Genomic DNA, 55,324 nt, shown 5'->3' on the forward strand with positions numbered 1-55,324 from the left:
AGCCCAGGTCGTCGGCGCCGTAGTGCAGCGACAGCTGGCCGATCTCCTTGCCGGTGGTCAGCCAGGAGCCCTGGATGTGCTGGATGTTGTCCATAAACAGCCGCGCCACGGCGATCATTCGCAGGTACTCGAAGATCGTGGCCTGTGTACGGCCCTTCAGGTGGTTGTTCTCGGGCTGGTAGGTGTACGGGATGAAGGCCCGGAAGCCGCCCGTGCGGTCCTGGACGTCCCGGATCATCCGCAGGTGCTCGATGCGCTCGGCGTTGGTCTCGCCGGTGCCCATCAGCATCGTCGACGTCGACTCGACACCGAGGCCGTGCGCGATCTCCATGATCTCCAGCCAGCGCTCACCGCTCTCCTTCAGCGGCGCGATGGCCTTGCGCGGCCGGGCGGGCAGCAGTTCGGCGCCGGCGCCCGCGAAGGAGTCGAGACCGGCCTCGTGGATCCGGGTGATGGCCTCCTCGACCGACACACCGGAGATCCGGGCCATGTGCTCGACCTCGCTCGCCCCCAGGCTGTGGATGACGAGCTGCGGGAACTCCTTCTTGATGGCGGCGAAGTGCTTCTCGTAGTACTCCACGCCGTAGTCGGGGTGGTGCCCGCCCTGGAACATGATCTGGGTACCGCCGAGTTCGACGGTCTCGGCGCAGCGCCGCAGGATGTCGTCCAGGTCGCGGGTCCAGCCCTTGGCCTTGTCCTTGGGGGCGGCGTAGAAGGCGCAGAACTTGCACGCCGTCACGCAGACGTTCGTGTAGTTGATGTTGCGCTCGATGATGTACGTCGCGATGTGCTCGGTGCCCTGGTACCTGCGACGGCGTACGGCGTCGGCGGCGGCGCCCAACGCGTGCAGCGGCGCGTCGCGGTAGAGGACGAGCGCTTCCTCGGGGGTGATGCGTCCGCCCGCGGCGGCACGGTCGAGGACGGCTGTGACATCAAACGACGTGAGGTCGGCCTTCTCGGTCACCGGGGCGTCCCTTTCGTCAAGGGGTTGGACAGACCGAACCAGCCTACGCCAGGCGTTTCGGGTGATCGACGTCAGGCCGCGTACGCCCCGATGAGCAGCCCCGCGAACGCCCCGCCGATCAGGAACGGCCCGAACGGGATCGCCGATCTGCGCCCGGCCCGGCGCAGCAGGACCAGGGTCCAGCCGTACAGCGCCCCGGACAGGAACCCGGCGAAGGTGCCGAGCATGACGGTGGACCAGCCGTACCAGCCCAGCACCGCCCCCGCCCCGAGCGCCAACTTCACGTCGCCGAAGCCCATGCCGCCGGGGTTGACGAGGTACAGCACGTAGTAGCCGGCGCCGAGGGCGAGGGCGGCCCACAGGGCGGTCGGCCAGTCACCGGCGTGCTCGGGCAGCAGGGCGACCAGGCCGAGCAGGGCGAGGGCGGCGCCCGCGAGCGGGAGCGTCAGCGCGTCGGGCAGCCGGTGCACCCGGAGGTCGACGACCGCGAGCAGCACGCCGACGGGCGCCAGCAGCAGCCAGACGCCGACCTCGGGCCGGGTGCCGGTGGCGGCGGCGAGGGCGGCGCAGACGAGGGCGGTCGCGGCGCCGAGCGCCGGGGCGCCGGGGCCGTACGACGGCGTGCCGCTCCCGCAGGTGCCGCACCGGGCCCGCCCGAGCCAGCCGCGGACCGGGTGTCCGCCCGGACACCGGTCCCGCCACTCCTCCTCCACCGGGACGGAGAACCGGTAGGCGGCCCGGGGCAGGAACATGCCCGCCACCCAGCCCCACAGCGCGGCGACGAGGACCAGCGGAGCGGTGCTCATTGCGCCGCGCTCACTGCGATGCGCTCACGATGGTTGCCCGCCTCCGTACGCACTCGGATTCTCACGCGATCACTCCCGAAGCCTCCGCACGGTATCAGCGGCACAAAACCCCCTCAAGGCGTAACTCCGGGCGTACGGGCGCCGGTTGTCCCCGCGGACGGATGCGGCGGTTCATCCCGAAAGCGTCCTCGTGATCCGTTTCGCACCAGCGAACCGATCAGTAAAGTGCCGGAGACAACGGTCGGCGTGACACGGGGGACAGCAGCGGTGCGCACAGTCAGGGCATACGGCATACGCAGGACCCCGTACTCCCCGCCCTCCCGCCTCGGCGGCGTGCTTCTCCTCCTGTGCACCCTGGCCGCGCTGTTCGCGACCGCCACCACCCCGGCCAGGGCGGCCACCGACACCGCCACCGCCGCCCAGGCCGCCCACCTCGCCGACCGCCTGCGCGCGAACCCGGTCCACATCTCCGACCAACTCCCCCGCGAGGTACCGCAGTCCACGGCTCCCGCCTTCGCCGAGGCGGCCCGGCGCACCGGCGTACCGACGTACGTGCTCCTCCTCCCCGGCCTGAGCGCCGGCGATCCGGGCCTGCTCACCGCGGTCCATGACCGGCTCGGCCGGGACGGGCTGTACGTGCTGCTCGACGAGTCGCACGTGGTGGATGCCGTGGCGCACGGCGTCGACGTCCCGGCCGACGACGCCTGGACGGTGGCCCTCTACGAAGTCCCCTTCGACGCGGGCCCGTTGCACCGCTTCGAGCGTTTCGCCGAGGTCGTCGCGCAGGGCGACGAGAAGGCCGCGGCACGGGCGGAGGCGGCACGGGCGAGGTACGACGCCGGTGAGGAGCCCGCGGCCCTGTACATCGGGCCGACCGACCGCGAGGACCAGTCGACGCTCACCGGTGTCCTGGTCACCGGTGTGCCCCTGCTGATCGTGGTGCTGGTCCCCTATGTACGACGCTGGTGGCACCGCCTTCGCAAGGGCCGCGCGACGACCGGGGCCGACTGGCGCAAGGAGGTCAGGGCGAGCCGCGCCCTGCGCTGGACCGTCCCGGTGCTGGCCCTCGTCTGCGCCGCCGCGATCGCCGTGGCCGCTCCTTATGTCTTCGACGAGACCAGGTCGAGCTGGTCCCCGAGGCCCAGGGCGATCGACCTCAACGCCCGCCTCGACCGGGTGGCCGAAGGACTGGCCCGGGACGCGGTGTACCAGGACCCGGAGAGCCCTCGGGTCCTCGACTCCCGCCAGGTGGACCGACTCCACGACCGCATCGAGCGGTTCGCGCGCTCGGAGGGCGGCGGCCCGGTCTTCGTCTCGCTCGTCCCGCAGCTGACGGAGGACGAGTCCGAGGGCGACGAGGAGGTGTTCGCCGCGGCGGTCCGCGACAAGCTGGGCGAGGACGGGGTGTACGTGGTCGCCGACCCGCTGCACGGGTCCATCGACGTCTTCAACCACGGTCTGCGCCTGGACAGCACGGCGCTCCTCCTCGACCTGCCGGAGTCCGTCGCGGACGGCGGCCAAGAGGCCGACGACCACCGCATGGGCGCACGTCTCGACGCCCTGATGACCGTCCTCGACGAGACCCCGCGGACGGACGGGCCCGACACCTCCGGGGACCCGTACCCGGTGACGGACCCCGTCACCGAGGACGACCTGCCTCCGCTCTTCGGCGGCGGCTTCGGGTCGGGCATGGTCCTGGGGGTGCTGGCGGCCGGGCTGGGCTTCGGGCTGGTGGCGGGGACGCTGGGGATCGTCCGCAGGGTCCTGGTCGGGCGGGCCGGGACGGCAGGGACGGCCGGAAAAACCGGGACGGCAGGCAAGACCCGGACGACAGGCAAGGCCGGGGCGGCCGGAAAAACCGGGACGGCCGGAAAGACCGCAAAGACCGGCAAGGCCGGCAAGGGATAGCCCACGCGACCCACCGTCACCGTCAGGCGGCGACCCGGCGACCCGGCGACCCGGCGTGCCGCTCGCCGATGGTGAAGGTCCTACGGCCGCAGCAGATCCACCTTCACGTCCGCCGGGAATCCCGTCGTCGGCCCGACCCGCCGGGCGAACTCCGCGACCGCCGCGAGCTGCGGGCCGCCGAAGCGGAAGTCGAGGGTGGTGAAGTACCGCTCCAGGATCCGCTCGTCGAAGGCCTCCCAGCGGGCGGCCTGCTCGGCGACCTTGCCGACCTCCTCCAGGGAGAGGTTGCGGGAGGCGAGGAACGCCTCGTGGACCTTGCGGGTGATCATCGGCTCGCGCTCCAGGTAGTCCCGGCGCGCCGCCCAGACCGCGAAGACGAAGGGCAGACCGGTCCACTCCTTCCACAGCGAGCCGAGGTCGTGCACCTGAAGTCCGTAGCGCGGCCCGTCCAGGAGGTTGGCCCGCAGCGCCGCGTCCCCGATGAGGACGGCCGCCTCCGCCTCCTGCATCATCACGCTGAGGTCGGGCGGGCAGGTGTAGTAGTGGGGCCGCACGCCATAGCGCTCGGCGAGCAGCAGCTGGGCCAGGCGGACCGAGGTGCGCGAGGTCGAGCCGAGGGCGACCCGGGCGCCGTCCAGCTCCGCCAGCGGGACCTGCGAGACGATCACGCAGGACATCACGGGGCCGTCGCAGCCGACCGCGATGTCGGGGAAGGCGACCAGGTCGTCGGCGTTGCGCAGGAACTCGACCAGGGTGATCGGGCCGATGTCGAGGTCGCCCCGCACCAGCTGCTCGCTGAGCTTCTCCGGGGTGTCCTTGGTGAGCTCGAAGTCGAGGAGCGTGCCCGTTCTCGCGAGCCCCCAGTACAGGGGCAGGCAGTTGAGGAACTGGATGTGGCCCACGCGGGGGCGGGTGCGAGAATTGTCCACATCGCGAGACTAGACCCCATGGGGTAGCGTGCAGCTCTCAGGGTCGTGACACCCTCGTCACAACCTCCCGCCACCCGCTCTTCGTCAATATGACACCTGATCTTCAAACGTTCGGGTGGCGTGATCTTGGCCTCTATTGCTTTCGGCTGCCCGCATGCTAGGCTCGCCGCAAGTTGCAGTTTGGTTTCCCTTGCAGTACAGAGCCTGCGGAGCATGTGACCGCGGGCTCTCGTCGTTTTCAGACGTATGCAGTTGTGCGGCATTTTGTTTTCACACTTGCAGGGTTCTGGAGCAGGGCAACCCTTTGGGCCCAAGGAGGGCTTATGGCTACCGGAACCGTGAAGTGGTTCAACGCCGAAAAGGGCTTTGGCTTCATCGCCCAGGAAGGCGGCGGCCCCGACGTCTTCGTCCACTACTCCGCGATCAACGCGAGCGGCTTCCGCTCGCTGGAGGAGAACCAGCAGGTCTCCTTCGACGTGACGCAGGGCCCGAAGGGTCCTCAGGCGGAGAACGTCACCCCGGTCTGAGTCTTCGGTCTCGGAGCCTGGTGCTTTGATCCGGAACAGATAGCAGTACCCAAGGAGCCCCGCACCGCAAGGCAGCGGGGCTCCTGCCTTTTCCTGAACCCTCAGACGTGCTGCATGACCAGCACGAACGTCGTCCCGGGCGCGAGCGCCTCGTACGAGTGCGGCACATCCCCGCGATACGACATGTAGTCGCCGGGCCCCAGTTCGACCTCCTCCCCCCGCGGCCCCGCCTTCACCCGCCCGGTGCCGACGATCAGATGCTCCACGGAGCCGGGGATGTGAGGCTCCGAGATCCGGGCCGCGCCCGGCTCCGCGCGCAGGTGATAGAGGTCCCGCCGGGCGCCGGGCGGACTGGCGGAGAGCAGGGTCGCCACATAGTCGGCCCGTTCGGAGGCGACCGTGGGCCCCTCGCCCGCCCGGATCACCTGGACGGCCGGCGTCGGCGGCTCCACCAGGGCGCTGAACGGCACACCGAGCGCCACCCCGAGCGCCCACAGCGTCTCCACGCTCGGGTTCCCGCCGCCCGCCTCCAGCTGCGACAGCGTGGACTTCGCGATCCCCGCCCGCTTCGCCAGCTCCGACAGCGACAGCCCGGCCCGGGTGCGCTCGCGCCGCAGCGAGGCGGCGATCCAAGTGAGGGGCTCGCTCATGCGGTTCACTCCCTGTCGTTCGGCACACAGGACCGATCGTTCGTCTTGACGAACGGTCTCTGGGTGTTCATTCTGGAAAACATGCGTTCGCTACTCCGAACACCGATGATGGCACCTCTGGTGCGTGACAGCGCCCTCGTCTGGGTCGCCAGCGGCGTCGTGGGCGTCTCCTTCGGGGCGATCTCGGTGGCGGGCGGGCTGCCGGTCTGGGTGCCAGTGGCGATGTCGCTGGTGGTCTACGCCGGCTCGGCGCAGTTCAGCGCGGTCGGTGTGCTGCTGGCCGGGGGCGGGCCGCTGGCCGCGGCCGCCACCGGGTTGCTCCTGAACACCCGCACGGCCGCCTTCAGCCTGGCCGTGGCCGACGTCATCGGGCGCGGCCGTGCCGCCCGGCTGCTCGGCGCCCACCTCGTCACCGACGAGACGGTGGCCTTCGCCCTCGCCCAGCCCGACCCGGCCCGGCGGCGAGCGGCCTTCTGGATCTCCGGGCTCGGGCTGTTCGCCGTGTGGAACCTCGGCGTGCTGGCCGGAGCCCTGGCCGGCGGCGCGATGGGCGACACCGGCGCCTACGGTCTGGACGCGGCGTTCCCCGCCGTCCTCGTCGCCCTGGTCCTGCCCGCCCTGCGCGAGGGCCCGGCCGTACGGCGCTCGGCGCTGCTCGGCGCCGGACTGGCGCTGGCGGTGACGCCGGCCGTCCCGGCGGGTGTGCCGGTCCTGGTGGCGCTGGCGGGCCTCGCCGGATACGGACGGGGCGACGCGAGGCGTACGGCATGAGCGCGACGGTGGCCATGATCCTGGCGCTGGCGGTCGGCACGTACGCCTTCCGGCTGGTCGGGCCGGTCCTGCACGGACGTGTCGAGCTCACGCCCCGCGTACAGGAACTGCTGGCCGCGGGCGCGATCGTGCTGCTGGTGGCCCTGCTGGCCACGGGTGCGCTCACCGAGGACGGCGGTTTCGCGGGGTGGGCCCGGCCGGCCGGGGTGCTGGTCGCGGGCGTCCTGGCGTGGCGGCGGGCGCCGTTCGCGGTGGTGGTGCTGGGGGCGGCGGGAGCCACGGCGGTGCTGCGGGCGGTCGGGGTGGCCTGAGCGGGCACCGTGGGAGGATCGGCGGATGACCAGTGGGGAAGAGCACGGCCGGGGGGACAGCGGCGGGACTCCCGCCGACAGCGGACTCGCCGTCGGCATACCGGTCGGCCTGTGCCTCGGTACCGGCGTCGGCGTCGCACTCGGGCTGACCGTCTTCGACTCCGTGGGGACCGGGCTTGCCCTGGGCATGCCGCTGGGTGTCTGCCTGGGCGTCGCGATCGGCGGCGTCGGCCGGAAGCGAACGCCCGAAGGGCCGGAGAGGGACGGGTAGCCCGCGCCTTCGGTAGGGTCCCCGGCCGTGACCGAAGCCGACTTCCTCGCCACCACACGCACCTTCTACGACGCCGTCGCCGAGGACTACGCGACCCTGTTCCGGGACGCGCTCGCGAGAATGCCGCTGGAACGGGCGATGCTGGGCCTGTTCGCCGAACTCGTCGACGGTGACGGCCCGGTGGCGGACCTGGGATGCGGTCCCGGCGAGGCGACCGCCGTCCTCGCCTCGCTGGGGCTGCCCGTGTTCGGGGTCGATCTGTCGGAGTCGATGCTCGCGATCGCCCGCCGCGAGCACCCGGGGCTGCGCTTCGAGCAGGGCTCGATGCTGGAGCTGGACCTTCCCGACGGCGCCCTGTCCGGGGCGATGTCCTTCTACTCCTCCATCCACACCCCCCTGGAGCGACTTCCCGACCTCTTCGCGGAGTTCCACCGGGTGCTGGAGCCCGGAGCGCCCCTGCTCGTGGCGTTCCAGGCGGGCGAGGAACACCGGCACCACGACCGGCCCTGGGGCCGTCCGGTCGCCCTGACCTTTCTGCGGCGCCGGCCGCAGGACATGGCCGAGCTGCTGACGGCGGCCGGCTTCGTCCTCGTCTCCCGCACGGTCCGCGAACCGGACCCGGCGCTCGACGAGACCTCACCGCAGGCGTTCCTGTTCGCCCGCAAGCCCGCCGACGGCGCCTAGAGAACCCCGGCGACGTCCCGCGCCGCGATGTACCCGAACGTCATCGCCGGACCGATCGTCGAGCCCGCGCCCGCGTAGCTGCGGCCCATCACCGCCGCGCTCGCGTTGCCGGCCGCGTACAGGCCCCGGATCACCGAGCCGTCCTCCCGCAGGACGCGGGCGCGGGCGTCCGTGAGGAGGCCGCCCTTGGTGCCCAGGTCGCCCGGGACGATCCGGAAGGCGTGGTACGGGGGGAGCCAGAGCGGGGCGAGGCAGGAGTTCGGGCGGACGGACGGGTCGGTGTAGTAGTGGTCGTAGGCGCTGTCCCCCCGGTGGAAGTCGGCATCCTCGCCCTTCCTGGCCTGGGCGTTGAAGCGGTCCACCGTGGTGCGCAGGGCCGCTGCCGGGACGCCGATCGAGCGGGCGAGCGCGTCCAGGGTCCAGGCCTTGTGCGCGGCGCCCGAGTCGTACCAGTCGGCGGGAAGGGGCAGCGTCGGCAGGACGTCCTTGAAGAGGTAGCGGTTGCGGTGGTTCTGGTCGACGATCAGCCAGGACGGGATGGCCGGGCTGGTGTCGTGGACGTCGTACATGGTGTGCACGACGTCGCTGTAGGGCGCCGCCTCGTTGACGAAACGGGCACCGGCCGCGTCGACCAGCAGCCCGCCGGGCAGGGTGCGTTCCGCGAGGCAGAAGTACGGCTGGCCGGGCAGCGGGATCGCCGGGCCCCACCAGGCGTCGTCCATGAGGCCGAGGGCGGCGCCGATCCGGTGGCCGGCCCGGATGCCGTCGCCGGTGTTCTCCTTCGCGCCCACCGTCCAGTCCGTGCCGATCGGCTGACGCTGGTAGCGCTCGCGCATCGCCGCGTTGTGCTCGAAGCCGCCCGAGCCGACGATCACGCCCCGGCGGGCGCGCACCAGTGCCGGTGCGCCGTCCCGGGTGACGACCGCGCCGCTCACGGCACCGCCCTCGACGTACAGGTCGGTGAGCGGGGTGCCGAGCCACACGGGTACTCCCGCGGACCGCAGCCCCGCGCGCAGTCCCGCCGCCAGCGACTGCCCCATGGTCAGCGGCTTCTCCCCGCGCAGGGCGGCGGCCGTGCCCCGCGCGAGGCACTCCGCGGCCACGGCGGCCCCCTTGGCGCTCACCGCCGCCAGGGCCAGCCACTTGTAGTCGGCGCTGAAGACGACCATGCCGGGGGGCAGGGCCATGTACGGCGGGTTCAGCCGGGCCAGTTCGGCGCCGAGGACGTTGCCGTCGAGTTGGTCGGGCTCGATGGAGCGGCCGTTCGGCAGGCCACCGGGCAGCTCCGGGTAGTAGTCGCTGTAGCCCTCCATCCAGCGGAACCGCAGAGGGCTGTGGGCCATGACGAAGGAGAGCATCGCCGGGCCGTGGTCGAGGAAGGCCCGCTGACGCTCGACAGGGACGTCCGGGCCGACCACGGCGGCGAGGTAGGCGGCGGCCTTGGCGGGTGTGTCCGGCACGCCCGCCGCGAGGATCACCGTGTTGTTGGGGATCCAGATCCCGGCCCCCGACCGGGCGGCGGAACCACCGAACGTGGACGCCTTCTCCAGTACGACGCAGCTCAGGCCCTGCGCGGCGGCGGTGAGGGCGGCGGTCATGCCGGCGGCTCCGGAGCCGACGACCACGACGTCGTAGGTGCCGAGCAGGGGCAGGTCGGTGGCTCGGGCGGTCTGCTGGGTCGTGCCCACGGCAAGGGTCGCGGCCGTGCCCACGGCTCCCGCGGCCAGTACGTGTCTGCGTGAGGGGTGCGTGTGCGTGGTCATGTCGCCGCTCCCGCCTGGGCCGCCCGTCGATCTGACTAGGTGTCAGACATGCGAATGTCGCGCGGTGTTCCCGTGAAGTCAAGGGCCGGGCAGCCCTTCCAGGCCGGCCGGCTCAGCAACGGCTGTCCTCTCGGCGCCCGCGTGCGTGGTGGGTCGGCACCCGCTCCCTCCCCCGCACCGGTCCGGACTCCGGCGAGGGTGTGGAGCGGGTTGCCGCCCGGGCCCGTCCAGGATCGTCGTCCATCGGGCAAAGTCCAGTCAATCCTTGGGATTTGTGACGACCTCCAAGCATTAACTTGGGGGTCATGACCCTCGATGACCTGCGTGTGTTCGTGGCCGTGTGCCGGGCCGGAAGTCTCAGCTCGGTGGCACGGGAGCTGGGGTGCACGCAGTCGGCGGTGAGTCAGCATGTGCGGCGGCTGGAGCGGGAGACCGGGGTCGCGCTGCTGGAGCGGCAGCCCCGTGGGGTCGTGCCGACCCAGGCGGGGCGGGTGCTGGAGGCGGCAGCCGCCGAGGGGATCTGCGGGCTCGACCTGGCGGTACGTCGGCTGCGCGACCTCGTCGACGGCGAGAGCGGGTTCGTACGGGTGGCGACGGGGGCGACGACCGTACGGCACTTCATGTCGGAGGCGGTCGTGGCGTTCCGGCACCGGCACCCCCGCGTCAACCTGGAGTTCCGCACGGTGAGTTCGGGCCGGGGCAGCTTCGACGCACTGGCCGACGGCACGCTCGACCTCGCCTGGATCACCCTCGGCCCGCCGGTGCGGGGCATCGAGCAGCGGCCGGTGGTGGAACTGCCGTGGGTGCTGGCGGTACGGGCCGACGACCCGCTCGCGCGACGGCCGTACGTCGATGCCGGGGCGGACCTGGCCGACGTACGGCTGATCCGGCTGCCGCCGAACTCCGCCTCGGCCGCCCAACTGGACGCCGCCTGCGACGAGTCGGGCGTCCGGTTGGCGTACGACACGAGCGTCGCCGACTGGGACACGGCGCTGCTGCTGGCCGAGCTGGGCGTGGGGCGGGCGGTGGTGCCGGCGCTTCCGGGGCTGCCCGTCCCCGGCGACGGCGAGCTGCGGCTGATCCCGCTGCCCGCCCTGCGGCCGCTCCCGGTCGGGTGGGCCGTCCGCCGCTGGGACGCGCTCAGCCCGCCGGCACGGGCGTTCGCGGCCCTGGTGGAAGAGTGCCGCACGGGCGCGCGCGGCTGACGGCCGCGGCCGTGGCGGCCCGGCTCCCGGCTAACGCAGGCCGATGGCCGCGCAGTCCGCCTTGTACTCGGCGGTGCAGATCTGATCGACCGAATAGACGCCGTCCCGGACCACGGTCTTGCCGATGTTGTCCTTCGTGACCGCGACCACCGGGACCAGGTTCGACGGGATGTCCTGTTCGGAGGCGCTGTCGACCGAGTCCTGGGTCAGCGCGTCGAACTCGATGTCGCGCCCCTGGACCTTGTACACGGCCATCTTGGCGGCGTTGGTCGCCTCGGTCAGGAAGGGCTTGTACACCGTCATGAACTGCTCGCCGGCGACGATGCGCTGCACCGCGTCCAGGTTCGCGTCCTGCCCGGTCACCGGTGGAATCCTGGTGGCGCCCGCGTCCTTGAGCGCCTTGATGACCGCGCCCGCCATTCCGTCGTTCGCCGAGTAGACGGCGGCGATGTCGGCCAGGCCGACCGAGGCGATGGCCTTGCGCATGTTCGCCTCGGCGACCTCGGGCGACCACTTGTCGGTGTCGTACTTCTTGACGATCTCGACCTCGCCCTCGAGTTCGCCGAGGGCGCCTTCCTTGAACCGGGCGGTGTTGGGGTCGGCCGGGTCGCCGTTCATCATGACGACCTTGCTGGAGGCCCGAGCGGCGCCGAGTTCCTCCACGAGCGAGCGGCCCTGCACCTCGCCGACGAGTTCGTTGTCGTGCGAGACGTACGCGTCGACCGGGCCCTCCGCGAGGCGGTCGTAGGCGATGACCGGAATGCCCGCCTCCTTGGCCTTGCGCACATCCGGCGCTATGCCCTTGGCATCCAGCGCGTCCACCAGGATCACGTCCACCCGGTCGTCGATCATCTGCTGGAACTGCCGGCTCTGCTTGTCCGGGCTGGACTCGGCGTTGGCGTACACGACCTTGCCCTTGTCGCGGGTGAGGGCCGCGACCTCCTTCTCGATCAGGGGACGGTCGAACTTCTCGAAGCGGGCCGTCTCCTTGTCGGGCAGGAGGAGGCCCACGGTGATGTCGTCGCGCTTCTCCGGCGAGGCGGAGCTGTCGCCGCCCCCGATGCCGTCGATGACACCGCACGCGGTGAGCGAGAGGGCCGAGGCACAGGCCACCAGGGCTATGCCGGTCCGGCGTACAGCTGACGTGCGGGGGATACGAGCGTTCACTTCTACGGTGCCTTCCGAGCGGACGAGCGGCCTAGCTACCCGGTGGCCGTAGCCAACGCGCCCGGGGCATGTCACGTCAAGCAGTTGTCGTAACGAGAGGGCAACCGTTTCCCGTACCTCCACAACGCCGGGCCCTTCGACACGACTTCCGCCCCCTCGCTCCTGCCCACGTCCCGCGCGTCAAACCTCGGGCCGGCCCGGGACGCCATCCGCCCCATCCGCCCCACCCGCCGAAGGCGCCCTGACCGGAGTTCCCGCGCGGGTGCGGGGGCCCGCGACGCCGGCATGACGGGGACGACAGCCCCAGGGCCGTGTCCGCCCGAGGCGCGGCCCGCCGGCTCACCGCCGCTGCCCGATCCGGTCGACCACCTGGATGTCCTTCAGACGTCGGGTCTCGTAGTACCAGCCAGTTCAGTGACCTGCGTCACAGGTGCTGCTCCTGCGCGTACAACCCGTCCACCTCCGCCGCGAAGTCCCGCATGACCGCCTCCCGACGCAGCTTCATCGACGGCGTCAGGTGGCCGGACTCCTCCGTGAAGTCCGTGGACAGGATCGCGAAGCGGCGGATGGACTCGGGCCGGGACACCAGCTTGTTGGCCTCGTCCACCGCGCGCTGCAGAACCGCCCTCAGCTCCGCGTCCGCGACGAGGAGTTCGGCCGGGACCGGGTGCTTGCCGTTCATCCGGCGCCAGTGGCTCACCCCCGCCATGTCCAGGGTGATCAGGGCGGAGACATAGGGGCGGCGGTCGCCCAGGACGAGGCATTGCGAGATCAGCGGGTGCGCGCGCAGCCAGTTCTCCAGGGGCGCGGGTGCCACGCTCTTGCCACCCGCCGTGATCAGCATCTCCTTCTTGCGGCCGGTGATCGTGAGGTAGCCCTCGTCGTCGAGTTCGCCGATGTCGCCGGTCGGCAGCCAGCCGTCCACGGCGGCCGGGACGACACCGCCGGCCGCGGGGTCCCAGTAGCCGCGCAGCACCTGCTCGCCGCCGATCAGGATCTCGCCGTCGGCGGCGATGCGCACCCGGGTGCCGGGCAGGGGCCAGCCCACCGTGCCCAGACGGGGTTTGAGGGGCGGGGTCACGGTCGCCGCGCCCGTCGTCTCGGTGAGGCCGTAGCCCTCGTAGACCTCGATGCCCACCCCGGCGTAGAAGGCGGCCAGTCGGCGGCCGAGCGGGGAGCCGCCGCAGATCGCGTACCTGACCCTGCCGCCCATCGCGTTGCGGATACGGCGGTAGACGAGCGGGTCGTAGAAGGCGCGGGCGGTTCTCAGGGTCGCGTTCGGGCCGCTGCCGGTGCCCGACTGACGGGCCTCCAGCGCCTCGCCGTAGCGCTCGGCCACCGAGGCGGCGCGGTCGAAGGAGGACACCCGGCCGCTCGCCTCGGCCTTGGCGCGGGCGGAGTTGAAGACCTTCTCCAGCATGTACGGGATGGTCAGCAGACACGTCGGGCGGAACGCCGCCAGGTCGGGGAGCAGGTCCTCCGCCTTCAGGCTGGGTGCGTGGCCCAGGCGGACCCGGGCCCGGACGCAGGCCACCGCCACCATGCGGCCGAAGACGTGCGACATCGGCAGGAAGAGCAACACCGACGCCTCCTCACTCGTCCTCGATTTGAAGACCGGGTAGAGGAGCTCGATGGCGTTGTCGACCTCGGAGAAGAAGTTGCCGTGCGTCAGCGCGCAGCCCTTGGGGCGGCCCGTCGTGCCGGAGGTGTAGATCAGCGTCGCCAGTGTGTCCGGCACGAGCATGCCCCGCCGTACCCCGACCTCCCCGTCCGGCTGCTCGGCGCCCAGCTCCGCCAGACGCTCCACATGGCCCTTCTCCATCACCCACATGTGGCGCAGGTCGGGCAACCGGTCCAGCTCGGGGCCGAGGGCGGCCGCCTGGGCGCCGGTCTCCGTGACCAGGGCCACCGCACCGGAGTCCTGGAGGATCCAGCGGGTCTGGAAGACCGAGGAGGTGGGGTAGACGGGCACCGTGACCAGGCCGGCCGCCCACGCGGCGAAGTCGAGGAGCGTCCACTCGTAGCGGGTGCGCGCCATGACGGCGATCCGGTCTCCCGGCGTCAGGCCCTCGGCGATCAGCCCCTTGGCCACCGCCTGCACCTGGTCGGCGAACTGTGCCGCCGTCACGTCCGTCCACCGCCCGTCCTCGCCCTTGCGGCTGAGGACCACCGCGTCGGGGGCCGCGCTCGCGTTGTCGAAGGGCAGGTCCGCGAGCGACCCGTGGGTCACCGCAGGCGCGAACGGCGGTAGGTACGCCTCCCGCACCGCCCCGTCCAGCCGCCGCGTCTCGGGCTGCACCAGCATCGGCCCGGGAGCGTCGTCGAACGCGGCCGAGGGTGCGAAGGAGGGAAGCGGAGTGGACACGGGCGGCTCCTGCGGCGGGCGTGCAGCGAAGAAACTGCTTGCTGCATGAGGTACGTGCCTCGCGCACCGTGGCGTTCACCTGCGGAGGCCTGCGGAAGGGGTTACCGCGGGTTAGGCAGGCGATCGTACGGGGCTCGCGTGTGGGCGTTGTGCGGGTTCGGCGGTGTTCCGGGGCCGGGTATGTGCAACACCGGGGGTTATGTGAGGGGTGCTCAGCTTCCCCTCGCCTTCTCCTACTCGCGCTCCAGGACGGCCGTCACACCCTGTCCGCCCGCCGCGCAGACCGAGATCAGCCCGCGCCCCGGACCGCCCTTCTCCGCCAGCAGCGCGGCCAGCGTGGCGACGATCCGCGCCCCGGTCGCCGCGAAGGGATGGCCGGTGGCCAGGGACGAGCCCGCCACGTTCAGCCGCGCCCGGTCCACGGGCGCCAGCCCCCGCTTCTCCCACGCCGCGAGCGTGGCCAGCACCTGCGAGGCGAAGGCCTCGTGGATCTCGACGAACTCGAAGTCGCCGACGGTGAGTCCGGCGCGTTCCAGCATGCGGGGGACGGCGTACGCCGGCGCCATCAGCAGCCCGTCCTCGCCGCCCGCGACATCGCCCCGTACGAAGTCGACGGCCGCCGTCTCGCAGGCGGTGAGGTGGGCCAGGGGTTCCAGGCCCCGCTCCTCGGCCCACTCCTCGCTCGCCAGCAGCACGACCGCCGCCCCGTCGGTCAATGGCGTCGAATTGCCCGCCGTCATGGTCGGTTCGGGCTGGTCGAGGCCGAACACCGGCTTCAACGCGGCGAGTTTCTCCGGCGTCGAGCCGGGGCGCAGGTTCTGGTCACGGGTCAGGCCCCGGAAGGGCACCACCAGATCCTTGAAGAAGCCCCGTTCGTACGCCGCCGCCAGCCGTCGGTGGCTGGTCGCCGCCAGTTCGTCCTGCGCCTCGCGGGTGATGCCCCAGGCGCGGGCGGTGACGGCGGCGTGCTCGCCCATGGAGCGGTGCGTGCGGGGCTCGGCGTTGCGCGGGATGTCGGGGACCAGGTGGGACGGCCGTACGCCGGTGAGCGCTTTGAGCCGGTCACCGAGCGACGTGGCCCGCCGGGCCTGGAGCAGGATGCGGCGCAGTTCGTCGTTGACGCCGAGGGGCGCGTCGCTCGCCGTGTCCGCGCCACCGGCGATCGCCGACTCGGTCTGGCCGAGCGCGATCTTGTTGGCGGCGGCGATGACGGCCTGCAGGCCGGTGCCGCAGGCCTGCTGGATGTCGTACGCGGGTGTGCGCGCGTCCAGCCGGGAGCCGAGGACGGTCTCGCGGGCGAGGTTGAAGTCCCGGCTGTGCTTGAGGACGGCCCCGGCTACGAACTCGCCGACCGCGCCCGGCCCGGTGAGTCCGTACCGCTCGACCAGGCCGTCGAGCGCGGCGGTGAGCATGTCCTGGTTGGAGGCGGTGGCGTACGGGCCGTCGGCGCGGGCGAAGGGGATGCGGGTGCCGCCGATGATCGCGACGCGCCGGACGGTCGGCCGTTCCATGGAGCTCATCTCCACCCACTCCTCACGTCACCATGGGCTTACCTCGGGTAACCTTACTCCCGAGTCAGTACTGGAGCGCACTGGAGAGCTGGACATGGCCGACCGCTATCTGACCTTCACCGGCACCGCGCCCGGTCGCTTCCTCAGCCGCCGCCTCGGGTTGCCGCGGCCCGCGCCACTCAAACGCCGGTCGCCGGGGCGGCCGACCCCTCCGGGCGACACGCTCCTGCGTACCGCCGGCAAGTCGGACCTGGACCTGGCCGATACCGCGCTGGGGCTCGATCTGAAGGCCGCCGCCGAGAAACCGGCCGCCGTGCTCCTGGACGCCACCGGGGTCCGGGACGTCGAGACGCTCGCCGAGGTGCACGCCGCCCTCCACCCCGTCGTACGGTCGGTCGCCGACAGCGGCCGGGTCGTCGTCCTCGGCGCCCCCCTCGACCCCGCCGACCACCACCAGGCGGCCGTCCAGCAGGCCCTGGAGGGCTTCACCCGCTCGCTCGGCAAGGAGATCGGACGCGGCAGGACCGTGAACCTCGTCCGGCTGACCGAAGCGCGGGCCGCCGCATCGACCCTGCGTTTCCTGCTCTCCCCCAAGTCGGCGTACGTCAGCGGCCAGGTGATCGAGGTCGGCACCGAACAGGTCACGGCACCCGAGGACCCCGACCTCCCGCTGGCCGGCCGCACCGCCCTGGTCACCGGCGCCGCGCGCGGCATCGGCGAGGCTGTCGCCGAGACCCTCGCAGCCGACGGCGCCCATGTCGTCGTACTCGACGTGCCGCAGGCCGAACCGGAAGCCCGGCGCCTCGCGGAGCGGCTCGGCGGCACCGCCCTCGCGCTCGACATCACCGCGCACGACGCGGGCGAGCGCATCGCCGCCACGCTGCCCGGCGGGCTGGACGTCCTGGTCCACAACGCCGGGATCACCCGGGACCGGCGGCTGGTCAACATGCCCGCCGAACGCTGGAGTTCGGTACTGGAGGTCAACCTGGCGAGCGTGCTGCGCACGACCGACGCGCTGCTGACGAACGGGGTCCTGCGCCGGGGCGGGCGGATCGTGGCCACCGCGTCCATCGCCGGGCTGGCCGGGAACGCCGGACAGACCAACTACGCCGCGAGCAAGGCGGGCGTCGTCGGCCTGGTCCGCTCCCTCGCGCCGCGCGCGCTCGCCGAGCACGGCGTGACGGTGAACGCGGTCGCGCCGGGCTTCATCGAGACGAAGATGACCGCCGCGGTCCCGCTGCTCATCCGGGAGGCGGGCCGCCGGATGAACTCCCTCGCGCAGGGCGGGCTCCCCGTCGACGTCGCCGAGACGACCGCCTGGCTGGCCGACCCCGGATCCGGGGCCGTCAACGGCCAGGTCGTACGCGTATGCGGCCAGAGCCTGCTGGGGGCCTGATGTCCGTCGTCCTCACCGCACCTCCCTCCCTGCCGCCCCTGCTCGCCCGGGGCGCCCTGCTGTCCCCCTTCAAACGACCCGGCCCCGACGCCGAGTTCCCGCGCACCCGGCTCGTGCTGCCGGACCTGCGCGTGGACCTCTCCCGGCTGGCCGCGTACGAACGCGTCTGCGGGTTCCCCACCGGCGAGGACGCCCTGCCGGTGACGTACCCGCACGTGCTCGGGTTCCCGCTGGCGATGCGGCTGATGAGCGGCCGGGACTTCCCACTTCCGCTGCTCGGCCTCGTCCACACGTCGATCTCCGTCACGCGGTACCGGGCACTCACGGCCACCGGGCAGTACGAACTGGCCGTGCACATCGACGGACTGGCCCCGCACCGGCGCGGCACGCAGGCCGGCGTGGTCACCGTGCTGCGGGCGGGCGAGGAGGTCGTGTGGGAGTCGCGGAGCACGTACCTGGCCCGGCACCGCACCACCCGGCAGCCGGTCCCCGAGGCGGCCGAGGAGGAGCGCGAGCCGCTGCCCGCGGTCGCCGAGTGGCGTCTCGCCGACGACATCGGCCGCCGCTACGGCGCCGCCTCCGGTGACCGCAACCCCATCCACCTGCACCCCCTCACCGCCCGCCTGTTCGGCTTCCGGCGCGCCATCGCGCACGGCATGTGGACGGTGGCCCGCTGCCTCGCCGCGCACGGAACGCCGGAAGCGGTCCTGGTGGAGGCCGCGTTCAGGGCGCCGGTGCTGCTGCCGGGGACGGTGACGTACGCGGCGCAGGGCGGGCTGTTCGAACTGCGGGGCGGGCCGGCGGGGCGGCTGCACCTGGCCGGCCGGGTTCAGCCGCTCGCCTGAGCGGCGGCCTGCGGCGGGGTCCAGGGCCGGCCGGCCATCATGTTGCCCAGCCCCGACCATGCGAAGTTCATCAGGGTGGCCGCCGCCTCCCGCGCCGTCACGCCCGTGGCGTTCGCCCAGTCGGCGAGCGCCTCGGCGGCACCCACCAGGGCCTCGGCGAGCCCGGCCACCTCGTGCTCGGGCAGGTCGGGGTCGCGATGGGCCTCCCGTGCCGCCGCCAGGATCAGCTGCGTGACGAACGCGACGATCTCCGCCCGCATCGTGGCGACCTCACCCGCGAAGGGCTCACCGTGGGTGCGGGCCTGCAGATGCAGCACCGACCAGCCGTCCGGGTTGCGGGCGGTGTGCGTGAAGAACGCCTCCAGCCCCTCCCAGAGTTGGCGGTCGGCGGGCAGATCGCGCCGCACACCCGCGCGGACGGCCTCGGTGAGCGCGGCCGCCTCGCGTCGTATGCAGGCGGTGAAGAGGTCTTCCTTCGAGTTGAGATACAGGTACACCAACGGCTTGGAGACGCCCGCGAGTTCGGCGATCTCGTCCATCGACGCGGCCATGTACCCCCGTTGGCCGAAGGTTCGCACGGCGGCGTCCAGCATCTGCTGTTCACGGACGGCGCGCGGCATCCGCTTGGTCTTCACGGCACCCATACCGATCAGCCTACGGGCCGGGAGGGGCGATCCCACCCGGCCCGTACGCACTCGGCGCCTTCGCGAGCGGCTACTCCTCGCCGCCGGCGTCGTCCGCGAACCGGGCCACGCGGTCCATCCACGGCTGTACGTCACCGGCCGCGGACGGCAGGGCCGTCAGCCGGGGCAGCAACTGCGCGGTGAGCAGCGTCGACAGGGCCGAGGTGTCGGCGCCCGTGCCGTCGGTGCGCACGACCACCGGCTGCGGTGCCTTCCCGGCGAGCTTCGCCCCCACCTCCAGGCGACGCCGGGCCAGTTCGTACTGGAGCACGGCCCGGTTGTCCCGGTACGCCTTGGCGAGGGCGCGCTGGGCGCGGGCCTCGTTCTCGGCGGCGATCAGACCGCTGCGGCCCCGCGTCTCGATCTCGAACCGCACCCGCTGGGCATTGGTCTCCTGCTGCTCCAGCAGCTGGGCCACCTCCTCACGAGCCCGGTTCAGCGCGGCCTTCACCTCGACGATCCGGGCGTCGCGGACCTTCTTCGCGCGCTCGATGTCCATGCCGAGCTGGTCGATCCGGCGCTTGCGGATCAGGCCCCACTCCTGGTCGTAGGCGGTGCGCTCCTTGGCGACCCGCTCCCGGGTGGCCAGGTGCTGCTGGTACTGCGTCGGCAGCTGCACGTCCGGGATGTTGGAGCCGGTGATGCGCACGCCGTACCCGGACAGCTGACGGTTGAGCAGCTCCTGCATGTCGGCCACGTCCGAGCCGCGCAGGTCGTACGCCCGCTCGGTGCGCATCTTGCGCGCCCGCTGGCGGATCGCGTCCTGTACGGCGCTGGAGAGCACCAGGTCGAAGTTGCCCGCGCCGATGGTGCGGACGAACAGCACCGCGTCGGTGATGCGGAACTTCAGGAAGAACTCGATCGAGCGCAGCGGCACGTTCTCCTGCGTCGGGCAGGCCATCACCGGCGCCGAGTAGGGGATCTCGGTGGCCACGTCGACGACGAAGTCGACCCGGGACCACGGGTGCCACAGGTAGTGGCGGCCGGCGTCCAGGGTGCGGGTGACGGCGCCGTAGCGGGTCAGCACGCCGTTGGTGCCCTGCTCGATCTCGACGATCGAGGAGCGCCACCACCACAGCACGCCGATCAGCAGCAGGACGGCGCCGCCGACGTAGGACAGGGTGGCGAGGGCCCCGTAGGCGAGGTCCCCGGCGGCCGACTCGGCGTCCGCCTCCTGGAGGGACAGCATCCCGCCCATGAGCAGGGCGTACACGCCGAGCCACAGCGGCAGCATCCACCACAGGCGGCGCCGGTGACGGGGGATGATCACCGGGATCAGGGTGTCGGCCTCGCCGCCGCGCAGCAGCCGCGCGATGTCGCTCCAGGGGGCGACCTTCTCGGCGATGACCGACCGGCGGTGGGAACGTGCGGTGCTCACTGGGCGGCCTCCTCGGACGCGTCGGAGCGGTCGGGGTGGTCGGTCGGGGCGGGCTGGTCGGGCACCTGCGGCACGGTGGGCCGCTCGGCCGCCAGCAGCGCGCCGATCTCCGCCTCACGCGCGGCGATCCGCTCGGACACCTCGGACAGACGCGCCCGTACGGCGGCCATGTCCTCGGCGCTGAACAGCTCGGTGCCGCGCTCGCCCACCAACTCTCGGGCCAGTTCGAGGAAGTCGATCCCCGCGTCCGCCGTGCCGCCGATGCGCACGAGCCGCGGCAGATGGTCCGCGACCTGCTCCAGCGTGTCCAGCACCTGCTGCTGGTAGCGGTACTCCAGGATCTCCGGCGCCTCAGCTGCGGTCACCGCGCGGATGTCGAGGGCCTGCGCCTCCAGGAGGGCCGCGTTGGCCTTCGCCTCGGACTCGGCCTGGACATAGCGCTGCCGGGCGAGGGCCTCGGCGCGGTTGGTCTCGCGCTCCACGGCCGTGTCCATCTGCGCCTGGTACTGGGCGATGTCGGCCTGGATCGCGGAGAGCGTCTCCAGGCTGGAGGCGAGTTCCCGGGTGAGGTCGCCCTCGTCCTGCTCCTTGCGCAGCTGGAGCGCGTACTCGTGCGTGTACGCCTCCTTGGCCACCCGCACCATCTCCGGTGCCGCCAGGTCCATGCGGTAGCGCTGGTCGGACGGTTCGGCGTGGGTGATGTTGGCGTTGGTCAGCTCGACGGCCGGGCGGAACTGCTGGTTGAGCTGCTCCAGCAGCCGGCCGGTGTCCTCGCCGACCATGTCGTAGATGCCGGCCGCCTCCTGCTCGTAGACGAGCGTGCGGATGGTCTCGCTGACGGCGTTGCTCAGCTTCTCCTCGAAGCCGCGCACCGCACCCAGCGTGTACACGAACTCGGTCGGGTCGCTGATCCGGAACTGGATGAACAGGTCGATGGACGCCTTCACGCCACCCTTGGTCGGCGCCTCGCGCACCGGCGCGTTGAACGGGTACTCACGCGTGGTGTTGACGATGTACGACACCCGCTTCCACGGGCTCAGCAGCACGACCCGGCCAGGGCCGACGATCTTCTCCAGCTTGCCGAACCGGGTGATCAGCGCCTGGCAGCCGTCCGGGACCATGACCATGCCCTGCCGCCACCACACGAAGGCGACGGCGAGCACCGCGATGACCCAGTAGTGCACGCCGAACAGCGGGTTGGTGACCACGTCGGCGCCGGACGCCCCCACGACGGACGCGCCGACCGCACCGATCACGAGCAGCGTCAGCACCGGCAGCATGGAGACGATGGAGCGGCCCTTGGGCATCACCATCGGGCAGATGGCGTGCACCACCTCGCCGCCCTCGCGTACCTGCTCGCTGCGGCCGAGCGCCTCCCCGGCCTCGTCCAGCGGCACCGTCTTCTGCCGCATGACGGTGGCGGTGGAGCCGCCCTGCTCCCGGGCGGCCGGGAAGTCGGCCGGGTCGATGCCCTGCCCTTGCGCGTCGTAGTCGTCGGCGCCTGATTCCAGTGCCCCGCGTCCGCCGGCCTGCCGCCGCAGTTCCTGCTGCGCGGCCGTCCGCGGGTCGGTACCGGAGGCGACGGCCTCGGCGACACGTCGTGCGCCCTGCTGCGCGCGCGCTCGCGCTTTTGCCACTGTTCCCCCTCTTGGTGCGAGTGCCGGACCGGATGTCCCGTCCGGCGTGGTGTCGGGCGTGACCTGTGTGGTCCGGTGTGATCCCGGCCATCCCACACCCTCGATCCGGACAAGGTTAAGGGGGGTGCCCCGGACAGTTACCTACCGGTAATGCTGCCGGGGTCCGGAAAGGACGGGGGGGGGACGAGGGGACCAGGGGCCTGAAGGCTGTCGCGGAGCGCACGGGAAGATCGCGCAGCACCTCGCGCGCGAGAACGGCAGGCGCCGACGGTCACCGGGGGACGGGACGGACCGAGGCTCCTGGCGGGCCGATCGCGACGGGAGGCCGGCTCTGACCCCGTCGTGCGCCGGCCGTCAGCCCTGCGAGCGGACCGCTTCGTCGACCGCCGCGTCCTCCTGGCTGCGGTTGGCATCCAGATTGGACTTCATGCGGTCGACCCGCTGCACGATCTGCTCGGAGGCCCGGTCGCGTTCCTTGCGCAGGACGACGAAGCTGATCGGGGCCGAGAGCACCAGGGCGAGCAGGACGATCCAGATGCCGTTGGAGTCGCCGAGGCCGCGGGGGACGAGGCCGGAGTAGACGAGGCCCCAGACGACCACGAAGCAGCCCACGAAGATCCCGAGGCGCATCAGTGTGTAGCGGAGCATCTCAACCCACTCTTCCGGTTCCAAAAAGGGCCACTGTCCAGTGAAGCACGCCGATCCACCGATCTTGCAGGGGGGTCATTCGAGCGGCAGCAGCATGATCACGTCGTCACGGTCGTCGCCCGGCGCGACCCGGATGGCGTCCGGGATCCGGCCGACCTCCTTGTAGCCGCAGGAGCCGTAGAAGTGCTCCAGGCCGAGGCCGCCCCGGCAGCTCAGGCGGATCGCCTCGATCCCGTCGAAGGTGCGGGCCGCCTCCTCGGCGGCCGTCAGCAGATCGCGGCCGTGGCCCCTGCCCTGGTGGCGGGGGTGCACCATCACCGTGTACAGCCACACCCAGTGGGCCATCAGGTGGTGGGTGTTGAAGGTGAAGAAGGCCGTCGCGGACACCTCGCCCGCCTCGTCGTGTCCGACCAGCAGCCGGCTGCGCCCCTCCGCCATCCCCGCGAAGTGCCGCACCAGCTCGGGCCGGACCGCCTCCCTCGTCACCGGCGGCACGAAGCCGACGGCTCCGCCCGCGTTGGAGACGTCGGTCCACAGGTCGAGGATGCCGTCGCGCAGGTCGGGGGTGACGGCGGGATCGAGTGTGAAGGTAAGGGCCACCGGACAATCGTAGCCATTACAAAGGGCTTGTGCGGGAGTGTTACGACAACGCCCGGGCCGCCACCTTCAGATCCGAGACCAGGCCCTCGTAGGCCGCCTTCCGGTCGGCGTCGTCCTGCGCGCGCAGCACCGACGACGGGTGCACCGTCGCCACCAGCTTCTCCGGCCGGCCGTGGATCTCGCGCTCCAGCAGCGCCCCACGCACCTCGCCCACCCGGAACGACGAACCGAGCAGCGCCTTGCCCGCGCTCGCGCCCAGCAGCACGATCAGCTCCGGCTCCACGACGGCCAGTTCGGCGGCCAGCCAGGGTCCGCACGCGGTCATCTCGCGCAGCGAGGGCGCCTTGTGGATACGGCGCTTACGGGGTTCCGCCCGGGTGAACTTGAAGTGCTTGACCGCGTTGGTGACGTAGGCCTCGCCGGGGTCGATGCCCGCCTCGGCGAGAGCCCGGTCGAGCAGCCTGCCCGCCGGACCCACGAAGGGCCTGCCCTGGCGGTCCTCCTGATCACCGGGCTGTTCACCGACGAGCATGACGCGAGCGTTTCTGGTCCCGGCGCCGAACACCGTCTGCGTGGCGTCCCGGTGCAGGGGGCAGCCCCGGCACTCGGCGGCGGCGCGACGCAGGGCGGGCAGGCCACCGCGGTCGGGCACGAAGGGTTCGGCGGTGTAGGCGTCCTCAGGGGTGCGGGAGGTCGCCTTCGTACTGGCCATGCCGCACGGGTACCCCTCGATCGGGCGCCGTCACGGCACGCGCGGGTGGATCACACCCGCATGGGCTGCGGCGACTCCCGGCGCAGCGGGTCCGGGCCGTCGTACTCCCGGATGATCTCGTACCGGGTGTTGCGCTCCACCGGCCGGAAACCGGCGTCCCTGATCAGGTCCAGCAGGTCCTCGCGGGTCAGCTTGTTCGGCGTGCCGAAGTTGTCCGCGTCGTGCGTGATCTTGTACTCGACGACCGAGCCGTCCATGTCGTCGGCGCCGTGCTGGAGGGCCAGCTGGGCGGTCTGGACGCCGTGCATGACCCAGAAGACCTTCACGTGCGGGACGTTGTCGAAGAGCAGACGGGAGACCGCGAAGGTCTTCAGCGCCTCGGCGCCGGTGGCCATCTGGGTCCGGGCCTGGAGGCGGTTGCGGACCTTGCCGTCCTGCACGTCGACGAAGTCGTGCTGGTAGCGCAGCGGGATGAAGACCTGGAAGCCGTTCGTCTCGTCCTGGAGCTCGCGCAGGCGCAGGACGTGGTCGACGCGGTGACGGGGCTCCTCGATGTGGCCGTACAGCATGGTGCACGGGGTCTTGAGCCCCTTCTCGTGCGCCAGCCGGTGGATCCGCGACCAGTCCTCCCAGTGGGTGCGGTGGTCCACGATGTGCTGTCGGACCTCCCAGTCGAAGATCTCGGCGCCGCCGCCGGTGAGGGACTCCAGACCCGCGTCGATGAGCTCGTCGAGGATCTCGCTCGCACTCAGCCCGCTGATCGTCTCGAAGTGGTGGATCTCCGTGGCCGTGAACGCCTTCAGCGACACGTTCGGCAGGGCGGCCTTCAGCTCCCGCAGCGAGCGCGGGTAGTAGCGCCACGGGAGGTTCGGGTGGAGGCCGTTGACGATGTGCAGCTCGGTGAGGTTCTCGCCCTCCATCGCCTTGGCGAGCTTGACCGCCTCCTCGATGCGCATCGTGTACGCGTCCTTCTCGCCCGGCTTGCGCTGGAAGGAGCAGTAGGCGCAGGAGGCCGTGCACACGTTCGTCATGTTGAGGTGCCGGTTGACGTTGAAGTGCACGACGTCGCCGTTCTTGCGCGTGCGCACCTCGTGGGCGAGCCCGCCGAGCCAGGCCAGGTCGTCCGACTCGTACAGCGCGATGCCGTCCTCGCGGGACAGCCGCTCACCGGAGCGGACCTTCTCCTCCAGCTCGCGCTTGAGCCCGACGTCCATTCCCACACCTTTCTACGAAACCCGACCCCACCGTACTCCCCCGCCCTTCAGGCGCGAGGTGCCCCCGTCCGGCGCAGCGCGCCTCGGGGCTCAGACCTCTTCGGGCAGCTCTCCGACCCGGTTCTCCCACTTGGTGGAGAGCACGATGGTGGTACGGGTGCGGGAGACGCCCTTGGTGCCGCTGAGCCGCCGGATGATCTTCTCCAGGCCGTCCACGTCGCTGGCCCGCACCTTGAGCATGTAGGAGTCGTCGCCGGCGATGAACCAGCAGTCCTCGATCTCGCTGAGGTCCTTCATCCGGGCGGCCACGTCCTCGTGGTCGGTGGCGTCGGACAGCGAGATGCCGATCAGCGCGGTCACGCCGAGGCCGAGCGAGGCGGCGTCGACGGTGGCGCGGTAGCCGGTGATGACGCCGGCCGCCTCCAGCCGGTTGATGCGGTCGGTGACGCTGGGTCCCGACAGGCCGACGAGGCGTCCCAGCTCCGCGTAGGAGGCCCGGCCGTTCTCCCTCAGGGCCTGGATGAGCTGCCTGTCCACCGCGTCCATGCGATTCGAAGCCTTCCGGTGAAAGTTCCTGAAGTGATGAGAGGTACTGCGACTTGCTCAGATGGCCTTCATGCCGTGCGGGTTCCGCCGCCGAGTTCGCCCTTCCAGCGGCGGTACAGCCGGTGATCGACGCCCGCCGCGTCGAGCACGCGTCCGGCGACGAAGTCGACGAGGTCCTGGATGTGGGTGGCGCCCGCGTAGAAGGCGGGCGACGCCGGTACGACGACCGCGCCCGCGTCGTCCAGGGTGACGAGATGGCGCAGCATCTGGCCGTTCAGCGGGGTCTCGCGTACGGCCACGACCAGCTTGCGCCCCTCCTTCAGGGTGACGCTCGCTGCCCGCTGCAGCAGGTCCTTCGACAGCCCGAGCGCGACGCCGGCGACGCAGGCGGTGGAGGCGGGCACGATCAGCATGCCCTTCACCGGATACGACCCCGAGGACGGCCCGGCGGCGAAGTCCCCCGCGCTCCAGTGCCGTACGCCGTCGACGTCGACGTCGAAGGTCCCCGGCTTGCCGTCGGCGCCACGGGACAGCCATGCGCGCAGGTCGTCCTGCCAGTGGGCGTCGCGGAAGGAGATCCCGGTCTCGTCGAGCAGGGTGAGCCGCGAGGCCCGGGACACCACGAGGTCGACGCTTTCACCGGCCGCCAGCAGCGCACGCAGCACTGCGGCCGCGTACGGCGTCCCGGACGCCCCGGACACCCCCACGATCCAAGGCACGCGCTGCTTTTCTCCTGCGTTCACACCCTGAGCCTACCGGCGGCGCGAACCGGGTTCAGGACGGGCCGGAGTCCACCGGGAGGCGACCGGTGTCGACTGTGAGACGCCCGACCTTGGTCTCGACGGCGATTTCACCGCCGTACGGAAGCGTGTCCCGCCCAAGGTACCCGTCGGGACCGGGGTTCCAGTGCGTGACCAGGTGGCCCTGCTGCGGATCGAAGATCAGGTAATTCTGGATGCCCCGAGCCGCGTACTGACCGTTCTTGACCTCGTAGTCGTTGCGGACGCTGCTCGGGGAGACCACTTCGATGGCGAGTTCGATGAGGTCGGGTGCGTAGGACGTCGGATTCCGGTTCTTCTCGGCCGCGGGAATGAGCGCGAGATCGGGACAGAACTCGAAGTCGTCGCTGAACGGAATCGCCACATCGCTGATGAAACCCCACTCCGGGCCCACTTGATCTTCCAACTGCGTCCAGAGCCGCATGATGGTTTCGTTGTGGAACGGCCTGAGCGGACTCATCACGATGTTGCCCTCGACAATCTCCATCCGGTACCCGCGGAACATGTCCTCGTACCGGGCGAGCTGCGAGTGCGGGCGGTCGCTGTCCGAGATGGTCACGTCGGCCTCCCTCTCTCTGCCCTCGATGGTAGGCCGCACCGTACTTACACGGTCAGACCCCGAACCAGGAGATCGAGCAGCGCGCACACGAACAGGGCAATCCCGATGAATCCGTTGACACTGAAGAACGCCCGGTTCACGCGGGACAGGTCGTGGGGGCGGACGATCGAGTGCTCGTACACGAACGCCCCGGCCACGATCAGCAGGCCCAGCCAGAGGAACGCACCCGCGTCGGTGGCGAGCGCGTACCAGACGAACAGGGCCGTGGTGATCGCGTGACAGACCCGCGCGCCCCAGACCGCCGCCGGGACGCCGAAGCGGGCCGGGACCGACATGACGCCGATCTCGCGGTCGGCCTCCACGTCCTGGCAGGCGTAGATCAGGTCGAAGCCGCCGATCCAGACGCCCACGGCGAGGCCGAGGATCACCGCGTCCCAGGACCAGGAGCCGGTGATCGCGAGCCAGCCCCCGACCGGGCCCATCGCCTGTGCCAGGCCCAGGATGGCCTGCGGGAAGTTCGTGAACCGCTTGCCGTAGGGGTAGACGACCATCGGGATCACCGCGACGGGGGCGAGGGCCAGGCACAGCGGGTTCAGCAGCGCCGCCGCACCCAGGAAGACCACCAGGGCGATCAGCGCGCCCGTCCAGGCGTGCCGGACCGACATCGCGCCGGTCACCAGCTCGCGCTGCGCGGTACGCGGGTTACGGGCGTCGATCTCGCGGTCGATGATCCGGTTCACGGCCATCGCGAACGTGCGCAGGCCCACCATGCAGATGGTGACCAGCAGCAACCGGCCCCAGTGGATGTTCCGGTCCCACTGGAACATCGCGGTGAGCGCGGCGATGTACGCGAAGGGCAGCGCGAACACCGAGTGCTCGATCATGACCAGCCGCAGGAACGCCTTCGTCCGTCCTGGCTGCGGGATCGCGGCGGAGGCGCTGCTCACAGGCCGTACTCCTTCCAGCGGCGGTCGACCTTCGCCGCCGTCTCGGGGTCGGACTCCACCATGTCGGGCCAGCCGCCGTCGCGCGTGTACCCCTCCTCGGGCCACTTCTTCGTCGCGTCGATCCCCGCCTTGCCGCCCCAGAACTGCTGGTAGGAGGCGTGGTCGAGATGGTCGACGGGGCCTTCGGCGACCGTGAGGTCACGGGCGTAGTCGGTGTTGCCGAGCGCCCGCCAGGCGACCTCGTGCAGGTCATGGACGTCGCAGTCGGAGTCGACGACCACGATCAGCTTGGTCAGGGACATCATGTGGGCGCCCCAGATCGCGTGCATGACCTTCTGCGCGTGCTTGGGGTACTTCTTGTCGATCGAGACGATCGCGCAGTTGTGGAAGCCGCCGGCTTCCGGCAGGTGGTAGTCCACGATGTCCGGGACGATGATCTTGAGCAGGGGGAGGAAGAAGCGTTCCGTCGCCCGGCCCAGGGGTCCGTCCTCCGTCGGCGGCCTGCCGACGACGATCGACTGGAGCAGGGGGCGGCGCCGCATCGTCACACAGTCGATCGTCAGGGCCGGGAAGGGCTCCTGCGGGGTGTAGAAGCCGGTGTGGTCCCCGAAGGGGCCCTCCGGAAGCATCTCGCCGGGCTCCAGCCACCCCTCCAGCACGACCTCCGCCTGCGCCGGGACCTGGAGCGGCACCGTCTTGCAGTCCACCATCTCGATCCGCTTGCCGGCGAGGAACCCGGCGAACAGGTACTCGTCGATGTCGCCGGGGAGCGGGGCGGTGGAGGCGTACGTCACCGCGGGCGGGCAGCCGAAGGCGATGGCGACCGGCAGCCGCTCCCCCCTCCTCGCGGCAACCTGGTAGTGGTTGCGGCTGTCCTTGTGGATCTGCCAGTGCATGCCGATGGTGCGCCTGTCGTGGCGCTGGAGCCGGTACAGGCCCAGGTTGCGTACGCCGGTCTCCGGGTCCTTGGTGTGCGTGAGCCCCAGGTTGAAGAAGGAGCCGCCGTCCTTGGGCCAGGTGAACAGCGCGGGCAGCCGGTCGAGGTCGACGTCGTCGCCTGTGAGCACGACCTCCTGGACGGGGCCGTCCTTGACCTTCTTGGGCGGCACGTGCGTCATCGCGCCGAGCTTCCCGAACGCCTCGCGCACGCCGACGAAGCCGTGCGGCAGCTCGGGCTTGAGCAGGCCGCCGATCTTGCCGGAGATCTCGCCGTACGACTTCAGGCCCAGGGCCTTCAGCAGGCGCCGGTCCGTCCCGAAGACGTTCATCGCGAGGGGCATCGACGACCCCTTCACGTTCTCGAAGAGCAGCGCGGGACCGCCGGACTTCTGCACCCGGTCGACGATCTCCCCGACCTCCAGATACGGATCGACCTCAGCCTTGACGCGCTTGAGGTCACCTTCGCGCTCCAGTGCCCTGAGCAGGGAACGAAGATCGTCGTAAGCCATGGGGTCAAGTATCCCCGAGCGGCTACCCTGGCCATGAACCCGGGGGCCGCGCCCCCGGCCCCGACGACCGTTTCGCTGGAGAGGGCCCATGCTCCGGGTGCTGATGTTCCTCGTGCCACTGGCGCTGAGCGTCTACGCGTTCATCGACTGCATCAGCACGAAGGAGGACGACATCCGCCACATGCCCAAGCCGCTGTGGGCGATCCTCGTCCTGGTGTTCCCGCTCGTCGGCTCCATCTCCTGGCTGATCGCGGGCAAGAAGCGCAGCCCGGCGGCCGACGGCTGGTCCGGGGTACGGGACCGCCGGCGCCGGCAGTGGATCGCGCCCGACGACAACCCCGAGTTCCTGAAGTCCCTGGACGAGGACGACGACAGGAAGAAGGGCGACGGGAACAAGCGGGACGAGCCCTGACAGGGAACTGCGGCTCCTGAGCCTGCCGTTCGGATCATGCCGGCGTCGCAGCCGGTCGCGTGGGACCCGGCGGCACGTGCCGGGGCGGGGCGACGTGTGACGGCGGGCCGGCGGGGCGCGCTCGCCGAGGGGTCGCCGGCGTCCTCGATCCCTACCCGTCCCCGCGCAGGACCAGGTCCAGCAGCCCGGGGAACCGCGCGTCGAACTCTTCCTTCCGCAGCCGGTTGACCCGCCTGGGCCCCTCGTCGCGCTGCTCCACGAGGCCGGCTCCGCGCAGTACGGCGAAGTGATGGCTGAGGGCCGCCTTGCCGACGGGAACGTCGAAGCTGCCGCAACTGCGGGACCAGTCGGCCGACGACGCCAACTCCTTGACCAGCGCAATGCGTACGGGGTCGGCGAGCGCGGCGAGGGCCGCCTGGACGGGGACGTCGTCCGGGTGGGTGTGCTCGGGGGCGGCCCGATGTCCGCTGCCGGTGCGCTGAACCACGCCTTACCCCCTGGCCTGTTCACCCCGACCTGTTCACCGGCGGGATCCGTCGGATCACCGGTTGTCGAGTGTTGCCGAGTGCTGCCTTGCCGAGTGTTCGATGAAAACCATACACTCCCGAGTGTTCGATCCCTGTTGAACACTCTGGAGAGGTGTTGTCGCCATGCGCGCGGTCGAGGTGCAGGAGTACGGCGGTCCCGAGGTCCTCACGGTCCTGGACACGGAGGTTCCCGAGCCGGGCCCCGGCCAGGTGAGCATCGACGTGGCCTACGCCGGGGTGAACTTCGCCGACCTCAAGGCACGCGCGGAGGGCTACCGGGTGCCGAAGCTGCCGTTCGTCCCCGGCCTGGAGGTGTCGGGGCGGGTCCGGGCTGTCGGCGCGGGCGTGACGGACCTGGTCGTCGGGCAGGAGGTGGCCGCGCTGACCGGCGGTGGGGCGTACGCGGAGGTGGTTGTCGCCGACGCCCCGACCGTGTTCGCGGTGCCGTCCGGCATCGACCTGCGCACCGCCGCCACGCTGCCCACGGTGGTGCCGACCGCCTACGCCCTGGTGCACTCCGTCGGGCGGTTCCAGCCCGGCGAGACGGTGCTCGTACAGGGTGCGGCGGGCGGGATCGGCACGGTGGCGGGCCAGTTGGCGCGCGCCGCCGGCGCCGGTGCGGTGTACGGCGTGGTGTCGGGCGAGACCAAGGCGGCGTACGCCCGTGAGCACGGGTACGACGAGGTGTTCGTCGGGGAGTTCGAGAAGGCGGTGCGGGCCGCGACGGGCGACCGCGGGGTCGACCTGGCCCTGGACCCGGTGGGCGGCCCCACCTTCCGGGCGTCCCTGGCCTCCCTGGCGGTCTTCGGCCGGCTGGTCTCCTTCGGGAACGCGAGCTCGGCCGAGCCGTGGCAGGTGGGGCAGGGCGAGCTGTACCCGCGCGGCGTGACGGTGAGCGGCTTCTCGATCCTCTCGCTGGCCGCGACGGCCCCGGCCGCACTGCGGGCGCTCGCCGGACGCGCCTTCGCCACCGTCGTGGACGGCACGGTGAAGCTGCCGGTCACGGCGGAGTTCGACCTGGGCGAGGCCGCTCAGGCGCATCGCCTCATGGGCGCCCGGACGAGCACCGGGAAGCTGCTGCTGCGGGTGTCCGGCGGCTGAGGGGTCCTTTCACTATGCCCGTCCGGGTCGCACGCTCATAGTGAAAGGACCCCTGAGGCGCCTACGCGGCGTAGGTGTCCCGTAGCTCCCGCAGCCGCAGCACCTCGCGCTCCGCTGCCTCACGGCGGCCGGAGTCGAGGGCCATCGTGCCGCGACCGTAGGTGTAGAAGACGTCCTCGCGGATGCGCGGGTCCAGTCCGCTGACCCGGCGCAGTTGGAAGAAGTAGACGTCCAGGGAGAGCTTGGTCCGCGACATCCAGTTGCGTGCCTCGACGGTGAGGCGGTCGCGCAGGACGTCCTTGACGTGGTCGCGGACCAGGCGGTCGACCTCGTCGGGCCGGGGCTGCGCGGGGTGGTGCGGGTGGTCGGCGAGGTCGTCGGCCCAGTCGGTCAGCGTCCGGACGATGTCCTCGGCCTCGTCGAGTTCGGACGGCCCGCAGCTCATCAGCCGGACCGCCGACGTGCTCGCCCACTGCGCCCGTTCGCGGCTCTCGGCACACGCCGCCACGAAGGCGGCCAGCGCGGCTCCCCGCTGCCGCAGTTCGGCGAACCGCCATGCCCGCTCCATGCCCGCCAACCGATCTCCCCCGTCCCCGCGGTCCTCGTGACCGCCACGGCGCACCACGCAAGCGCATGTACCGGCGAACGGCCACCGATTTATCGCGCCCGGGACGCCCGAGCGAACGCCGCGCGGGCGGCGAACTCCGTGTCGCCGACCGAGGCGTGGGCCGAGTCGGGACCCGGTCCGCCCGATCCTGCGCGGCACCGCCCACCGCTGATCGCCGCACCTTCGCGCCCCGGGCGCCCGCGCGGGTCCGCCGTTGCCCTCCCGCTCCCGGCACAGGAGAGTGTGGACATGGATCAGGCAGAGGCACGCCGATGGCTGACCGCCGCCGTCGCGGAGGCCCGGGCCGGGCTCGGGGAGGGCGGCATTCCGATCGGGGCCGCGCTGTACGGGGCCGACGGCACGCTGCTGGGCCGCGGCCACAACCGGCGCGTCCAGGACGGCGACCCGTCCATGCACGCCGAGACGGCCGCCTTCCGGGCGGCGGGGCGGCAGCGGTCGTACCGCGGAACGACCATGGTGACCACGCTCTCGCCCTGCTGGTACTGCTCCGGTCTGGTCCGGCAGTTCGGCATCTCACGGGTGGTGATCGGCGAGGCGGCCACCTTCCACGGCGGGCACGACTGGCTCGCCGAGCACGGCGTGGAGATCGTGCTGCTGGACGATCCGGAGTGCGTCGACATGATGCGCGACTTCATCCAGAACCATCCGGCACTGTGGAACGAGGACATCGGTGAGTGAGCCACGCATTCCGACGATCGACCTCAGGCCCTGGCTCGAAGGTGACGCCGAGGCACGCGCGAGGATCGCCCGCACCGTCGACGAGGCCCTGCGGACCGCCGGGTTCCTCCTGGTCACCGGGCACGGGGTGGACCCGGCGCTGCGGGCCCGCGTCCGCACGGCCGCCCGTGCCTTCTTCACGCTCCCGGCCGAGGTCAAGCAGCGCTACGCGGCGAAGGTCGGCGGACGCGGCTGGCTCGGGCCGGGCGCGGAGGCCAACGGGTACGCGGAGGGCACCGAGACCCCGCCGGATCTGAAGGAGTCCCTGACCTTCGCGACGCACGAGCCCTTCGAGGACCCGGTCGTCAACGCCGAGTGGTACGCGCCGAACGTCTATCCCGCTCAGGTGCCGGAGCTGCGGGCGCTGTGCGAGGAGTACCTGGCGCGGATGGGCGAGCTGGAGAACCGGTTGCTCTCCCTGCTCGGCGAAGCCCTCGGCCTCGAACCGGACTTCTTCACCCGGCACATGGATCATCCGACGTACGGCTTCAACATCAACTGGTACCCGGGCACCGAGGTCGTCGGGCAGCCGGCGCCCGGTCAGTTCCGCATCGGACCGCACACCGACTTCGGCACCGTCACGATCCTCGACCGGCAGGCGGGCAAGGGCGGGCTGCAGGTCTACACCGACCCCGCGGACGGAGGAGCCGGGTGGGAGGACGCGCCGTACGACCCGGAGGCCTTCACCATCAACATCGGTGATCTCATGGCCCGTTGGACCGGCGACCGCTGGCGGTCCGGGCGGCATCGCGTGCTGCCGCCGCCCGCCGACGCGCCCGCCGAGGAGCTGATGTCCCTCGTCTACTTCGGGGAGTGCACGCCCGGGACGCTCGTCGAGTCCGTGCCCGCCCCGGTGGGCCGGGTGGTGTACGAGCCCGTCGACTCCCACGTGTACCTGCGGCAGAAGCTGGACTCGATCACCGTGGGCTGATCACGGCGACCGTTCCTCCACGTGGAGCGGCTGCGGGACGTCATCGCCTCGACGGTCGCGCGCCCCTCACGTGACGGTCGCCCGGGCGGGGCCGCCGCACGCGGGTCAGGTGCCGGCCGCGAGTACGCCGATCAGCCGCTCGAAGCGCTCCCGCCAGTGGGGCTCCGGCTCCTCCTCGTCCTGGAACTCGTGGGTGAAGCGCAGGGCGGAGCCCTCGTCCCCGTCCCGCTCCAGATGGAACCTGATCCGGCCGCCGCCCTCCACCGTGTACTCGGCGACCCGCTCCACGTCCCACGCGGTGATCCGGCCCTCCCCCACGTCCCGCAGCGTGATCGCGCCGCCGAGGTGGGGTTCGAGGACGTCGGCCGGGGTGAACCAGGACGCGAGGCCGTCCGGGGTGGCCAGCGAGGGCCAGACCGCCTCCATGGGGCGGGGGAGCCGTACGAGCAGGTGCAGGACGTGGGTGTCCCCGTGGGTCTGGCTGATGCCCTGTTCGATCGAACCGGTCATGACACCAGCCTGACCCTGCCGGGCGCGAAACGCACCCCTTACGTTCGCTGACCTGCTCTGTCGACGCAGGCCGGCTCCGGGGCCGCGGTCACACGCCGGCGTACGAGTGCTTGCCGGAGACGAAGATGTTGACGCCGTAGTAGTTGAACAGCCAGCAGCCGAAGGCGATCAGGGCCAGATAGGCGGCCTTGCGGCCCTTCCAGCCGGCCGTGGCACGGGCGTGCAGGTAGCAGGCGTAGGCGACCCAGGTGATGAAGGACCAGGTCTCCTTGGGGTCCCAGCCCCAGTAGCGGCCCCACGCGTCGCCCGCCCAGATGGCGCCCGCGATGATCGTGAAGGTCCACAGCGGGAAGACGGCGGCGTTGACGCGGTAGGAGAACTTGTCCAGCGACGCCGCGGCGGGCAGCCGGTCGAGCACCGAGTTGGCGAAGCGGCCCGGGGCACCGCCGCTCGCCAGCTTGTTCTCGTACGAGTCCTTGAAGAGGTACAGCAGAGTGGAGACCGCGCCGAGGTAGAAGACCGCGCCGCAGAAGATCGCCGTGGAGACGTGGATGTAGAGCCAGTACGAGTGAAGGGCGGGAACCAACTGGTCGCTGGCGGTGTACAAGACAGTGACGGCGAGACCGAGATCGAGGAGGACCGTGGTGATCAGGAACAGCCCGAGCCAGCGCACGTTCTTCTTCAGGGCGAGCAGCGCGAGGTACACGCCGACGGCCACCGTCGAGAAGGTGATGTTGAACTCGTACATGTTGCCCCAGGGCGCCCGCTGCACCGACAGTGCCCGGGTGAGCACACCACCGAACTCGATCAGGAACGCGAGGACGGTGAGGGAGATGGCGATACGCCCGTAGAGGTCCCCCTGCTCGTCCCCACCGTGCGCACCGGGGCCGTCCGGCACGTCCCGCTGCCCGCCCGTGGCCCGCACCACGACCTTCGGCCGCTCCAGTACGGCGGTCGCGCCACCCTTGGTCACGGTGACGGCCGGCGCCTCGGCCTTCCTGGGCTTCGCCGGGGTGAGCGCGGCGGCCGTGCGGCCGACCTTGCTGCGGCTGCCGAAGAGCCATTCGGCGATGTACGCGAAGAAGGCCAGGGTGTACACGGCCATCGACGAGTAGATCAGCGTGTTGCTGATGCTCGCGAGGTTTTCGTTGGTGGCGGCGGCCAGCTCGGTCGCGGCGGCGAGAGTCACTTGGTCTCAGCCCCTTCGGCGGGTGCGACTTGGGGGTCGGGGGTGGAGGTGGGGGTGTCGTCGGAGCCGTCGGCCGGTGAGCCGTCGTCCCGCGCGTGGTCGTCGGCGTCGGGTGCGCCGGGGGCCTGCTCGTAGAGGACTCCGGCGAGGTCGCCGAGTTCCTCGGGCACCTTGGCGGACTCGCTGCGGCCGAGCCCGGCCATCTCCACGACGGTGACACCGTCGGCGCCGGTGGTGGCCCGCACCCACACGCGGCGGCGCTGGATGAACAGGGAGGCGGCGAGGCCGAAGATCGCGGCGATCGAACCGGCGAGCGCCCAGCCGCTGCCGGGCTGGCGGGCGACCTGGAAGCCGGCCCACTCCTTGATGTCCTTCTCGAAGGTGATCGAGCCGGCGCCGTTCGGAAGCTTCATGGTCTCGCCGGGGCGCAGGTTCTCCCGGAGCTGTGCGCCCTTGGCGTCCTTGAAGCCCTTCAGGTTCTTCTTGTTCAGCTGGTACACGCTCTGCGGCAGGCCCGAGTTCACACCGAGCTCACCGTGGTAGGCCTCCAGGTTCATGATCGGGCTGAGCAGTGCGGGGAACTGCGAGGCGATTTCGTTGCCCTTGACATAGGTGGGGAGGAAGAAGGCCTGGAAGCCGAGCTGGTCCCACTTGCCCTTGGCGTCGCGGTAGCCGTCCATGACCTTGATCGCGCCGGTGGAGGTGACGTTGCCGTCCAGCGGAAGGAGGGGCACGGCGTCGTGGAAGACCACCTCGCCCCTGCCGTCGCGGACCGTGATCACGGGGGCGTATCCGTGGCTGACCAGGTAGACCTTGGAGTCGCCGATCTCCAGCGGCTCGTTGACCTTGACGGTGGTCTTCCTGTCCTTGCCGAAGGCGCCCACGCTGTAGGTGAGGTCGGCCTCGAAGGTGCGCGGGGTGCCGCGGTTGGGGCCGCTCGCCTCGTAGGTGCCCTTGAAGTTCTTCAGGGTGAAGCTGAACGGGTCGAGGTCGTCCTGGCTGAAGAGGCTGCCGGACTTGAAGTCGTCGTACTGGGTGAGGGTGTTGGAGAAGCCGTCGCCCTCGACGATCAGCTTGTTCCCCTCGGACTTGTACAGCTGGCCCCAGGCGAAGGCGATCAGCATCACGATCAGCGCGATGTGGAAGGCGAGGTTGCCGACCTCGCGCAGATAGCCCTTCTCGGCGGCGACGGCGTCACCGGTGAGATGGGCGCGGAAGCGGCGCTTCTTCAGCAGGGCGAGCGCGGCCTCGCGGACCTGCTCGGGCTCGGCCTCGGTGCGCCAGGTGGTGTGGGCGGGCAGCCGGGTCAGGCGCCTCGGGGCCGCCGGCGGGCGGCCGCGCAGCTGGCCGACGAACTGCCAGGTACGCGGGACGATGCAGCCGATGAGGGAGACGAACAGCAGGATGTAGATCGCGGAGAACCACACCGAGCTGTAGACGTTGAAGAGGCCGAGCTTGTCGTAGATCGGCGAGAGCGTCTCGTGAACCTTGCGGAACTCGGCGACCTTGGTCTCGTCGACGCCGGACTGCGGGATGAGCGAGCCGGGGATCGCGCCGAGCGACAGCAGCAGGAGCAGCAGGAGCGCGACCCGCATCGAGGTGAGCTGCCGCCAGAACCAGCGGATCCAGCCGATCACGCCGAGGGAGGGCAGGTTCGCGATCTCCTCGGCGGGGGCGGTGGAGAGCTGGGAGCCGGCGGCGCCCAGGTCCTGGTCCACGGATCGGCCCGGGGTGTCGTCGGGTGCGCTGGTCTTGGTGTCGCTCATCGAGTCAGATCCCCACAGTGAAGCCGTCGGACCAGACCTGCATCTCCTGCACGATGCGGTCCCACGCGCCGGTCAGCAGCAGCACACCGGTCACGATCATCATCGTGCCGCCGATGCGCAGCACCCAGACATAGTGGCGCTTGACCCAGGCGAAGGCGCCGAGGGCCTTGCGGAAGGCTACGGCAGTGAGGACGAACGGGATGCCGAGGCCGAGGCAGTAGGCGACGGTCAGTATGGCGCCGCGTCCGGCGCTGGCCTCGGTGAAGGCGAGCGTCTGCACGGAGGACAGGGTCGGTCCGATGCAGGGCGCCCAGCCGATGCCGAACAGGGCGCCGAGCAGGGGTGCCCCGGCCAGCCCGGTGGCCGGCCTGGTGTGGAAGCGGAACTCCCGCTGGCTGAGCCAGGGCATCAGTCCCATGAAGAAGACGCCCATGAGCACCATGAGGACGCCGAGGACCTTCGTCAGGACGTCCTTGTTCTCCTGGAGGGTCGAGCCCCAGTAGCCGAACAGGGCCCCGCCGGAGACGAAGACCGCGGTGAAACCGAGCACGAACAGGGAGGCACCGGCGACCATCCGGCCGCGCCGGGCCTCGGCCAGGTCGGTGCCGCTGACCCCGGTGACGTAGGAGAGGTATCCGGGGACCAGCGGCAGGACGCACGGGGAGAAGAAGGAGACGAGGCCGCCGAGCACGGCGATCGGGAGGGCAAGCAGCAGGGCGCCGTGCAGCACGGTGCCGTTGTACTCCGCGGCGAGCGTGGTGACTGCGCTCACGTCACTTCTCCGCGAGGACGGGCTTGATCATGCTGCGCAGTGTGTCCTCACTGAGGGCCTGCAACGCACGCGCCGCGATCCGGCCCTTGCGGTCGATGACGAGCGTGGAGGGGATCAGCTGCGGGTTGAGCGTGCCCTTGTTGAAGCGGAGCATCTGCTTGCCCGTCGGGTCGTACAGGCTCGGGTAGGTGACCCCGAACTCCTTCTCGAAGGCCTTCGCGGGCGTGGTGCTGGTGTCGCGGGTGTTGATGCCGACGAACTCGACACCCTGGCCCTTGAGGTCCTCGTAGACGGTCTGGAGGTTCTTCGCCTCGGCCCGGCAGGGCGAGCACCACGACCCCCACACGTTGACCACGAGGATCTTGCCCTTGTAGTCGGCCGTGCTCAGCTGCTTGCCGTCGATGGTCTTGCCGGACAGTTCGGGCGCGTCGGCGCGCTCGCCCTGCGGGACCGTGGCGATGCCGTTGTTGCCGGTGACGAAGTTGGTGTCGCCGCCACCCCCGGACGTACCGCCCGAACTGCACGCGGACAGGGTCAGCGCGGCGACGGCGGCGCTGGTGGTGGCGAGCAGGGCGACACGGCTTCGGGCGCGACGGGCGGCACTCATGTGAAAAGTTTCGCATGCCCGTTCTGGGGATCTTGCGCACCCCCCTTGCGGGCGGAAACCCGCATTTCAGGCGGCGTTCTCGGACCCGGCGGAAGAGCTGGTGGAGGAGCCGCTGGAGCCGCCCTTCATGAACGCCTTCCAGCCGCCCGCGGGCTCCTGTCCGACCTCCAGGGTGCGCAGCCTGGCGAGCACGTCGGGCTTTTGCACGTCCATCCAGTCCACGAACTGCCGGAACGAGACGAGCCGGATGTCGGCGCCCTTCTCCTTCTCCCGCGCGATGTGCTTGAGGGCCTCCTCGACGGCGTCCATGTAGATGCCGCCGTTCCACTGCTCGAAGTGGTTGCCGATGAAGAAGGGGGCGCGGTTGGTCTCGTACGCCCGCTTGAAGCCCTGGATGTAGGCCTGCGCCGACTGCTCCCGCCAGCCCGGGTAGTTGTGGCTGGGCGCCTTCGTCGAGTTGATCGACTGGTTGGCGAGCATGTTGTAGTCCATGGAAAGGACTTCGAACGAACGTCCGGGGAAAGGTATCTGCTGCAACGGAAGGTCCCACAGCCCCTGCCTCTTCACCGGCCACACCTGGCGCCCGCCGGGCGAGGAGGCGTCGTAGCGCCAGCCCAGTTCACGGGCGGTGGGCAGCAGGTTGTCCTGGCCGAGCAGGCAGGGGGTACGGCCGCCGACCAGTTCCTTGTCGTAGTCGAAGGGCAGGGACGGCAGATCGGTCCACCCGGAGTTGGTCCGCCACTCCTTCACGAAGGACTTGGCCTGCTCGATCTCGCTGCGCCACTGCTTCGGGGTCCAGTTGCCGACGGTGCCGGTGCCGCCGCAGAAGTGGCCGTTGAAGTGGGTGCCTATCTCATGGCCGTCCAGCCAGGCGCGGCGGACGTTCTTCAGGGTCGCCTTGATGTGGTCGTCGGTGAGGTAGCCGATGTCGGAGGCGCCGCGCGGGTTGTTCGGGGGCTCGTAGAGCCGCTTCTTCGACTCGGGGAGCAGGTAGAGCCCCGAGAGGAAGAACGTCATGTGCGCCTCGTGCCCCTTGGCGAGGTCGAGGAAGCGCGGGAAGAGGCCGTTGCCGACCTCGCCGGCGCCGTCCCAGGAGAAGACCACGAACTGCGGCGGTTCCTGACCCGGCTCCAGCGGCTCGGGCCTGGCCGGCTGGTTCGGCTGCTTGCCGGTGTACGAGGTGGAGCCGTCGCCGATGGGGCGTGCCGGGTCGGAGTGGGCGCCGGGCCGGTTGTCCTTCTTGCCGGCGGAACCTTTGTCGCCCTTCGACCCGTCTGACGACGTGAGGGTGCCGCAGCCGGCGAGACCGGCGGCCGCCGCGGCACCCGCACCGAGCCCGAGCATTCCCCTTCGGGTGAGCCTGCGCATTGCATCCCCATTCGTACACATCCACTGGTGGTCACCCAGTCAGAGGACATGCGGAACGGGGAGGTTCCGCCAACTAGTACATATTTCGCCACTAATGTCACGAACATGTCTTAGCGGGCGGCGGGGCCCATGGGGTCTGTCGGCGTGCCCTACGCGCCGAAGGCCTTGCCCTTCCCCTTCGTCGGCCTCGCACCGGCGCGCAGATGGGCCGGGACCAGATCGATGGCGGGCTCGGTGTAGCCGACGGAGACGATCCTGTCGCCCTGATAGGTGAAGGTCGTCAGGGACGCGAGCGTGCACTGCCGCTTGCGCGGGTCGTGCCACAGCCGCCGCTTCTCGACATAGCTGCGCACGATCCAGATCGGCAGCTGATGGCTGACCAGCACGGCCTCGTGCCCGCGCGCGGCGTCCTTGGCGGAGCCCAGCGCGCCCATCATCCGGATGACCTGGTCGACGTAGGACTCGCCCCAGGACGGCTTGAAGGGGTTGAACAGGTGCTTCCAGTTCTCGGGCCGCCGCAGTGCGCCGTCCCCCACGCCGAAGGTCTTGCCCTGGAAGACGTTGTCGGCCTCGATGAGCCGGGCGTCGGTGGCGAGGTCGAGCCCGTGCGCCTTGGCGATCGGCGTCGCCGTCTCCTGCGCCCGCTCCAGCGGGGAGGCGCAGACGTACGTGATGTCACGGGAGGCCAGATGCTCGGCGACCCGGTCGGCCATCTGCCGCCCCAGCTCCGACAGGTGGTACCCGGAGAGCCGGCCGTAGAGGATCCCGTCCGGGTTGTCGACCTCGCCGTGCCGCATGAGGTGGACGACGGTGATGTCGCCGTCGTTCTTCTCGACGCCCTTCTCGCTGCCGGCGTTCTTGTCGATGTCGTCGCTCATGCCGCCGTGGCCTCCGCCGCCGCTCGGGCCGCCGCCGGGAGGGCGTCGGCGATCAGCTGGACGGCCCGGTCGTCATGGGCCGTGGAGACGAACCAGGACTCGAAGGACGACGGCGGCAGGTAGACGCCCTGGGCCAGCATCGCGTGGAAGAAGGCGGTGAAGCGGAAGGACTCCTGCCGCTTGGCGTCCTCGTAGTTCCGTACCGCCCGGTCCGTGAAGAAGACGGAGAACATGTTGGAGGCGTTCTGCAGCCGGTGGGCCACGCCTTCCTTCGTCAGCGCCTCGGTGACGAGGGACTGGACGGTCTCCGACACGGCGTCGACCTTGGCGTACGCGGCCTCGTCGAGGAGCCGCAGCTGGGCGAGGCCCGCGGCGGTGGCGACGGGGTTCCCGGAGAGGGTGCCGGCCTGGTAGACGGGCCCGGCGGGCGCGAGGTGGGCCATGACGTCGGCGCGACCGCCGAACGCGGCGGCCGGGAAGCCGCCTCCCATCACCTTGCCGAAGGTCATGAGGTCGGGCCGCACCCCGTCGACGCCGTACCACCCGGCTCGGCTGGTACGGAAGCCGGTCATGACCTCGTCGGAGATGTAGAGCGCGCCGTTCTCCCGGCAGGCGTCCTTCAGTCCCTGGTTGAAGCCGGGGAGCGGCGGGACGACACCCATGTTGCCGGGCGAGGCCTCGGTGATGACGCAGGCGATCTCGCCGGGGTGGCGGTGGAAGGCCTCCTGGACGGCTTCGAGGTCGTTGTACGGCAGGACGATGGTGTCGCCGGCCTGGGCGCCGGTGACACCGGGGGTGTCCGGAAGCGCGAAGGTGGCGACCCCCGACCCGGCCGCGGCGAGCAGCGAGTCGACGTGCCCGTGGTAGCAACCGGCGAACTTGATCACCTTGGTCCGTCGGGTGAACCCGCGGGCGAGCCGGATGGCCGACATGGTGGCCTCGGTCCCGCTGGAGACCAGCCGCACCTGCTCCAACGGCTCGATCCGGTCCACCATCTCCTCGGCGAGCGCGACCTCCCCCTCACCGGGAGTACCGAAGGAGGTGCCGCGCGAGACGGCGTCCTGGACGGCGGCGACGACCTCGGGGTGGGAGTGCCCGAGGATCATGGGACCCCAGGAACAGACGAGGTCGACGTACTCACGCCCGTCGGCGTCGGTCAGGTACGGACCGGTGCCGGACACCATGAACCGGGGCGTACCGCCCACGGCACGGAATGCGCGCACCGGGCTGTTCACGCCGCCCGGCGTGACGGATGCCGCACGGTCGAACAGGGCCTGCGAGGCAGGCGCATCGTATGGATAGGGCGTTCCTGAAGAGGGCGCTTCGCTCATGACCTGCGACTACTCCGACCTTCTCTGACCTTCTCCGACGTTTGACGGACTCCGGTTGCCAGTGACCTCCTCAGGGTAGGCCAGCGGAAGGTGACGACAGCGGGCCACCGCCCGGCGACCGGTCTCACAGCGGCCCGCCCCCGCGATCTGCGAGACTGGGGGGCGATACACACAGCTCATGCGGGGTGTGGTGGTCGGGGACTGAAAAGATCCTGCGGACAGGTGTTTCAGCGCACGTTTCGGCGGGCGGCCGTGGGGGAGGTCACTGACACGATGATCGGGTTGCGCGGCGGGGGCCACGGGTCCTAGAAAAGCAGTCGGGTGGAGATATGCATCGCGGTGGCGGACTGGGCGAGGGGACTGATGACCTGGGTCCTCGACGTGCCCGGCGGGGAAGGCACCGGCGCGACGCGGAGGATTCGAACGAACCACGTCAGGGACACGTAGTACCGGATATGCCGGGTGTACCGAACGAGTCAGAGCGGGCCGACCACCGTCACGTTGATCGGCTGAGGGCGAGCAGGAATGGTGGTCGGGTGGGGGTGACGTACAAGTACTTCGGCGCGCCGGACGGGGCGACCGCGGCCCGCGTCCCCATCTCGATGCGCCCCGAGGAACTCGGCGGCGACGAACTCGGCATGAACGGCATGTTCACCAAGATCAAGCCGGAGACGATGGCCGCGATGGTCCTGACGGGCATCGAGGGCGTCCCCCTGCACAAGGTGCCGCCGCTGGAACTCGTCGTCCTGCACCCCGACTACGCCGTGGTCAAGCTCCCGATGACGGTCGTGGACCCGCTGCGCGGTATAGGAGAGGAAGCGGTCGGCGCGGCCGCCTTCATCTGGTCGACGGTGCCGGACCGGGGTGGGCCCCGGGACGCGTTCAACGTCTACCAACTGCTGCACGAGTGGCAGGACTTCAGCCACCGCCTGCATGAGGCGGGGCATCAGCCGTATTGCCTGGTGTGGCCCTGACCCGGTGAGCCGGGCCGGACGGCCGAGCGGGTCCGCGTACTGCTCGGTGTCCAGGGACAGCGCCCCGTTCCACGCCCGTGCGGTGGCGGCTCGGTCACTCCCGGGATCGGGCGAGTGCGCTCCTTGTGGGCAGTGAGGGCGAGTGCGCTCCTCGTGGGCAGTGAGTCGGTCCGCCCGGTGCCCTGGTGAAAGGTGCCGCCGAGGCTTCGGCGGAAACACACCCGCCGCGACCATCACGTACCGCACGCGTACGCCACGAGCGCACGGTGCTGGTTTTCTGCGACAGCCACCGACGGCTCGTCCTCCAGCGCCCTCGTCGCGGAGCCGGGCTCAGGTGCCGCGTGCCTCGTCGCGGAGCCGGGCTCAGGTGCCGCGTGCCTCGTCGCGGAGCCGGGCTCAGGTACTGCGCACCTCGTCGCGGAGCCGGGCTCAGGTACCGCGCACCTCGTCGCGGAGCCGGCTCAGGTGCCGCGCGCCTCGTCGCCCTGCGGCGGCGCAGGCGGCGCCGTCGTCCCGCGGGGGATCAGGTGGGTCGGCAGCACCACGTGACGGACGTGGTCCGCGTCGGAGTCCTCGATGAGGGCCAGGGCGAGTGCGCCGGCCTCTCGGCCGAGGTCGGAGGGTGACTGGGCGACGGTGGTCAGGTCGAACCAGTCGGCGATGGGCTGGTCGTCGAAGCCGAGGACGGAGACGCGTTCGGGCACGGGGATCTGGGTCCTGCGCAGGGTCCAGATCGTGGCCACGGCGACCTCGTCCTGCTCGGCGAAGACGGCGGTGGGCGGTTCGCGCAGGCTCAGCAGCCGCCCGAGCGCCTCGGCCGTGGCGCGCTTGTCGCCGGGCAGGGTGGAGACCACCAGGTCGTCGTCGAGGGGGATGCCCGCCTCGGTCAGGGCCTGCTGGTAGCCGAGCAGCCGCTCGTTGGAGCTGAAGGAGAAGCCGCTGGCCCCGACGGTCTGGACGAAGGCGATGCGACGGTGGCCGAGGTTGAGCAGGTGCCGGGTGCCGTGCACCGCGGCGGCGACGTCGTCGACGTAGACGCTCGGCCGCCCCTCGACATGCTGGCTGACGTAGATGACCGGCATGCCGAGGTTGTCCAGGCTCTCGGTCTCCTCGTCGGTGAGGTCGAAGCAGAACACCAGCAGGGCGTCGGCGTTGCGCCGGGCCGGGAGGCGCTCGAAGAAGGAGGTGCGCGCGGCCAGGTCGGGGATCACATAGACGTTCAGTTCCAGGCCGGCCGCTCTCAGCAGCGGGGCCAGGCTGGACAGTGCGGCTCCCATGAACCACGACTGGAGCGTGGGAACCAACACCGCCACGTTCCCGGTCCGGCCCGTGACAAGGCTTGCGGCCTGCCGTGACACGGCGAAGTTGAGCTCGCGCGCCGCCTGTTCGACGCGTGCGCGGACCTCGGGAGAGACGGTGGACAGCCCCCGAAGCGTGCGCGAAACGGTCGATGTGGAGACCCCGGCCCGTTCGGCTACGTCAGCCATCGTGGGGTGCCGCTGAGCTGGTGGCATGAGCGGACGGTAGCACAAGCGGCACGATTCACGACCCCTCACGTGACAGCGCTTTCATGCACAGGGATCCATCAGCTACAGCGCATTACCGCGCGGTAACGCATTGACTTCCGGCAAAGACCGCCCCTAGCTTGCAAGCGTTGTCACGCAGGAGTGGCTCAGAGCTGCACAGCGACATTCACGAGTGCTTTGACCTGCTGATTTGATCTATGAAGCGCGTGACAACGCGGTCTCGCCATCGGGAACAGACCGTCACGTACGACGCCGTACGACCCCGTACGACCAGGAGACACCGTGAAGACCACCACCACCAGAGCGTTCCAGCATGCGGTCGTGATCACCGTGGGCGCCCTTCTCCTCGGCGCCTGCGGCGCCTCCGACGACGGCGCCTCCGGGCAGGCCGGGCCGGGGAGCTTCGAGGGCCGCGGCCCCATCACGTACGTGGCCGGCAAGGACACCACCGGCGCGGTCCAGCCGATGCTCGACCGCTGGAACAAGCTGCACCCGAAGGAGAAGGTCACCTTCATCCAGCTGCCGACCGACGCCGACGCGCAGCGCCAGCAGATGATCCAGAACGCGGAGACGAAGTCCGACGCCTACACGGTGCTCTCGCTCGACGTCGTGTGGACGTCGGAGTTCGCCGCCCACCAGTGGATCGACGAGCTGCCCGAGGAGCGGTTCCCGCTGGGGAAGATACTGAAGCCGGTGGTGGAGACGGCCAAGTACCGCGACGGCCTGTACGCGGTCCCGGCCAGCTCCGACGGCGGCATGCTCTACTACCGCACCGACCTGCTGAAGAAGGCCGGGATCAGCGAGCCGCCCACGACCTGGGCGCAGCTGAAGGCCGCCTGCGCCGAGGTGAAGAAGCTGCCCGAGGCGAAGGACATGTCCTGCTACGCCGGGCAGTTCCAGAAGTACGAGGGCCTGACCGTCAACTTCTCCGAGGCCGTGAACTCCGCGGGCGGAGTCGTCACCGACGCGAACGGCAAGCCCGACGTCGACACCCCCGAGGCGCGGAAGGGCCTGGACTTCCTGGTCGGCTCCTTCGAGGACCGCACCATCCCCGAGGAGGGCATCACCTACCTGGAGGAGGACGGCCGCCAGGCGTTCCAGTCCGGCAAGCTGATCTTCCACCGCAACTGGCCCTACGTGTACTCCCTGGCGGGCAAGAGCGACATCAAGGGGAAGTACGCCGTCGCCCCGCTGCCCGGCCTGAACGGCCCCGGCTCCTCCAGCCTGGGCGGCCACAACCTGGCCCTGTCGTCGCACGCGAAGAACAAGGCGACGGCGCTGGACTTCATGAAGTTCTTCAGCAGCGAGGCCACCACGGCCGAGTTCCTCAAGGTCTCCTCCCTCGCACCGCCGTACGCCTCGCTGTACGAGGACAAGGCGCTGGTGAAGCAGTACCCGTACCTGCCGGTGCTCAAGGAGTCCATCCTCCGTGCCGTGCCACGGCCCCGCGTCGTGCAGTACGGCGACGTGACCTCGGCGGTGCAGCGGGAGGCGTACGCCGCCCTGACCGGGAGCAAGAGCAGCGCCCAGGCGCTGAAGGACCTGCAGGAAGCCCTGCGGAAGTCCACCGGCCGGTGAGGGGCGCGGACATGGCCGACACCAAGACCCCGCCCGAGGTGACCGTGGCGGAGCGAGCCCCCCTCGCGCCGCCGCGCCGACGCCGTAGCGGCAGGCCGGTGCGGGCGACCTCGGGCTCGGCGCGGATGGCCGCACTGCTGGTGTCCCCGACGCTGCTGGTGCTGACGATCGTCGTGCTCTACCCGACGCTGATGGCGCTGGGCGAGTCGCTGTACGGGGCGAAGGGACTGGACCCGGAGACCGGGTTCATCAGCGCGACCGAGCCGTTCGTCGGGCTGCGCAACTACGCGGACATCTTCGGTGAGGCCGGGGAGCGGTTCTGGAACGCGTTCTGGAACACCACGTTCTTCACCGTCGTCACGGTCGCCCTGGAGACGCTGATCGGGGTGGCGATGGCCCTGATCATGCACAAGGCGTTCCGGGGTCGCGGCCTGGTCCGGGCGGGGATCTTGGTGCCCTGGGCGGTGCCGACCGCCATCTCGGGCCTGCTGTGGCGGTGGATCTTCAACAGCGACGGCATCGCCAACGCGCTGATCGGACAGCAGGTGCTGTGGACCACCGAGGGCTTCCACGCCAAGGCCGCGGTCATCGTCGCCGAGGTGTGGAAGACGGCGCCCTTCATCGGGCTGCTGGTGCTGGCCGGCCTCCAGGTGATCGAGAAGGAGGTGTACGAGGCCGCGCGGCTCGACGGGGCCGGCCCGGGCCGTCAGTTCTGGCACATCACCCTGCCGCTGGTGAAACCCGCGCTGCTGGTGGCGATGTTGTTCCGCTGCATGGACGCGCTGCGCATGTTCGACCTGCCCTACATCCTGATCGGCGCTCAGAAGCAGTCCGTGGAGACCCTGTCGATGCTCGCCCAGAACGAGGCGTCGAACGTCCGCTTCGGTCCGGCGTCCGCGTACTCCGTGCTCCTCTTCCTCTACGTCCTCCTCGTCGCCCTGGCCTTCGTACGGCTGCTCGGCGCCGACCTGATCGGCGACGCCGGCCCCCGCCCGCCCAAGGGCAGGCGCCCGCGGATCCTCGCGGCGCGCCGGGCGGAGGTGGCGGCATGACCCTGACGGCGAAGTGGCGCAGCGGCCTGCTGTACGCGGGTGTCCTCGCGGTCGTGGCCTACTGCCTGGCCCCCTTCTACTGGATGCTGGTCTCCAGCCTGCGCCCCACCTCGGACATCTTCGACACCTCGCTGCTGCCCACCACGGTGTCGTTCGAGAACTACCGTGCGGTGTTCGATCCGGAGCAGGGCTTCGGGCAGGCGTTGCTCAACAGCCTGATCGTGGCCGGGATCACGACCGTCCTGGCCCTGCTGCTGGCGACGTTCACGGCGTACGCGATGGCCCGGCTGGAGTTCCGTTTCAAGCGGCTGATCCTGACCCTGATCATCGCCACCTCGATGTTCCCGGTGGTGTCGATCGTCGTGCCGCTGCTGAAGCTGTTCACCGACATGGGCTGGATCAACACGTACCAGGCCATGATCGTGCCGAGCATGTCCTTCGCGCTGCCGCTGGCGGTGTGGAACCTGACCACCTTCTTCCGGCAGATGCCGGACGAGTTGGAGCACGCCGCCATGGTCGACGGCTGCACGCGCGGGCAGGCGTTCCGCAAGGTCATCATCCCGCTCGCGGCGCCGGGCATCTTCACCACCGCGATCATCACGTTCATCGCGGCCTGGAACGAGTTCCTCATCGCCCTGTCGATGACCAACAAGCCCGGGATGCAGACCGCGCCGGTCGCCATCTCGAAGTTCACCGGCGCGACGACGTACGAGACGCCGTTCGGCAGCCAGATGGCGGCCGGGGTCCTCGTCACGGTCCCGCTGGTGGTCATGGTGCTGCTCTTCCAGCGCCGGATCGTCGCCGGACTCACGGCCGGCGCGGCGAAGTAGACCCGCCCCTCTCCCTCTCGACCCCTAGGAGCAACGCGACCGTGTCCCCCACCGCACCCTGGTGGCGCAGCGCCGTCATCTACCAGGTCTACATCCGCAGCTTCGCCGACGGCAACGGCGACGGCGTCGGTGACATCGCCGGCATCCGGTCCCGGCTGCCGTACCTCAAGTCCCTCGGCGTGGACGCCATATGGATCAACCCGTGGTACAAGTCGCCGATGGCCGACCACGGTTACGACGTGGCGGACTTCCGCGAGATCGACCCGCTCTTCGGCTCCGTGGCGGAGGCCGAGCGGCTCATCGAGGAGGCGCACGAGCACGGGATCCGCGTCATCCCGGACATCGTGCCCAACCACACCTCCGACCGGCACGCCTGGTTCCGGGCGGCGCTGGCCGCGGGGCCCGGCAGCCCGGAGCGCGAGCGGTACGTGTTCCGGCCGGGCCGGGGCCCCGACGGCGCACAGCCCCCCAACGACTGGGTCTCCTGCTTCGGCGGCCCGGCGTGGACCCGGCTGCCCGACGGCGAGTGGTACCTGCACCTGTTCGCGCCCGAGCAGCCGGACCTCAACTGGGAACACCCCGAGGTGCGCGCGGAGTTCGAGTCGGTGCTGCGGTTCTGGTTCAGCATGGGCGTGGACGGCTTCCGCATCGACGTCGCCCACGGGCTGATCAAGCACCCGGAGCTGCCCGACCTGCCGCCCCGTCAGGAGGTGGCCGAGGAGCGCCCGCCGCACGTCGAGCACCCGCACTGGGACCGCGACGAGGTCCACGAGGTCTACCGGTCCTGGCGCAAGGTCGCCGACGAGTTCCCCGGCGACCGGTGCTTCGTCGCCGAGGCCTGGGCGGACACCCCCGAGCGGCTCGCCGCCTACGTCCGCCCGGACGGTCTGCACACCGCGTTCAACTTCGACTTCCTGATGTCCACGTGGGACCCCAAGGCACTGCGCACCGTCATCGACGAATCGCTCGCCATGCTCGGCTCGGTGGGGGCACCCGCCACCTGGGTGCTGTCCAACCACGACGTCGTACGCCACCTGAGCCGCTACGGCCGTCCCAGCCCCGGCAAGCGCTGGGTGGCCAACGACGTCTACCGCGCCGAGGGCCCCCTGGACCTCGACCTGGGCACCCGCCGGGCCCGCGCCGCCGCCCTGCTCATGCTGGCCCTGCCCGGCGGGGCCTATGTCTACCAGGGCGAGGAACTCGGCCTGCCGGAGGTCGAGGACCTGCCCGACGCGGTCCTCCAGGACCCGATCTGGGAACGCTCCGGGCACACGCAGCGGGGCCGCGACGGCTGCCGGGTCCCGCTCCCGTGGTCCGGCGAGTCGGCCCCGTACGGTTTCAGCCCCGACGGCTCGTCCGGCGAGCCCTGGCTGCCCCAGCCGGCCGACTGGGCCGACCGCAGCGTGGCCGCCCAGACCGGCGACCCGGCCTCCATGCTGGAGCTCTACCGCACGGCCCTGCGTCTGCGCCGCGCGCATCCGGCCCTCGGCGACGGGGACCTGACCTGGCTGGACGCCCCCGCCGAGGTGCTGGCCTTCCGCCGGGAGCCGGGCCTCGTCTGCGTGGTCAACCTCTCGCCCGAGCCGTATCGGCTGCCCGGCCACAGCGACGTCCTGCTGACCAGCGGTCCTGTGGAGGACGGCGCGCTCGCCCCCGACCAGGCGGCCTGGCTGGCGGTGTGACCTCTCACCCCGGTCCACCGGGGCCCGTCCGGTGCTCCTTGCCCCGCCGACCGGACGGGCCCTGGTTCGGTAGCCTCTTCTCACGGATGGCAGCGATCCCTGCCATGACGAGAGCTGTAGGAGACCATGTCCGCCGACCCCGCCGTGTCACCCGCTCCCGGTGAGGAGCAGTACCCCTCCCTCGCCCTGGCCAACACCGCGATCGCCCTGCCCGGCGGGCACTTCGTCGACCTGCTGGGCACCCCGGCCGAGGCGAACCGGTGGCTCACCGACCGCGGTCTCGCCCCGGTCGACGCCGGAATGCGCGAGATGTGCGCCGCCCAGCTGCGCTCCCTGCGGGAGCAGGTCCGGTCCCTGTTCGACGCGCGGATCGCCGGGGTCGCTGCCCTGCCGGCCGCCCTGGCCGCCGTGAACGACGCGCTGACCAGGGTCCCGACGGCACCGCTTCTGCAGTGGGACGAGAAGAACGGCCCGCACCGAGTGGCCCCGCACCCCACCACCGAGATCGTCGACCACGCCCTGGCGACCCTCGCCGCCGACGCCGCCGACCTGCTCACCTCCCCGGACGCCGAACGCCTCACGGCCTGCGGCTCCCCGCCCTGCAACCGCTACCTGCTCCGGCACGGCCGCCGTCACTGGTGCTCCACCCGCTGCGGCGACCGCGCCCGCGCCGCCCGCGCCTACGCCCGCCGCACCGGGTCCGCGACGGACTGACCCCGGCACCGGCACCTCCGCCCGTACCGGTGACGGCCCGGACCTTTCGCACCGAGGTGGGTAGAGTCGCCGATCATGACCGACGACTGGCGCAACGACCGCATCGGCAGCGCGCTGCGGGGAGCGAACCCCACGGTGCTCCGCAGACTGACGGCCGGGTTCGCCGTCATCGGGGACGTGCAGTTCCTGCCCGGGTATTCGGTGCTCCTCGTGGACGATCCCGGCGTGCGGCGGCTGTCGGACCTGCCGAGAAGCAGGCGGCTGGCGTTCCTGTCGGACATGGACCGCCTGGGCGAGGCCGTCGAACGCGCCTGCACACGGCTGGATCCGGCCTTCCGGCGGGTCAATCTGGAGATCCTGGGTAACACCGACCCGTTCCTGCACGCGCATGTGTGGCCGCGGTTCGACTGGGAACCGGCCGATCTCGTGGGCATGCCCGTGTGGCTCTACCCGCGCGAGCACTGGAGGGACGAGCGGCACGCGCTCGGTGCGCGGCACGACGCGCTGCGCGAGGCGATCGGCGAGGAACTGGACCGGACGGCGTCCTGACCCGCACGGCCCCGGACCCGCCTCGTGCCCGCCACGGCTCGGGCGATCGACGGTTCGGGCCCCCACGCGGCCGGGGCTGGTGCCGGCTGCGGGCCGCCGCAGCCAAGGAGAAGCCGTCAAGCGGCGACCTCCGGCTCCGCGGGGGTCCGTCCTGGTGCACCGGGACAGGGCCGAACGGAGAATCCGGTCAGGCGGACCCGCCCACCGAGAAGCCGATCACCGTACCGCCCCCGTCCCGCCGGAAGGCGAACGGCGCCCCGCCGTGCGACAGCGCCACCTCCCGGACGATCGACAGCCCCAGCCCCGACCCGGGCAGGGACCGCGCGTCGGCGGCGCGGTAGAAGCGGTCGAAGACCCGGAGCAGGTCGTCCTCGGCGATGCCCGGCCCCCGGTCCAGGACCTCGACGCGGATCGTGCCGGGACGGGCGGGGCCCGCGACGTTGATCTCGATCGGTGCGCTGCCGTCGCGGTCGAACTTCGCCGCGTTCTCCACGAGGTTGGTGACCGCGCGCTGGAGCATCGCGGGCCGCCCCTCGGTCGCGGTCTCCCCACTCGCGCGGACCAGGATCCGCCGCCCCGTACGGCGCCGGGTGAGCCCGGCCACCTCCTCGGCGATGTCGGCGAGGTCCACCCGCTGGACCGGCTCGGTGTCGGACTGACCGGCTGCCAGATCGACCAACTCGTTGACGAGGTCGGTCAGTTCGCGTGCCTCCTGACCCAGGTCCGCCACCAGTTCGTCACGGGTGGCGGGCGGCAGTTCGTCGATGCGGCGCAGCAGGGAGATGTTCGTGCGCAGCGAGGTCAGGGGGGTGCGCAGCTCGTGGCCCGCGTCCTGCACGAGGCGTCGCTGGTCCTCCTCCGACTGTGCCAGCCGGCCCAGCATGCGGTCGAAGGCGCGGCCCAGCCGGCCCACCTCGTCGTATCCGGTGACCGGTACCTGGATCCCGAGGCGGCGGGTGCGGGCGACATCCTCGGCGGCGGCGGTGAGGACGACCAGGCGGCGGGTGATGCGCCGGGCCAGCCACCAGCCGAAGAGCCCGGCGAGCGTGACCACGGCCGCCATCAGCAGCAGGGTCCGCTGCTGCAGCGCCCGCAGCAGGTCCTCGGTGTCGCTGAACTCCTGGGCCACCTGCACCGCGCCCCGCCCGCCGCCGAGCGCGACGGTCGCGACACGGTAGACGTCGCTGCCGACGTCGACGTCCTTGTGCTCGACCAGTCGCCCGGCCGTCGCGTCGGTGGCGATCCGCCGGTCGGCGGCCGTGACCGGCAGTCCCGGCCGCCCGGGGTCGACGACGGCGCCGTCCGGGCCGAGCACCTGCACATCGGTACGGGCGGGCCGTACGAGATCGTGCCCGGGCGCGGAGGAGGAGAAGTCCCGCGTCGTCATCGGCCGCCGGCGCACCTCGCCCCGCAGGTCCTGCACGACCTCGGAGAACACGGACTCCTGGTCGACCCGCACCAGCCGGGCGGCCGCGGTGTACGACAGCAGGCCGACCAGGACGGTGACCACGGCGGTCACGGCCGCGAAGGAGAGGGCGAAGGTGGTGCCGAGCCCGTTTCTTCGCCGCCCCCGCAGCAGCTGCCCGAGCCGGCGGCGGGCGGGGCCCACTTCAGTCCTCCCGCAGCACGTAACCCACCCCGCGGACCGTGTGGATCAGCTGCGGGGCGCCGGGCTCGTCGAGCTTGCGGCGCAGGTAGCCGACGTAGACGGCGAGGTTCTTGGAGCCGGGGCCGAAGTCGTACCCCCAGATCCGGTCGTAGATGGTGGAGTGGTCGAGGACGATGCCGGCGTTGCGCACCAGCAGCTCCAGCAGCTCGAACTCGGTGCGCGTCAGCTCCAGCTCCCGCGCCCCCCGCCACGCCCGACGTGCCTGCGGGTCCATCCGCAGCCCGGCCGCCTCGATCAGCCGGTCCGCCGCGGCGGGCGCCTCGGGTGCCTGCCTGGGTACGTCGACGGGGGCGCCGTTAGCCTCACTGGTGCGGCGCAGCAGGGCGCGCAGCCGGGCGAAGACCTCCTCCACGTCGAAGGGCTTGACCACGTAGTCGTCGGCGCCCGCGTCCAGGCCGGCGATGCGGTCCTGGGTCTCCACGAGCGCCGTCAGCATCAGGATCGGGGTGCGGTCGCCCTCGGCGCGCAGCACCCGGCAGACCTGGAGACCGTCGATGCCGGGCATCATCACGTCCAGTACGAGCACGTCCGGGGGCGTGCGGTGGGCCTGCGCCAGCGCCTCGACGCCGTCGGCGACCGCGGTGACCCGGTAGCCCTCCAGGGTCAGCGCACGCTCCAGCGCGTTGCGGATGGCGCGGTCGTCTTCGGCGAGGAGAACAGTCTGGGGCACCTGTTCATACTGCCAAGCCGTCGCGGTCCCAGGACATGACGAGTGGCTCACCCGGCCTTGTTCTTACTGGGCTCTCACCCAGCCGGTCGCAGTGCCGCGAGCCGTTCCTCGAAGGGCACGACCTCCGGCTGCGCCGCCTTCTTCGCGGGTCGGCCGGCCATCAGTCCCGCCAGCTCCGCCGCGGCCCGTTCGATCCGCCCGTTCAGCCCTTGTGCGCCCCAGTCCTCCGAGGCGGCGTACACGCCGGTCGGGACGACCACGGCCCGCAGGTGGGCGAAGAGCGGGCGCAGGGCGTGGTCCAGGACCAGGGAGTGCCGGGCCGTGCCGCCGGTCGCCGCGATCAGTACCGGCATGCCCGTCAGCACGTCCTTGTCGAGCACGTCGAAGAACGACTTGAACAGGCCGCTGTAGGACGCCGAGAACACCGGGGTGACGACGACCAGGCCGTCCGCCGAGGTCACCGCGTCGATCGCGGCGGCCAGCCCGCGGCCCGGGAAGCCGTTGGTGAGGTGGTGCGCGATCTCCACGGCGAGTTCGCGCAGCTCCACGACCTGCACCTCCACCGGGGTCCGACTGCCGACCGCTGCCGCGAGCCGGTCGCCGAGCAGCCGGGTGGAGGACGGGACGCTCAGTCCCGCGGAGACGACGACGAGCTTCATGCGACGGTCACCTCCCGGGCGGCCTTGCGGGTGGCGTGGGTGGGGGCGTCGGGGACGTCGGCCGGACGGCCCTTGGCGAACTCCTCGCGCAGCACCGGCACGACCTCCTCCCCGAGCATGTCGATCTGCTCCAGCACGGTCTTCAGCGGCAGCCCGGCGTGGTCCATCAGGAACAGCTGACGCTGGTAGTCACCGGCGTACTCGCGGAAGGACAGCGTCTTCTCGATCACCTGCTGCGGGGAGCCGACGGTCAGCGGTGTCTGGTCCGTGAAGTCCTCCAGCGACGGCCCGTGCCCGTACACCGGCGCGACGTCGAAGTACGGCCGGAACTCACGGATCGCGTCCTGGGAGTTGCGCCGCATGAACACCTGCCCGCCGAGCCCGACGATCGCCTGCTCGGGCGTGCCGTGCCCGTAGTGGGCGTACCGCGTCCGGTACAGCTCGACCATGCGCTTGGTGTGGTCGGCCGGCCAGAAGATGTTGTTGTGGAAGAAGCCGTCGCCGTAGTACGCGGCCTGCTCGGCGATCTCCGGCGAGCGGATCGACCCGTGCCAGACGAACGGCGGTACGCCGTCCAGCGGGCGGGGTGTGGCGGTGAAGCCCTGCAGCGGGGTGCGGAACTTCCCCTCCCAGTCCACGACGTCCTCGCGCCACAGCCGGTGCAGCAGGGCGTAGTTCTCGATGGCGAGGTTGATGCCCTGCCGGATGTCCTGGCCGAACCAGGGGTAGACCGGGCCGGTGTTGCCGCGGCCCATCATCAGGTCGACCCGGCCGTCGCCCAGGTGCTGGAGCATCGCGAAGTCCTCGGCGATCTTCACCGGGTCGTTCGTGGTGATCAGGGTGGTGGAGGTGGACAGCACCAGCCTCTCGGTCCGCGCCGCGATGTAGCCGAGCATCGTCGTCGGGGACGACGGCACGAAGGGCGGGTTGTGGTGCTCGCCGGTCGCGAAGACGTCGAGGCCGACCTCCTCGGCCTTCAGCGCGATGGCGACCATGGCCTTGATGCGCTCGTGCTCGGTCGGCGTACGGCCTGTCGTGGGGTCCGGCGTCACGTCGCCGACGCTGAAGATCCCGAACTGCATGGTCGCTCACCCTCCAGGTTGTTGACCGTTAAACTATACCTGGAGAACGAGGACCGGCCGAAGGCTATTCCCGGGCGCCCGCCCAGTGCGGGTCCCTGCCGGTCCGCGCGAGCAGCCGCTCGAACGCCGAGGCGCCCGCGGGCTCCGGCACCGGCTCACCGAACACCCCCATCCTGCGAGCCGTCGGCGCCAGCTCGTCCACCGCGCCGGCCAGCTCCGCCACGACCGCCTCGTCGGCACCCGGCTCGTCCTGGCCGGTCGCCCGCGCCAGATCCCACACGTGCACCGTCAGATCGAGCAGCGCCATCGAACCGACCAGTCGAGCCGGCAGGTTCATCCCACCGGTCGTCCCCTCCTCGGCACCCGGCGCGGACCAGG

56 protein-coding genes (2 of these 56 cut by a window edge) are annotated in these 55,324 nt (G+C 71.1%); 20 read left to right on the top strand and 36 right to left on the bottom strand.

What is annotated here, in order from left to right; all coding sequences use genetic code 11:
• Together mqnC and ACFYNL_RS32825 are read right to left on the bottom strand one after the other, a co-directional pair.
• Positions 1-964 carry the 5' portion of a cyclic dehypoxanthinyl futalosine synthase gene (gene mqnC, locus ACFYNL_RS32820; RefSeq protein WP_388809875.1) on the bottom strand. Its footprint begins 251 nt before the window's first position, so only the first 964 of its 1,215 coding nucleotides appear in the window; the start codon lies at positions 962-964; its stop codon lies beyond the left edge, outside the window.
• A 71-nt stretch (positions 965-1,035) separates the two neighbouring features.
• Complete coding sequence (locus ACFYNL_RS32825; RefSeq protein ID WP_388809878.1) at positions 1,036-1,770, bottom strand: prepilin peptidase; 735 nt, start codon at positions 1,768-1,770, stop codon at positions 1,036-1,038.
• 267 nt (positions 1,771-2,037) lie between these two features.
• On the opposite strand from ACFYNL_RS32825, the gene ACFYNL_RS32830 reads away from it, so the two are divergent.
• Positions 2,038-3,678 carry a hypothetical protein gene (locus ACFYNL_RS32830; protein ID WP_388809880.1) on the top strand — a complete coding sequence of 547 codons (1,641 nt, stop codon included), beginning with the start codon at positions 2,038-2,040 and terminating at the stop codon, positions 3,676-3,678.
• Between the two features lie 80 nt (positions 3,679-3,758).
• Here ACFYNL_RS32830 and ACFYNL_RS32835 read toward each other — a convergent pair whose 3' ends face one another.
• On the bottom strand, positions 3,759-4,607 hold the full coding sequence (locus ACFYNL_RS32835; RefSeq protein WP_388809883.1) for a menaquinone biosynthetic enzyme MqnA/MqnD family protein: 849 nt from the start codon (positions 4,605-4,607) through the stop codon (positions 3,759-3,761).
• 323 nt (positions 4,608-4,930) lie between these two features.
• Between ACFYNL_RS32835 and ACFYNL_RS32840 the strand changes: the two genes are divergently transcribed.
• Positions 4,931-5,134 (top strand): cold-shock protein, encoded by a 204-nt coding sequence (locus tag ACFYNL_RS32840; RefSeq protein ID WP_003992177.1) that lies wholly within the window; start codon positions 4,931-4,933, stop codon positions 5,132-5,134.
• A gap of 101 nt (positions 5,135-5,235) precedes the next feature.
• Here ACFYNL_RS32840 and ACFYNL_RS32845 read toward each other — a convergent pair whose 3' ends face one another.
• Positions 5,236-5,784: a helix-turn-helix domain-containing protein gene (locus ACFYNL_RS32845; protein ID WP_388809886.1), complete on the bottom strand. Its 549-nt coding sequence runs from the start codon at positions 5,782-5,784 to the stop codon at positions 5,236-5,238.
• 81 nt (positions 5,785-5,865) lie between these two features.
• Between ACFYNL_RS32845 and ACFYNL_RS32850 the strand changes: the two genes are divergently transcribed.
• The 4 genes from ACFYNL_RS32850 to ACFYNL_RS32865 are packed head-to-tail and all read left to right on the top strand — an operon-like array spanning position 5,866 to position 7,821.
• Complete coding sequence (locus ACFYNL_RS32850) at positions 5,866-6,555, top strand: AzlC family ABC transporter permease (protein WP_388809889.1); 690 nt, start codon at positions 5,866-5,868, stop codon at positions 6,553-6,555.
• A complete protein-coding gene (locus ACFYNL_RS32855) occupies positions 6,552-6,866 on the top strand; it encodes an AzlD domain-containing protein (protein ID WP_388809892.1) in 315 nt (104 codons plus the stop codon). Before ACFYNL_RS32850 ends, ACFYNL_RS32855 begins: the two co-directional genes overlap by 4 nt.
• A 25-nt stretch (positions 6,867-6,891) precedes the next feature.
• The gene (locus tag ACFYNL_RS32860) at positions 6,892-7,137 is read left to right on the top strand and encodes a hypothetical protein (protein ID WP_388809895.1); all 246 of its coding nucleotides are present in this window, start codon (positions 6,892-6,894) and stop codon (positions 7,135-7,137) included.
• A gap of 27 nt (positions 7,138-7,164) precedes the next feature.
• Positions 7,165-7,821 carry a class I SAM-dependent methyltransferase gene (locus ACFYNL_RS32865; protein ID WP_388809897.1) on the top strand — a complete coding sequence of 219 codons (657 nt, stop codon included), beginning with the start codon at positions 7,165-7,167 and terminating at the stop codon, positions 7,819-7,821.
• Here ACFYNL_RS32865 and kstD read toward each other — a convergent pair.
• Complete coding sequence (kstD, locus tag ACFYNL_RS32870; RefSeq protein WP_388809900.1) at positions 7,818-9,584, bottom strand: 3-oxosteroid 1-dehydrogenase; 1,767 nt, start codon at positions 9,582-9,584, stop codon at positions 7,818-7,820. The two genes, ACFYNL_RS32865 and kstD, sit on opposite strands and share 4 nt — an antisense overlap.
• Positions 9,585-9,889: 305 nt before the next feature.
• Here kstD and ACFYNL_RS32875 point away from each other — a divergent pair, with 305 nt between their 5' ends.
• Complete coding sequence (locus ACFYNL_RS32875) at positions 9,890-10,789, top strand: LysR family transcriptional regulator (RefSeq protein WP_388809902.1); 900 nt, start codon at positions 9,890-9,892, stop codon at positions 10,787-10,789.
• Between the two features lie 30 nt (positions 10,790-10,819).
• Here the strand turns inward: ACFYNL_RS32875 and ACFYNL_RS32880 are convergent, their stop codons facing one another.
• The 3 genes from ACFYNL_RS32880 to ACFYNL_RS32890 all read right to left on the bottom strand — a co-directional run bounded on the left by ACFYNL_RS32880 (position 10,820) and on the right by ACFYNL_RS32890 (position 15,841).
• On the bottom strand, positions 10,820-11,956 hold the full coding sequence (locus ACFYNL_RS32880; RefSeq protein WP_388809905.1) for a sugar ABC transporter substrate-binding protein: 1,137 nt from the start codon (positions 11,954-11,956) through the stop codon (positions 10,820-10,822).
• Between the two features lie 424 nt (positions 11,957-12,380).
• Complete coding sequence (locus ACFYNL_RS32885; RefSeq protein ID WP_388809907.1) at positions 12,381-14,321, bottom strand: AMP-dependent synthetase/ligase; 1,941 nt, start codon at positions 14,319-14,321, stop codon at positions 12,381-12,383.
• 233 nt (positions 14,322-14,554) lie between these two features.
• Positions 14,555-15,841, bottom strand: coding sequence for an acetyl-CoA C-acetyltransferase (locus tag ACFYNL_RS32890; RefSeq protein WP_388809910.1), 1,287 nt, complete (start codon positions 15,839-15,841; stop codon positions 14,555-14,557).
• Positions 15,842-15,926: 85 nt separating this feature from the next.
• On the opposite strand from ACFYNL_RS32890, the gene ACFYNL_RS32895 reads away from it, so the two are divergent.
• The gene (locus ACFYNL_RS32895; RefSeq protein WP_388809912.1) at positions 15,927-17,228 is read left to right on the top strand and encodes a 3-oxoacyl-ACP reductase; all 1,302 of its coding nucleotides are present in this window, start codon (positions 15,927-15,929) and stop codon (positions 17,226-17,228) included.
• Positions 17,228-18,073, top strand: a complete 846-nt coding sequence (locus ACFYNL_RS32900) for a MaoC family dehydratase (RefSeq protein WP_388809915.1) — start codon at positions 17,228-17,230, stop codon at positions 18,071-18,073. The genes ACFYNL_RS32895 and ACFYNL_RS32900 overlap by 1 nt, the downstream gene beginning before the upstream one ends.
• On the opposite strand, the gene ACFYNL_RS32905 is transcribed toward ACFYNL_RS32900, so the two are convergent.
• From ACFYNL_RS32905 to ACFYNL_RS32960, 12 genes are all read right to left on the bottom strand, one after another.
• The gene (locus ACFYNL_RS32905) at positions 18,058-18,717 is read right to left on the bottom strand and encodes a TetR/AcrR family transcriptional regulator (protein WP_388809917.1); all 660 of its coding nucleotides are present in this window, start codon (positions 18,715-18,717) and stop codon (positions 18,058-18,060) included. The two genes, ACFYNL_RS32900 and ACFYNL_RS32905, sit on opposite strands and share 16 nt — an antisense overlap.
• A 70-nt stretch (positions 18,718-18,787) precedes the next feature.
• Positions 18,788-20,134 carry an SPFH domain-containing protein gene (locus ACFYNL_RS32910; RefSeq protein WP_388809919.1) on the bottom strand — a complete coding sequence of 449 codons (1,347 nt, stop codon included), beginning with the start codon at positions 20,132-20,134 and terminating at the stop codon, positions 18,788-18,790.
• Positions 20,131-21,771, bottom strand: a complete 1,641-nt coding sequence (locus ACFYNL_RS32915) for an SPFH domain-containing protein (protein ID WP_388809922.1) — start codon at positions 21,769-21,771, stop codon at positions 20,131-20,133. The genes ACFYNL_RS32910 and ACFYNL_RS32915 overlap by 4 nt, the downstream gene beginning before the upstream one ends.
• 354 nt (positions 21,772-22,125) lie before the next feature.
• Complete coding sequence (locus ACFYNL_RS32920; RefSeq protein ID WP_388809924.1) at positions 22,126-22,419, bottom strand: DUF4229 domain-containing protein; 294 nt, start codon at positions 22,417-22,419, stop codon at positions 22,126-22,128.
• A 75-nt stretch (positions 22,420-22,494) separates the two neighbouring features.
• Entirely contained in the window at positions 22,495-23,019 is a 525-nt protein-coding gene (locus ACFYNL_RS32925; protein ID WP_388809926.1) for a GNAT family N-acetyltransferase, read from the bottom strand.
• Between the two features lie 40 nt (positions 23,020-23,059).
• Positions 23,060-23,731: a UdgX family uracil-DNA binding protein gene (locus ACFYNL_RS32930; protein WP_388809929.1), complete on the bottom strand. Its 672-nt coding sequence runs from the start codon at positions 23,729-23,731 to the stop codon at positions 23,060-23,062.
• A 50-nt stretch (positions 23,732-23,781) separates the two neighbouring features.
• Positions 23,782-24,945, bottom strand: coding sequence for an aminofutalosine synthase MqnE (gene mqnE, locus ACFYNL_RS32935; protein WP_388809932.1), 1,164 nt, complete (start codon positions 24,943-24,945; stop codon positions 23,782-23,784).
• Positions 24,946-25,035: 90 nt separating this feature from the next.
• The gene (locus tag ACFYNL_RS32940) at positions 25,036-25,491 is read right to left on the bottom strand and encodes an Lrp/AsnC family transcriptional regulator (RefSeq protein ID WP_388809934.1); all 456 of its coding nucleotides are present in this window, start codon (positions 25,489-25,491) and stop codon (positions 25,036-25,038) included.
• A gap of 68 nt (positions 25,492-25,559) precedes the next feature.
• Positions 25,560-26,234: a UbiX family flavin prenyltransferase gene (locus ACFYNL_RS32945; protein WP_388809936.1), complete on the bottom strand. Its 675-nt coding sequence runs from the start codon at positions 26,232-26,234 to the stop codon at positions 25,560-25,562.
• Positions 26,235-26,265: 31 nt separating this feature from the next.
• Entirely contained in the window at positions 26,266-26,829 is a 564-nt protein-coding gene (locus ACFYNL_RS32950) for a Uma2 family endonuclease (RefSeq protein WP_388809939.1), read from the bottom strand.
• A gap of 44 nt (positions 26,830-26,873) precedes the next feature.
• The gene (mqnP, locus tag ACFYNL_RS32955; RefSeq protein WP_388809941.1) at positions 26,874-27,776 is read right to left on the bottom strand and encodes a menaquinone biosynthesis prenyltransferase MqnP; all 903 of its coding nucleotides are present in this window, start codon (positions 27,774-27,776) and stop codon (positions 26,874-26,876) included.
• Positions 27,773-29,224 carry a menaquinone biosynthesis decarboxylase gene (locus tag ACFYNL_RS32960; protein WP_388809943.1) on the bottom strand — a complete coding sequence of 484 codons (1,452 nt, stop codon included), beginning with the start codon at positions 29,222-29,224 and terminating at the stop codon, positions 27,773-27,775. The genes mqnP and ACFYNL_RS32960 overlap by 4 nt, the downstream gene beginning before the upstream one ends.
• 88 nt (positions 29,225-29,312) lie before the next feature.
• Between ACFYNL_RS32960 and ACFYNL_RS32965 the strand changes: the two genes are divergently transcribed.
• The gene (locus ACFYNL_RS32965; RefSeq protein ID WP_388809946.1) at positions 29,313-29,636 is read left to right on the top strand and encodes a PLD nuclease N-terminal domain-containing protein; all 324 of its coding nucleotides are present in this window, start codon (positions 29,313-29,315) and stop codon (positions 29,634-29,636) included.
• 151 nt (positions 29,637-29,787) lie between these two features.
• On the opposite strand, the gene ACFYNL_RS32970 is transcribed toward ACFYNL_RS32965, so the two are convergent.
• Positions 29,788-30,123, bottom strand: coding sequence for an ArsR/SmtB family transcription factor (locus ACFYNL_RS32970; RefSeq protein WP_388809948.1), 336 nt, complete (start codon positions 30,121-30,123; stop codon positions 29,788-29,790).
• A 163-nt stretch (positions 30,124-30,286) separates the two neighbouring features.
• Between ACFYNL_RS32970 and ACFYNL_RS32975 the strand changes: the two genes are divergently transcribed.
• A complete protein-coding gene (locus ACFYNL_RS32975) occupies positions 30,287-31,264 on the top strand; it encodes a zinc-binding alcohol dehydrogenase family protein (RefSeq protein ID WP_388809950.1) in 978 nt (325 codons plus the stop codon).
• Between the two features lie 61 nt (positions 31,265-31,325).
• Here ACFYNL_RS32975 and ACFYNL_RS32980 read toward each other — a convergent pair whose 3' ends face one another.
• The gene (locus ACFYNL_RS32980; RefSeq protein ID WP_388809952.1) at positions 31,326-31,841 is read right to left on the bottom strand and encodes a hypothetical protein; all 516 of its coding nucleotides are present in this window, start codon (positions 31,839-31,841) and stop codon (positions 31,326-31,328) included.
• A gap of 279 nt (positions 31,842-32,120) precedes the next feature.
• Between ACFYNL_RS32980 and ACFYNL_RS32985 the strand changes: the two genes are divergently transcribed.
• On the top strand, positions 32,121-32,570 hold the full coding sequence (locus tag ACFYNL_RS32985) for a nucleoside deaminase (RefSeq protein ID WP_388809955.1): 450 nt from the start codon (positions 32,121-32,123) through the stop codon (positions 32,568-32,570).
• Positions 32,563-33,540, top strand: a complete 978-nt coding sequence (locus tag ACFYNL_RS32990; protein ID WP_388809957.1) for an isopenicillin N synthase family dioxygenase — start codon at positions 32,563-32,565, stop codon at positions 33,538-33,540. The genes ACFYNL_RS32985 and ACFYNL_RS32990 overlap by 8 nt, the downstream gene beginning before the upstream one ends.
• Positions 33,541-33,645: 105 nt before the next feature.
• Here ACFYNL_RS32990 and ACFYNL_RS32995 read toward each other — a convergent pair whose 3' ends face one another.
• From ACFYNL_RS32995 to hemL, 8 genes are all read right to left on the bottom strand, one after another.
• Positions 33,646-34,050 (bottom strand): SRPBCC domain-containing protein, encoded by a 405-nt coding sequence (locus ACFYNL_RS32995; protein WP_388809959.1) that lies wholly within the window; start codon positions 34,048-34,050, stop codon positions 33,646-33,648.
• Between the two features lie 88 nt (positions 34,051-34,138).
• Positions 34,139-35,239: a c-type cytochrome biogenesis protein CcsB gene (ccsB, locus tag ACFYNL_RS33000; protein WP_388809962.1), complete on the bottom strand. Its 1,101-nt coding sequence runs from the start codon at positions 35,237-35,239 to the stop codon at positions 34,139-34,141.
• Entirely contained in the window at positions 35,236-37,005 is a 1,770-nt protein-coding gene (locus ACFYNL_RS33005; RefSeq protein ID WP_388809964.1) for a cytochrome c biogenesis protein ResB, read from the bottom strand. The genes ccsB and ACFYNL_RS33005 overlap by 4 nt, the downstream gene beginning before the upstream one ends.
• Positions 37,006-37,009: 4 nt before the next feature.
• Positions 37,010-37,777, bottom strand: coding sequence for a cytochrome c biogenesis CcdA family protein (locus tag ACFYNL_RS33010; RefSeq protein ID WP_388809966.1), 768 nt, complete (start codon positions 37,775-37,777; stop codon positions 37,010-37,012).
• Between the two features lies 1 nt (position 37,778).
• A complete protein-coding gene (locus ACFYNL_RS33015) occupies positions 37,779-38,384 on the bottom strand; it encodes a TlpA family protein disulfide reductase (protein WP_388809969.1) in 606 nt (201 codons plus the stop codon).
• A 66-nt stretch (positions 38,385-38,450) separates the two neighbouring features.
• The gene (locus tag ACFYNL_RS33020; RefSeq protein ID WP_388809972.1) at positions 38,451-39,752 is read right to left on the bottom strand and encodes a hypothetical protein; all 1,302 of its coding nucleotides are present in this window, start codon (positions 39,750-39,752) and stop codon (positions 38,451-38,453) included.
• A gap of 149 nt (positions 39,753-39,901) precedes the next feature.
• A complete protein-coding gene (locus tag ACFYNL_RS33025; RefSeq protein WP_388809974.1) occupies positions 39,902-40,630 on the bottom strand; it encodes a histidine phosphatase family protein in 729 nt (242 codons plus the stop codon).
• Positions 40,627-41,961, bottom strand: coding sequence for a glutamate-1-semialdehyde 2,1-aminomutase (hemL, locus tag ACFYNL_RS33030; protein WP_388809976.1), 1,335 nt, complete (start codon positions 41,959-41,961; stop codon positions 40,627-40,629). The genes ACFYNL_RS33025 and hemL overlap by 4 nt, the downstream gene beginning before the upstream one ends.
• A 329-nt stretch (positions 41,962-42,290) precedes the next feature.
• Here hemL and ACFYNL_RS33035 point away from each other — a divergent pair, with 329 nt between their 5' ends.
• Positions 42,291-42,935 (top strand): hypothetical protein, encoded by a 645-nt coding sequence (locus ACFYNL_RS33035; RefSeq protein ID WP_388809978.1) that lies wholly within the window; start codon positions 42,291-42,293, stop codon positions 42,933-42,935.
• Between the two features lie 461 nt (positions 42,936-43,396).
• Here the strand turns inward: ACFYNL_RS33035 and ACFYNL_RS33040 are convergent, their stop codons facing one another.
• Positions 43,397-44,422, bottom strand: coding sequence for a LacI family DNA-binding transcriptional regulator (locus ACFYNL_RS33040; protein ID WP_388810121.1), 1,026 nt, complete (start codon positions 44,420-44,422; stop codon positions 43,397-43,399).
• A gap of 321 nt (positions 44,423-44,743) precedes the next feature.
• On the opposite strand from ACFYNL_RS33040, the gene ACFYNL_RS33045 reads away from it, so the two are divergent.
• From ACFYNL_RS33045 to ACFYNL_RS33070, 6 genes are all read left to right on the top strand, one after another.
• Positions 44,744-46,039: an ABC transporter substrate-binding protein gene (locus tag ACFYNL_RS33045; protein ID WP_388809980.1), complete on the top strand. Its 1,296-nt coding sequence runs from the start codon at positions 44,744-44,746 to the stop codon at positions 46,037-46,039.
• An 11-nt stretch (positions 46,040-46,050) separates the two neighbouring features.
• Positions 46,051-47,091, top strand: coding sequence for a carbohydrate ABC transporter permease (locus tag ACFYNL_RS33050; protein ID WP_388809983.1), 1,041 nt, complete (start codon positions 46,051-46,053; stop codon positions 47,089-47,091).
• Complete coding sequence (locus tag ACFYNL_RS33055) at positions 47,088-47,921, top strand: carbohydrate ABC transporter permease (RefSeq protein ID WP_388809985.1); 834 nt, start codon at positions 47,088-47,090, stop codon at positions 47,919-47,921. The genes ACFYNL_RS33050 and ACFYNL_RS33055 overlap by 4 nt, the downstream gene beginning before the upstream one ends.
• 41 nt (positions 47,922-47,962) lie before the next feature.
• Positions 47,963-49,603: a glycoside hydrolase family 13 protein gene (locus tag ACFYNL_RS33060; protein WP_388809987.1), complete on the top strand. Its 1,641-nt coding sequence runs from the start codon at positions 47,963-47,965 to the stop codon at positions 49,601-49,603.
• A 126-nt stretch (positions 49,604-49,729) separates the two neighbouring features.
• Entirely contained in the window at positions 49,730-50,317 is a 588-nt protein-coding gene (locus ACFYNL_RS33065; RefSeq protein WP_388809990.1) for an ABATE domain-containing protein, read from the top strand.
• 75 nt (positions 50,318-50,392) lie between these two features.
• Positions 50,393-50,866: a diadenosine tetraphosphate hydrolase gene (locus ACFYNL_RS33070; RefSeq protein ID WP_388809993.1), complete on the top strand. Its 474-nt coding sequence runs from the start codon at positions 50,393-50,395 to the stop codon at positions 50,864-50,866.
• 187 nt (positions 50,867-51,053) lie between these two features.
• Here the strand turns inward: ACFYNL_RS33070 and ACFYNL_RS33075 are convergent, their stop codons facing one another.
• The 5 genes from ACFYNL_RS33075 to ACFYNL_RS33095 form a co-directional block, all read right to left on the bottom strand.
• Positions 51,054-52,475, bottom strand: a complete 1,422-nt coding sequence (locus tag ACFYNL_RS33075) for an ATP-binding protein (protein ID WP_388809996.1) — start codon at positions 52,473-52,475, stop codon at positions 51,054-51,056.
• Position 52,476: 1 nt separating this feature from the next.
• Positions 52,477-53,205 (bottom strand): response regulator transcription factor, encoded by a 729-nt coding sequence (locus ACFYNL_RS33080; RefSeq protein ID WP_388809998.1) that lies wholly within the window; start codon positions 53,203-53,205, stop codon positions 52,477-52,479.
• 74 nt (positions 53,206-53,279) lie between these two features.
• The gene (locus tag ACFYNL_RS33085) at positions 53,280-53,864 is read right to left on the bottom strand and encodes an FMN reductase (RefSeq protein ID WP_388810000.1); all 585 of its coding nucleotides are present in this window, start codon (positions 53,862-53,864) and stop codon (positions 53,280-53,282) included.
• Positions 53,861-54,946: an LLM class flavin-dependent oxidoreductase gene (locus ACFYNL_RS33090; protein ID WP_388810001.1), complete on the bottom strand. Its 1,086-nt coding sequence runs from the start codon at positions 54,944-54,946 to the stop codon at positions 53,861-53,863. The genes ACFYNL_RS33085 and ACFYNL_RS33090 overlap by 4 nt, the downstream gene beginning before the upstream one ends.
• Positions 54,947-55,010: 64 nt before the next feature.
• On the bottom strand, positions 55,011-55,324 hold the 3' portion of the coding sequence (locus tag ACFYNL_RS33095) for a TIGR03086 family metal-binding protein (RefSeq protein ID WP_388810002.1). It continues 289 nt past the right edge of the window; the window shows 314 of its 603 coding nt (coding positions 290-603); its start codon lies beyond the right edge, outside the window; the stop codon is at positions 55,011-55,013.

Source organism: Streptomyces sp. NPDC007808 (genome assembly GCF_042868655.1).
Lineage (GTDB): Bacteria > Actinomycetota > Actinomycetes > Streptomycetales > Streptomycetaceae > Streptomyces.

Bases quoted from the DNA above. Each gene is read 5' to 3' on its own strand.
- ACFYNL_RS32825 (WP_388809878.1), bottom strand. From the start codon at position 1,770: ATGAGCACCGCTCCGCTGGTCCTCGTCGCCGCGCTGTGGGGCTGGGTG.
- ACFYNL_RS32840 (WP_003992177.1), top strand. From the start codon at position 4,931: ATGGCTACCGGAACCGTGAAGTGGTTCAACGCCGAAAAGGGCTTTGGC.
- ACFYNL_RS32845 (WP_388809886.1), bottom strand. From the start codon at position 5,784: ATGAGCGAGCCCCTCACTTGGATCGCCGCCTCGCTGCGGCGCGAGCGC.
- ACFYNL_RS32850 (WP_388809889.1), top strand. From the start codon at position 5,866: ATGCGTTCGCTACTCCGAACACCGATGATGGCACCTCTGGTGCGTGAC.
- ACFYNL_RS32855 (WP_388809892.1), top strand. From the start codon at position 6,552: ATGAGCGCGACGGTGGCCATGATCCTGGCGCTGGCGGTCGGCACGTAC.
- ACFYNL_RS32860 (WP_388809895.1), top strand. From the start codon at position 6,892: ATGACCAGTGGGGAAGAGCACGGCCGGGGGGACAGCGGCGGGACTCCC.
- kstD (WP_388809900.1), bottom strand. From the start codon at position 9,584: ATGACCACGCACACGCACCCCTCACGCAGACACGTACTGGCCGCGGGA.
- ACFYNL_RS32875 (WP_388809902.1), top strand. From the start codon at position 9,890: ATGACCCTCGATGACCTGCGTGTGTTCGTGGCCGTGTGCCGGGCCGGA.
- ACFYNL_RS32890 (WP_388809910.1), bottom strand. From the start codon at position 15,841: ATGAGCTCCATGGAACGGCCGACCGTCCGGCGCGTCGCGATCATCGGC.
- ACFYNL_RS32895 (WP_388809912.1), top strand. From the start codon at position 15,927: ATGGCCGACCGCTATCTGACCTTCACCGGCACCGCGCCCGGTCGCTTC.
- ACFYNL_RS32900 (WP_388809915.1), top strand. From the start codon at position 17,228: ATGTCCGTCGTCCTCACCGCACCTCCCTCCCTGCCGCCCCTGCTCGCC.
- ACFYNL_RS32905 (WP_388809917.1), bottom strand. From the start codon at position 18,717: ATGGGTGCCGTGAAGACCAAGCGGATGCCGCGCGCCGTCCGTGAACAG.
- ACFYNL_RS32920 (WP_388809924.1), bottom strand. From the start codon at position 22,419: ATGCTCCGCTACACACTGATGCGCCTCGGGATCTTCGTGGGCTGCTTC.
- ACFYNL_RS32930 (WP_388809929.1), bottom strand. From the start codon at position 23,731: ATGGCCAGTACGAAGGCGACCTCCCGCACCCCTGAGGACGCCTACACC.
- mqnE (WP_388809932.1), bottom strand. From the start codon at position 24,945: ATGGACGTCGGGCTCAAGCGCGAGCTGGAGGAGAAGGTCCGCTCCGGT.
- ACFYNL_RS32940 (WP_388809934.1), bottom strand. From the start codon at position 25,491: ATGGACGCGGTGGACAGGCAGCTCATCCAGGCCCTGAGGGAGAACGGC.
- ACFYNL_RS32960 (WP_388809943.1), bottom strand. From the start codon at position 29,224: ATGGCTTACGACGATCTTCGTTCCCTGCTCAGGGCACTGGAGCGCGAA.
- ACFYNL_RS32965 (WP_388809946.1), top strand. From the start codon at position 29,313: ATGCTCCGGGTGCTGATGTTCCTCGTGCCACTGGCGCTGAGCGTCTAC.
- ACFYNL_RS32975 (WP_388809950.1), top strand. From the start codon at position 30,287: ATGCGCGCGGTCGAGGTGCAGGAGTACGGCGGTCCCGAGGTCCTCACG.
- ACFYNL_RS32985 (WP_388809955.1), top strand. From the start codon at position 32,121: ATGGATCAGGCAGAGGCACGCCGATGGCTGACCGCCGCCGTCGCGGAG.
- ACFYNL_RS32995 (WP_388809959.1), bottom strand. From the start codon at position 34,050: ATGACCGGTTCGATCGAACAGGGCATCAGCCAGACCCACGGGGACACC.
- ACFYNL_RS33005 (WP_388809964.1), bottom strand. From the start codon at position 37,005: ATGAGCGACACCAAGACCAGCGCACCCGACGACACCCCGGGCCGATCC.
- ACFYNL_RS33015 (WP_388809969.1), bottom strand. From the start codon at position 38,384: ATGAGTGCCGCCCGTCGCGCCCGAAGCCGTGTCGCCCTGCTCGCCACC.
- ACFYNL_RS33020 (WP_388809972.1), bottom strand. From the start codon at position 39,752: ATGCGCAGGCTCACCCGAAGGGGAATGCTCGGGCTCGGTGCGGGTGCC.
- ACFYNL_RS33025 (WP_388809974.1), bottom strand. From the start codon at position 40,630: ATGAGCGACGACATCGACAAGAACGCCGGCAGCGAGAAGGGCGTCGAG.
- hemL (WP_388809976.1), bottom strand. From the start codon at position 41,961: ATGAGCGAAGCGCCCTCTTCAGGAACGCCCTATCCATACGATGCGCCT.
- ACFYNL_RS33035 (WP_388809978.1), top strand. From the start codon at position 42,291: ATGCATCGCGGTGGCGGACTGGGCGAGGGGACTGATGACCTGGGTCCT.
- ACFYNL_RS33040 (WP_388810121.1), bottom strand. From the start codon at position 44,422: ATGGCTGACGTAGCCGAACGGGCCGGGGTCTCCACATCGACCGTTTCG.
- ACFYNL_RS33050 (WP_388809983.1), top strand. From the start codon at position 46,051: ATGGCCGACACCAAGACCCCGCCCGAGGTGACCGTGGCGGAGCGAGCC.
- ACFYNL_RS33055 (WP_388809985.1), top strand. From the start codon at position 47,088: ATGACCCTGACGGCGAAGTGGCGCAGCGGCCTGCTGTACGCGGGTGTC.
- ACFYNL_RS33065 (WP_388809990.1), top strand. From the start codon at position 49,730: ATGTCCGCCGACCCCGCCGTGTCACCCGCTCCCGGTGAGGAGCAGTAC.
- ACFYNL_RS33070 (WP_388809993.1), top strand. From the start codon at position 50,393: ATGACCGACGACTGGCGCAACGACCGCATCGGCAGCGCGCTGCGGGGA.
- ACFYNL_RS33085 (WP_388810000.1), bottom strand. From the start codon at position 53,864: ATGAAGCTCGTCGTCGTCTCCGCGGGACTGAGCGTCCCGTCCTCCACC.
- ACFYNL_RS33090 (WP_388810001.1), bottom strand. From the start codon at position 54,946: ATGCAGTTCGGGATCTTCAGCGTCGGCGACGTGACGCCGGACCCCACG.